Genomic DNA, 57,671 nt, shown 5'->3' with positions numbered 1-57,671 from the left:
CTGAGCGTTCTCCGGGCGGCCGGGTACACAGAGGCTGTATTCACCACCGGGCGGCGCAGTGAAAGATTCTATCTGGACAGATTTAGCGGAACCGATCCTGTTCAGGTGGTGCAGGCCGCGGATTTTTTCAGATTTTCCATGCTGCAGGCCAGAGCCAAAAGGGTGAAGCGTGTTTGCTGGGCCGTATTCATCGGAAAGCTGGTTAAACATGCTCAGGGTTTTCCATACACCCATGCAAAAGATTGGGATGTGGATTTTATGCTGCTTTCCGACTGGTGCGCGGATTTGGGATTGCCCCCGGAGCTGGTCCTTGAAGTCAGGACAGCCAACACGGCCCGGCAGGTTTACGAAATGATCCCGGAGGCAGAACGCTCCGGTTTTATTGAAATGCTGCTCTCAAAAGCACGCATGAATGCGAAAGCCTTCGCAGGGAATAATCTTCAGGTTGAATATTGCGTTTTTGATTTCGAAGGTAATCAGTTGAACCGCAGCCCGGAATTCGGCTTTTAAAATTTTACGGCAATGATGGCGCGTTCCTCGGCGTCAAAACGGAACTTGATCCTGTTTATTGTTTTTGCAATCTGGACCGTTTTGCCGCCGATCTTGATCTCCACACCCGGATAGACCCTCCGATGCACACGTATGGAGAGCATTTCGAGGGAGCGGTAGTACTCATCCAGTTCTGCGGCCAGTCTCTTGCGGATTTCCTTGAGCTTGATTTTGGTCTGGCCGCGAAGAATCAGAATCTTTTCCATTTGCGGGCGTTTTGCCTCAGGGGTGGATTCCAGAATGACCTGACTGGGACTTTCGCCTACCGCCTGATTTATTTTCAGCAGTCTTGCCCGCAGTTCGTCTCTTTCCTTGACCAGTTCCCTGTTTACCGGCGGTCTGGACGTGATGCCGACAATTGTCTTCACCCCTATTTCGGAGCCCAGTTCCTTGGCCTCGATTCCGGTTGCGGACATCACCGTCCCGCCCTGAATAATTCCTTTTCCTCCGTGGGCCGTTACAGGGCCTTTGCAATGGATTATGCTGTTGGTGATCTCGTTGGTGATGAGAAGTTCGTCGCCGCATTCAATCCGGGCGTTGGAGGAGAATTGGGCCGTGAGTGTTCCGCCTGCTTTAATGGAACCTTTTCCGGCCATGACCAACCCGCCTTTAACCTCGATGTCTCCTCCGGCAGTGACCTTTGACCCTTCCACGGATTCCTGAACCACGATATGTTCCGGTGCTTCCACCGAAAAACCTTCGCGGATGGAGCCGCTGACATGGACGGACCCCTTTTCAAGACGGATATGCCCGGTGGAATAGTTCACATCTCCCTTGGTCACCAGCACATCGGTGACGGAGATGAGACCTGCCTCAATGTGAACAATACCGGTTGTGGTGGCCGTGTAGGATATGCCGTCATCCAGCGGGGCCACGCCGGGACCCGGACGGATTTCAAGCGGGTTGCCTCCCGGAGGCGGTGTCAGCCTTCCGTATACATCCTCTCCGGCCTTGCCTTCCACCGGCGGATGAATTTTACCGATTACATCACCGGGATTTACCATCGGATGCACACCCCGGTCCTTGAAGTCGATGCGGTCATCTTCGCCGGTTGTGCCTACTGAACCGGTTTTTTCCCTACTTGCGTATTCGAAATAACCGTCCTTGCCCGGAACCGGTTCGGTCCCCTGCACAATGACAGCTTCACAGGCGTGGCTGCTCTCCCGGGCTTTTGTCAAGGCTGTCTGGCAGGCCGCGTGCTGAATCGGCCGGCTTATCCCGAGGTTATCCAGCGCATGTTTGATGCTGCTGATGTCATAGCGCATTCTGTAGCAGTCATGAGGGTAGAACATGGCGCTGACCTGCATGGCGTCCGGGGAAATTCTGATCAGCGAATCCACATAAATTTCGTTGTCTGCGGTCTTTACAATGCCGTAACGCTCGGAAACAAGGGCTCCTGTCTGGGCGTTGTGGGTGCACCCTCCATCCTTTCTGACGTTCAGCGGAACAGGTTTATGGGTGTCTGCGGGCGGGACTTCCTCACCGACCAGATTGAGGCCGGGAGCTGCCGGACCTGCGGGGCTCAACCTGCCGAATTCCATCCCCGGAAGCACCGGGAAAGCAAGGTCGGCATCGGTGATGATCATGCCGTCATGGGCGTTTTGTGGGTAAGTTCCTCGGACAAGCGCGACATTTATGATGCTTTTTCCTTCTTTGGCCCGTTTGAGGGCGAAATTGGCACCGTCCGGGTCAAGTTGCCCTTTGTGACCGGACCTTTCAAGCTCCCGTTCCATAAGCTCAATGGAAATCTGTTCCCCGTCACCCTGTGCCGGGGTATAGGACGAAATAAAGGCTGCCATCTTGTCCGGAGTTGTTTTGAACTCAAGGCTGGCGTCCCGGCTTTGTTCTTTCGGGCCGGAGCTTCTGTGGCGCTTTTCCGCGCCTCTTGCGGGTGTTGTTTTTTTTGTCATCGGATCAATTGTCGGCTTGAGTCCTGGACTGCCATGCTCGTAAAAGGCAAACCGGCACTTATGCGTGCTGGTGTACTTTCAATCCATTTGATGAAACTCTAACCGAGAAATGCCGTATGTTCAAACTAAGTCTGCTGTTATGTGAAGATAAAAGTGACTATATTTCTTTGTCCATCATCCAGACAAGCTCTTCCATCACCGAAAGAAGCTTTGCATATATTCCTCCTGCTCCGGGCGGTGGACCGAAAAGTCCGTTGCGCTGTTCCTGCAGTCCGCGCGGGAAAACAGTATCAGGTTCAAGAGAGCGCATGGTCATGGCAAAGCGTTCGGCCAGCAGGTATCCGGTGACTCCTTTTTCGAAAATATCCATGTAAGTCATGAATTCATCTTTGACTGAGTTCCAGAACTGCATGGACTCGCTGCCAGGTTCGGTGGAAATAACTTTGCATACAAGAGCGAACAGGCTGTTCAGGGCCGCTCCGGGTATTCCCCGCCTCCAGCCGAGCAGCCAGGGGTTGCGCCAGAAGAGGAGGAAGTGCCCCTGTCCGGTGGCGATGATTTTTTCAAGGGAGTTGCGCACGGACAGAAGTTCCGGTTCATTCCATTGTACCGGGGTGGTTGCCAGTTCCCATGCGGGCAGGGCAGGGCGCTTGGTCGTTCCGTTTTCAAGCAGGGTGTCCAGTATGTGTGAAAGCCACGCATTGGCCTGCGGTGAGGCCGGGGTCTCCAGATGCGGGTAGCTCAGGATGAATCTGCCCTTGCCCGATGCCCCGGTCACAATGGCCGGGCGGTCATGCAGGAAATCCGGGAGCAGATTTATTCCGTACATGTTTTCCCAGTCGGAAAGGGTCCCTTCGGGCAGTCCGCCCACGCAGAGGTCCGCCACCCAGAAATCATGTCCGGGTTCGCGATATCTTCCAAGCGTAGTGGTGGAGTCGCAGTGCTGCGGGGAAAACTGACCGGGCCACCAGACCGGAACCAGAGCCGTATCACCCAGACTTTCCGGGACCAGCGGGTTGCCGACATCCAGTTTAAGATTGATGTGTCCGCTCAGAAAATGATGCAGCCTGTTCTCGAAGCCCTTTCGTTCCCAGCAGCTCAGGCCGAGTCCTCCCGCTCCTGAAAGTCCCAGTCCTGCGCCGCCGCAGAATCCCAGGTAGTTGCCGCCCTCTCCCACGTATTTCTGTATGGCCAGGATTCCGGGGCCCCCGAGATGCAGGGCTTTTCCCTTGGCCCAGCCTCCCGGAACGATGAGTGCGGCCGGGGGCTTGCCTGCGAGCAGTCCCTGCGCTATTTGATGCCCACGCACCAGTTCATGGTCGATGTTCCATGCTTCAAGGGCTCTTTTTATCAGAAGTCCCCAGATGTGGGAGTCGTCCCATAGTATATAGATACTTGACATGATCGTGTCTCTTTATAAGTGTGTGTAACGCAAGTTGACGAGGCGGGAGCTTCGCTTTGGACCCGGTTCTTTTGATACACGGAAAAAAACGGTCCGGCAAAGCACATCTTTTCAAAAAACATTATAATGAAACAAACTTAGCAGATCAAATCCCGAATGGAAATCCCAGGTGGATGTTCCTCCGGTTCAGTTCTGCTCAGGAATTTATATCAAGACAGGAGTTCTCATATGGCGGAATCCAGCCTGCCCAAAGGATATGAACCCGGAGACGTTGAAAAAAAATGGCTCGAATACTGGGAAGAAAACAAGACCTTCACTCCGGACCCCGAAGCTGACGGTGATCCTTTTTCCATTGTAATCCCCCCACCGAACGTAACCGGTGTTCTGCATATCGGGCATGCCTTGAACCTTACTCTGCAGGACATTCTCTGCCGTTTTCAGCGTCAGCAGGGACGCAATGTGCTGTGGGTTCCAGGCACCGACCACGCAGGTATCGCCACCCAGAACGTGGTTGAGCGCCAGCTCAAGACGGAAGGCAAAACCCGTGACGACCTCGGGCGCGAGAAATTCATCGAGCGGGTCTGGGAATGGAAGACAGAAAAGGGCGACCATATCCTCAGCCAGATTCGTCGCATGGGCGCATCGGTGGACTGGACCCGTGAATGTTTCACCTTTGACGAGCAGCGCGCCAAGGCCGTACGTAAAGTTTTTGTGAAGCTTTACGAAGAAGGCCTTATCTACAAGGGCAACTACATTATCAACTGGTGCAACCGCTGCCACACCGCCCTTGCCGATGACGAAGTAGAGCATTCTCCCAAGCCCGGCCATTTCTACAACATCAGCTACAAGCTTGCCGACGGTTCCGGGGAACTGATTATTGCCACTACCCGTCCGGAAACCATGCTCGGCGATACCGCCATCTGCGTCAACCCTGAGGATGACCGTTACAAGCACCTGATCGGCAAGACCGCGATTCTGCCCATTGTCGGGCGCGAACTGCCCATCATCGGCGATTCCTACGTAGACATGGAATTCGGTACCGGCGCACTGAAGGTCACCCCCGCTCATGACATGAATGACTGGGAACTCGGCCGCAGGCACAATTTGGAAGTCCTTTCCGTATTTGACGAGGACGGCAACATCAATGAGAACGCCCCTGAAAAGTACCGGGGAATGTACAAGGACGATGTCCGCAAAGTCATTGTCGAGGACCTCAGGGAAGCCGGAAACCTCATTTCCATTGATGATCACGAACATTCCGTAGGCGAATGTTATCGCTGCAAGTCTGTAATCGAGCCCCATGTTTCCGAACAGTGGTTCGTATCCATGAAGCCTCTGGCCGAAAAGGCCCGGGCCGCCGTTCCCGGTGATACTCAGATTTTTCCCGCCAACTGGGAAAAGGTCTATTATGAATGGCTGGACAACATCCGTGACTGGTGTATCTCCCGTCAGATCTGGTGGGGGCACCGTATCCCCGCCTGGACCTGCGAGGAATGCGGCGAACTGATCGTCTCCGAGACCGATCCCGATAAGTGCACCAAGTGCGGCTCTTCCAGACTGGTTCAGGAAGAGGACGTCCTCGATACCTGGTTTTCATCGGCTCTCTGGCCGTTCTCGACCATGGGCTGGCCTGATGAGACCCCGGAACTGGCCAAATATTACCCCACTTCCGTGCTGATCACCGGATTTGATATTCTTTTCTTCTGGGTCGCACGCATGATGATGATGGGGATTCATTTTCAGGGAGAGGTTCCGTTCAAGCATGTTTACATTCATGCCCTTGTGCGTGATGAATTCGGCAAGAAGATGAGCAAGTCCACCGGAAACGTCATCGATCCTCTGGAGATGAGCGACAAGTACGGGACTGACGCCCTGCGTTTCACCCTGACCGCTTTTGCTGCCATGGGTCGTGACATCAAGCTCTCCGAAGCGAGAATTGAAGGGTACCGCCATTTTGTAAACAAGATCTGGAACTCGGCCCGCTTTGCACTGATGAACCTTGACGGCAAAAAGCCTGAAGCTTCGCTTGATGATGCTCAGGGACTGGCCAACAAGTGGATTCTGCACCGCCTTGAGGAACTGAAGGATTCCATCCGTGAAGCAGTGGACGGCTACCGTTTCAATGAATTTGCTCAGGTCATGTACAAGTTCATCTGGAATGAATTCTGCGACTGGTATCTGGAAATGATCAAGCCGGACCTTTACGGCGAGGACGAGGCACGCAAGGCAGCAACCCTGAACGTGCTCTGGACGGTGCTTTCCGAGACTATGGTCCTGCTGCATCCTGTAATGCCTTTCGTCACTCAGGAAGTCTGGTCCGTCCTGCCCGGAATCGGGAACCCGGACATTGCCACCGAGCCCTTCCCCGAAAAGCGCGATGCCTGCCGGGATGATAAGGCTGTCGAGCAAATGGAACTCTTTCAGGGAATTGTTTCCGCTGTGCGCAACATCCGCACCGAGCTGCTTATCGCGCCGTCCAAAAAGCTGGAGCTTATTGTACGGACAGCCGACGACATTGCCGAAGCCCTTATCCGGGACAACGTGGAGCTGATCAAGGCCCTTGCCCGTCTGGAAAACGTGACCGCCGGACCGGAAGCAAAAGGCCCCGGAGCATCCGGAACCGCAGTTGTTCAGGGCAGCCAGATATTCGTTCCCCTTGCCGGAGCAGTGGATTTCGAATCCGAACTTGCCCGTCTGGACAAGGAATTCGCCAAGCTGGACAAAGATCTTGTTGTGATAGAAAAGAAGCTTTCCAACAAGGGATTTGTAAGCAATGCTCCTGCCGAAGTCGTTGAAAAGGAAAAGGCCAAACTGGCTGAAATAAACGACAAGAAAGCCAAACTCACCGAGCTTAAAGACAGGCTCGTGAGTGTAATGGAATAAGATATCAGGGCCGGGGAGGACTGACCGCCTCCCCGGTGTAATTAGGCATTTAAAAAATTGGATTTGATGCGCTTCGCACTTTTGATAATTTGATTTCGTCTCCGACGGCCAAAGGGGATAATCCATCGCTGCTCTCCACATCCCTAAGACTCGAAGCAAAGCTTCTCGCCTAAGGGTTGATGGGCCTTTGGAAACCCTGATAGTTTAAGGCTGATGATTAGTCATTTAAGTGGCAAAGCCCTGTTAAAAAAGTTTGGGATTCTCAAACCCTTTTCAAAGGGTTTGAGGCCCCCGGCAGGGTCGCCGAAGGCCATTTACATCTGGCCGGTACAATAAAGGCACACAAAGAGAGGGTGAAATATATGGGTAAGGGTTTGGTTTATTTAATCGGCGCAGGTCCCGGCGATCCCGGCCTGCTCACTGTCAAGGCCAGGGAAGTGCTGGAAACCGCTGATGTGCTCATCTACGACTATCTGGCCAACGCTGATTTCCTCAACTATGCCAAGGCCGGAGCCGAAGTGATCTACGTGGGCAAAAAGGGTGGAGACCACACCCTGCCGCAGGACAAGATCAACGAGCTCATTGTTGCCAAAGCCGGGGAAGGCAAGATCATTGCCCGGCTCAAGGGCGGCGATCCCTATGTATTCGGACGCGGCGGCGAAGAGGCCGAGGAACTGGTCGAGGCCGGAATAGACTTTGAAGTCATTCCCGGTATCACCGCCGGTGTTGCCGCTCCCGCCTATGCCGGCATTCCGGTTACCCACCGCGATTTCACCACCTCGGTCTGTTTCATTACCGGGCATGAAGATCCCACCAAGGAAAAAACCGGGCACAACTGGGAAGTTTACGCAAAATCCACCAGTACTCTGGTTTTCTACATGGGCGTAAAGAATCTGCCCATGATCGCGGAAAATCTTATTTCCAACGGGCGTGATCCCGAAACCCCGGTCGCCCTTGTCCGCTGGGGGACCCGCTGCAATCAGGAATCCTTTGTTTCAACCCTTGAAAACGTTGCCGAGGAAGCGGAAAACCGCAAATTCAAGGCCCCGTCCATCATCGTTGTCGGCGGAGTTTGCTCCCTGCACGACAAGCTCGGATGGTTCGAGAAGCGTCCGCTGCTGAATAAGGGCGTGGTTGTCACCCGTGCCCGTGAACAGGCCAGCGGGCTTGTTTCCACCCTCGGTCGTCTCGGAGCCTGCGTCTACGAATTCCCGACCATAAGCATCACCCCGCTGGAAGACTATTCCGCTGTCCGGAAAGAAATCAAGGCCCTTTCCGGCTGGGACTGGCTGATATTCACCTCCGTAAACGGCGTGAAGCACTTTTTCAATCAGCTCGACGAGACCGGTCTTGATGCCCGTGCCTTCGCAGGCCTTGAGATCGCCGCGATCGGCCCCGCAACGGCCGATGCTCTGGTCGCCAAAGGAATCAAACCCGATTTCGTGCCGGAAAAATATGTTGCCGAAGGAGTTGTCTCCGGGCTGCTGGAAAGAGGTATCAAAGGGAAGAAGGTTCTCATTCCCAGAGCAAAGGTTGCCCGCGAAGTGCTGCCGGAAGAGCTTCGCAAGGCCGGGGCCGATGTAACGGTCCTGCCCGTGTATGAGACCGGACTTGCGGATAACGATCCCGGTCCCGTTGCCGATGCCCTCAAGGCCGGTAAGATTCATTACCTGACCTTCACCAGTTCCAGCACGGTGGAAAATTTTTTCAATCTCATTGAGCCGGAGACTTTCCACAAGTACAAGGATGCTGTAAAAATAGCCTGTATAGGCCCGGTAACCACCAGAACCCTTGAAAAGTTCGGCTTTGAGCCGGACATACAGCCGGATGATTACACCATCCCGGCGCTGGTTGATGTTCTGGTGCAGGAAGCTGCAGAATAATTGAAGAGAGGGGCTTTATGCCCCTCTTTCTCTGTGTATTGCGGTGAGGATGTCTCCGACGGCATCTCTGCTCTCAACAGATCGCTAAAACTCAAAGCAAAGCTTTTCGTTAAGCGACTGTAAGGCCTGCCGGGGGCCTAAAACCCTTTGAAAAGGGTTTTAGAATCCCAAACCTTTTTGATAAGGCTTCGCCGCTTTGTATGATAAAACGCCATTTAAAGAAAATAAGCGTTTTAAGTTTTTAATGTATTACGACTGCATTCAACAATAGGTGTAACCTCTTCCTGTCTGGGGAGAGAAATTTTTATGCGGAGCAACAATTGAGTTTACCAGTCGCTGTGCTGATATCCGGTGGGGGGTCCAACCTTCAGTCCATCATTGATAAAACCGAGCAGGGGATTCTTGATGTGGACATAAGGATGGTCCTTTCCAACAGAGCCGGGGCTTACGGTCTTGTGCGGGCCGAAAAGCATGGAATTCCTACGGCGACCTTAAACCATAAGGATTTCGGTTCCCGCGAGGAATTCGATTCCGAAATGGTGCGTATCCTTAAGGACGCCGGTGTCGAAGCCGTGGTCATGGCCGGATTCATGCGCATCATCACTCCTGTTTTTCTGAATGCCTTTCCCGGCAGGGTGATCAACATCCATCCTGCTCTGCTGCCCAGCTTTGCCGGGGTGGACGGTCAGGGAGACGCCGCTGAGTACGGAGTCCGGCTGGCCGGATGCACGGTGCATTTTGTGGACGAAAAAATGGACCACGGGGCGATCATCATCCAGTGTGCTGTACCGGCTTATCCCGGAGAGGATGTGGAGGAACTGCGCAAGAGAATTCTTGTGCAGGAACACCGTGTCCTGCCGCAGGCCATTCAGTGGCTGGCAACGGGAAGGCTTTCCATGCACGGCCGATTCGTCAGGCTTGACGAATCATCAATCCCTGCCGCTCCGGCAGACTGCACTATCCTTGTCAATCCGCCGCTTGAGCAGGGGTTTTAGGCCGGATATCCTTATGAGGTTCAAGTTATATCATCCGTCAGTTTTTCGTTATAAGATTATTGTCTTAGCCCAACAAATTCTTTGATTTAAGTGACAAGTTTAATGTCAACGTAATTAAGTGGATAGGGATTCCAAAGGGTCGCGGACCCTTTGGCCGCCGGAGGCGAGTCAAATAATCAAAAGCGCGAAGCGCATCAAATAATCAGATCACAGCGTCAAATGTGATGTCTGAATCCGTCATGGTTCCGCTTCCCAGCAGTGCTATGAGACTTGCCCCTTCGGGATCTTCGCCGTTGGAATCGTACCACAGATTTCCGCTTGCATCGAAAACGAAATATGGATCGGTGTCCGTGGCCCCGGTGTTGCCGTCAAGGTTGCCGGTGCCGGTATAGCCGCTGTCCACCGTTGCAAAACCTGCGTTGCGGTCAAATGAGGAGGAACTGAACATGAAGTCATCAAAATTGCGCTGGAAGTCCTGAATCACATCTTCTCCTTCCGTGGTGGAGCCGTAGTAGAAGATGTCGTGACCGTTTTCACTGTAGATAGTATCGGTCCCCTGTGATCCTCTCAGGGTGTCGTCTCCTGATCCTCCGTAGATCAGGTCGTTGCCGTAACCGCCAAGGATGGTGTCGGCGCCGTCATAACCATGAATTGTATCATTCCCGCCCGCGCCGTCGATCACGTTGGAACCGTTGCAGCCGTGCAGATTGTCACCACCGCTTCCGCCGATAATGTTTTCAATGTTCAGCACATAATCTTCGCCTTCACTGCCTGATGCTATTTCGGGCAGCAGGGAAACAAATTCGCCGCTGCTGCTGTCCACAACAAGGGTGTCGATTCCATCACCACCGTCCATGGTATCGTCGCCCTGACCTCCGATGATGGTATCGTTTCCATCACCGCCCAGCAGAGTGTCGCTGCCATTGCCTCCGTCCAGAGTATCGTCTCCTTCTCCGCCAAGCAGGGTGTCATTTCCGGGCATTCCTTCCAGAACGTCATTTCCGGCAAGACCGTTGTAATAATCGCCATGGGATGTTCCTTGCCAGGTATCAGCGTCATCTGTTCCGGTAAGCGAAACGGCCGTGTTTTCGTCCAACGTGCTGCTGTCGGTGGGCAGATTATCCGTTTCGGAATCCGGGTTTTCCTGCTGGTCCGTGTCCGTTGCCGTATTCAGAAGCTCAAGGATGTCATCATCGGTACTGTCTGCATCAGTTTCAGTAGTGTCGGTCGAAATATCGGAGTCGGTTGTGTTGAGGATATTCCCAGTCAGATCATCGCTCAGAACCGTGTCCACCAACTGCTGATCAATGCTGTCGGCTATATCGGACAAAAGGTCACCGAAGTCCGAACTGAACAATTCGTTACCGGCCATGTCAACGCCGAGCCCTGCCAGAAGTTCAACTGCGGTGTTCTGAGTTATCAGAATAGGGTCAAGCTCAATATTATCAGTAAAAGCACTCAGTTCATCGCTTTGAAGCCAGGCCATAGCCGTTGCCTGGTCTGCTATCTGTTCCTGAACTGCATCAGCAAAAGCCGCATTCAGATCCATCGGCGCATAACCAGCGCCATCCCCTTCATCAGCCGCCGCCTGATTTGCAGCAGTCAGAGTGTTCTCATCTACTGATTCCGCATCGGAGTTCTGGGGGCCGTTATCACCTTGCGGATCATTGTCCTGCTGCTGTTCATCCTGTTCTATTTCCTGTTCCTGCAAGATGGCTGCGGGGGCAATATCCCGGAAAGTATCAAATTCCTGAGTGGTCATCGGGCGAACACTGCTCATGACTCCGGAACCGGATATCTCGACTATTGACCGGGGGGAGGCAATCTGGCGCAACGATCCGTCAATACCCTGAATCAGTAAGGCCTTGCCGCTACGAATTTCTTCCACACCGTGCTTTTCGCCATTGGGTGAAATCTCGTGAACGGTGATTGTTCCGCGAATGCCTATGGTGGCCAGCGGTGAACCCAGCTTGAATCTTTCCGGATTTGTTTCCGCGATCTTTCCGGTAACCATACGGAAAGTGCCGTGGCCCAGCTTGAAGAAAAGCTCGGACGCTGATTGGTCTGTGTCTTCATAAACGAAGTCGTCGAGCAGGATGGAAGAATCAGACCCTTGGGAAAGCAGTGAATTGTCGGTAAAGCGTACTTCTGCGCTGCTTTCAGGGCCGGTTATCAGTTCCTCGCCGCGGTAGACGGGGGAGCCTGCTTCGATCTGCCGGATGCCGTTTTCTGTTTGGAGAAAGGCATCTCCGGTTGTCGCAAGGACAACCCCGATCTGGGTATGGGTTGATTCGGGAGACATTTGAACCCCCGTTTTATAAGACTACTCCATACCTATATAATAAACATATGTCGTTATATGTAAACAAAGCTTTATTTCTATAATACTTGCAAAAATAGACATAATTAAGGAATAAAAATAGAAATCATGCAGTTGATTAATTGTTTTTATGTTTAAAATATATAGTAAAAATACATTGTATGCGTATTTACTGCAATGTGTTGTAATCTGTTTTGTGCTTGCAACAAAATGTATTTATGGCTTCAGGTGCAGATACGTAGTATCCGCATTCGTGATGGTATGTATTTGTGTCGCGAATAGCTTCGCACGGTAGTCACCTTGTGTTCTGAATTATTCAGATAGCGCAGGCAGGACCGGGAGAATCAACCCATTACCGAAAGCAGCAGTTCCATGAAATCAAGTTCCATCTCGATCATTTCCTGATCTTTTTTGCGCAGCCATTCGGATAGCCATGCAAACCGCAGAGCCGGGATAAAAGCAGGGAGGGATTCGTAACTTTCATCGGCTATGTCCGTCCGGGAGTACAGTCCGTCCATGAAAGCCGGGAGCAGTCCTTCGCCCAGAGCAGCCGGGTTCTCAAAAGCAACGCAGCCGATCATATTGGCCACATCGTATATTTCCGGACGCATGCCGGAGAATTCCCAGTCTATTACAGCGAGGATGCTTTTCCCTTTCCAGAGGATATTGAGCGGATGGAAATCACCGTGGCAGAATGCTTTCGGCAGGGAGGGGAATTGCTCCATCGCGGGGAAGAGGCGAGCGTAGATAGGCTCAAGCCTTGCGGATATCTCCGGCTGATGCTTTGCGACTGTGTCTGCCAATTGGCGGGAATAGTCCAGCAGGCTTGATTCTGTGCCGGATTCACTCATTTTTCTGCCGGATGTGTGCTTGCGCAATTCGGATACGATCCCGGCCAGAGCCGTTCCCCGCTCCCGGTCATATATGAATTCCGGGCGCGGAAGTTCATCTGATTCAACATAGGGCGACAGTTGCCATGGAAACCCCATGACCTCGGCTGTAAATTCACCGTCTGTTGTTTTCCGGTAGGGTAGCAGAAGGTCCATGCCGGAGTCGGTCAGGGTCTGCAGGTTTTCGGCAATGGCCGTCCTGCCCTCCACCTGGGTCCCGGCAATCCGTTCCATGAGCCAGAGCCTGTTGCCGGCGTCTTCTATTACCGAGCGGGAGACAGCCCTTTCCGGGCTGCCGGGAATATTCTTGTCATTATGTCTGGCCAGGGTTTGCAGGCCCCATGGCTCAAGAGGATCGATCATTTCTGTCCAATTTGTTCGAGGTTGGTTTTTCAGGTCATGTTTCAGAAAACTTCCGCTTCAAACCAGAGGATGTTCGTAGCCGGGTCCTGCCATGCGGCAGGTTCCATTCCGGCCTTGCGGCAGGTCTGCGCCAGAAACTGTTTGCGGTCCCATTTCCAATCGACCGCCACCTGCGGCAGAAGCAGCCCGGACTGCATGCCGCGCTGCATAATCAGCCCGTGCCTGCCTATTTCTATTTTCTCCACATCCGTGCAGACGGTTATGGGACTCAGGATGGAGATTTCTATTTCAATTTCCTCAAATTCGGAAAGGATCAGAGCCGGGAAACGCGGGTCTTCAAATGCCGCTGCCCGGGCCATTTTCCAGATGGTCCTGTAGAGCGGGCCGCTGCCCTGAACGTTGCCGATGCAGCCGCGCAGCTCTCCATGCATGGTCAGGGTGACGAATGCTCCGAACTCCTCGCTCAGATGTCTGGTGGGAGGTTCCGGGATTGCCGCATCGGTGTCACCCTTAAGCCTGCTTAAAATACTCAGGCGGACCAGATTCTTGAGGTATTCCTTTTCCTCGCTGGATAGTGCGAAAGAGAAATTATCCGGCATGCTGTCACCTCTGCTTTGCATTATGTTTTTTCAGTTTGTCCAGAATGTAGTCGTAGCCTTCCGGTGTATGCGGAATTCTGCACTGGGTGCAATTTTTAATTCCCCCGGACATTTCATATCTGCCGCCGCAGTCTTCAAGATGATACAGCGGGCAGAAGCAGAACAGGCAGTTGAATTTCCGGTCATCTTTTGTCTTGTGGCAGGGGAAATATCTGCAACTGCTGTTCCGGAAAAAACGATGGCTGTTTTCCATGGGCTACCCGCAGTTTATTCCGGTAATTTTGATTATGACCAGCGTGATGTCGTCTTCCTGTTCCATGCCATCCTGAAATCTGTAAACAGCGGAAATGATTTCCTGCTGAATTTCGGAGGCGGTCCGCTGCGCGTTGGAAAGAATAAGCTTGTCCAGACGTTCTCTGCCGAACATTTCATTCTCGTTATTCCTTGCTTCCCATATGCCGTCTGTCCCTATGAAGATTATGTCACCTTCATTGAGATCTACTTTGAATTCCTTGTAATCGCTTTCCTCGAATATTCCCAGAGCCAGCATATGCTCGCCCATCAGTTCCTTTTGCACCCCGCTGGCCGGGCTGTATATTGTTGCCGGATCATGGCCTGCCCGCACGTAGGTGGCGGAGGTATTGTCCGGGGCAATCTCCATGCAGAAAAGAGTCATGAAGCGTCCCGTGTCCCCGATATCGGCGCAAAGAAGCTTGTTTACTTCACCTATTCTGTTAGCCATGGGAGACTTGTGCATGGATGCGTGCTTAAGGTGTGCACGTCCCGTGGTCATCAGCAGGGCTGCCGAGACTCCGTGCCCGGTAACGTCTCCGAGGAGTACGCCGGTTCCTCCGTTCTCCGGAGGTGTATAGAAGTCGAAGTAATCCCCGCCGGTTTCATCGCAGGAAATACTGGTTCCTGAAATATCCAGCCCTTTGATCTCCGGTGGAATCTCCGGGAGCAGGCTGGTGTGGACTTCGTGAGCCAGTTCAAGAGCCTTGCTGATGCGCAGATGATCCTGCAGCTTGGGCAGCATGGAGTTGAACGCATTGGCCAGTGTTTCGCGTTCATCCCCGGTTTTCACTTCGACATGCGCGGTGAAGTCGCCATGAGCGATCTTTTCTGCTGCACAGGTCATGTCCAGCAGGGGGCGGATGATTCGGCGGCTGCCGAGGAACGCAACCAGCGCTACCGTAAGCAGGGTGAAAAAGGATGCCGTTCCCACGGCCACGTAAAGATTCTGACTGAGCCTCATTGTCTGGGCCGCTGCTGAATCCGGCATACCGGTAATGACTTTTTCCGGCACGATCAATACATAGCTGCCCTGTCCGCGGAAAGGTGCAAATGCCCATACGGAGTCGACACCGTTATACGGCATACGCATGACTCCTGATTTACCTCTGGTCACCGCGTTGATCATTTTATCCAGTTTGTCTTTGTCGTTTGACACAAGATAGCGGATTTCATTGGGGAGCCCAGTGTCCCAGGAAAGATTTTCGGTCCTGTGTCCGGCTTCAGCCCATACGTTCAGCTTGATCTGGCCGTTGGATTCAACCGGGCCCACAACAAACGCCTGTATAGCGCTGGACCATTGGGAGGAGAGGTCCTCCTTGCGCAGCAGTTCGACCAGTTGAATGTCAATAGCCACAACCCCGATAATTTTGCCGTCACGGCTCATGATCGGCTTTGAAAGGGTGTAGACCTGCTGTCCGGTGCTGGCGTCTATGAATTTATCCCAGACTATGGTCCGTTTTTTTACTGCTTCGGTAAACCAGGAACGTTCCCTGGGGGCGTATGAGTCCGGGTAGTTGCCGTGTCCGGGATAGGCCATGAGCAGTCCTGAATTGAGGCAGATGTAAACCCTGTGCAGGGAAGTCCCGGCCTCGCTGAAGAATGATTTCAGATCAGGTTTAAGCAGGTAGAGCCTTGCCAGGTCCTTGCTCTTTTTGAGGTCTTCCTTGTTTTTGGGGTAGTAGAAGACAGGCTCCTCAAGGCTGATTGATGAAGGGGAGCGCTCCCCTTTTTCGCTGATGACGTAATATTGCGCTGAAGGGCCGAAGTCGTCCGGCTGATGTCCTTTGATGTTGAAATCTTCGGCGAAGTAAGCTCTGGGGGTGCCTTCCACCGGATCATTCAGCACGTCCTCAGCTTCCGCTCCGATGGCTTTCAGAGCGAACTCAAGGGAAACAGTCTGTTGCTGGACAAGTTTGGCCGAGTCCATGGCCGATTGATGCATTTCATCGGTCAGGATTTTTATCATGCCGGTACGCAGTTTGTCGGACTGCTTGGTGCCGACTTCCATGATTCCTTCGCGGCTGAAGTACGAAACCACCAGCAGCGGGACTAGGCTGAATGCCAGTAGAAGAATGAATAGTTTTTTTCTCATGCGCCGTTATGAAAAATCTATGTTGGATGACTGTCGTTCACATTCGTTTTCCGCAGGCAGGTCGGAGAACGGGAAAGGTCTGCGGTTGTCGTTCAGCATTGCGTAACGCAGCAGTCTGTATGCGTATGTGCTCAGTCTGTTGCCGAAGTCGCGCAATTGCTCCGAGGGTCTGCCTGCGGCAAGCAGGAAGGCGTACTGGATGAATATTGTGAAGTAGCTCAGCATTCTGGTTAGTTCGAATGCCAGTATGCAGATCATGGTTCTGACGAGTCTTTTCAGGACATCAACTCTTGATATCATTTTCAGCTCCATTCTTTTGCGGAACAGGTCGCATTTTCCTGCTGCGTATGCTATCATGCGTGTAAGCACGTTGTTCAGCTGTTTGTTTTGTTCTTCAGTGTATCTGCTTTATATCCGGACGGCAACGCCGGATTGAAAATTGCAAAGGTGTATGCGGGAGTCCGGGGTGCGCCGGAAAACCGGCGCGTATTTTTGCTCGGTACGGATTCTGATATGTCGGAGGTTCAGCGGATGAATACTGCATTGCTTGAAGAACTGGTCAGGAGAAAGGCCGAACGCCTGCACGTGGCAGGTCTTCCCATTGCGGAAGCCATAGACATGGCGGGAGACGAAATTCTGAATCGCATGGCAGGGTCGGGGCACGGTTCCCGTTTCTGTCTGCGTATGTGGCTGAACGGGGCCAAGAAGCGCATTGCCCCGGAATCCTGTTCCGGGCCGTCCGGTCCGGAGGGTGACAAACAGTTCCCGCTGATTCTGTCCTGCCCGGTGGAGAGCTTTTTCAATAAAGCTGACATCAGCAGGGCATGAATTGCGCCCAGAGTTTTCTGGCCCTCGGCCCGTCGAATTCACAGAAAAAAATATGCTGCCATGTTCCGAGCATGACTTCGCCTCCATCCACGATGAGCATCTGCTCGGGACCGAACAGGCTGGTTTTGATGTGTGCGTCGGAATTGCCTTCCATGTGCCTGTAGTCTCCGTGGTGGGGAATCAGCTTACGCATGTTGACGACAATGTCCCGCACGACATCCGGGTCGGCCCCTTCATTGACCGTTATGGCTCCTGTGGTGTGCGGGCAATAAAGCAGCAGTGCTCCGTTGTTCCATCCGTTTTTGCGGACAAGTGAGCGGACCTGTCCGGTGATGTCCACCATTTCTTCCCGTTCCGAAGTCTTTACTTCAAGAATTTCCATATGTTTTTTTTCCTTGCTGTCGGACGGATTCTTCCGGTCGTTTTTAGCGGGACTCCCGCTCGGCACAGGCTTCGACAAAATTTGCCGCGGCCTGCGGGTTGCTGGCGAAGTGCAGGTGGATATAACTGCCCAGTGTGTTTTCGTTGGCTGTGAAGCCTTCGGCAGAGGTCCTGTTGTTTTTGTCGGTAACAGCAAAGGCGTGCGGACGGTTTTCTTCTACCTCATCTATTGCGGAGTAGTGAAATTCGTGTCCTCGGACGATTGTTCCGGTCGGGCCGAGTATTGTGTCCTGTGAAAGTCTGACTTCGCGGTAACCAAGGGCCTGAAATCTGGATTTCATCGTGCAGCGGAACGGGAATATTCCACACATGGGGAAAAAACGGTCATCCTTGCAGATGGATTCCGTCAGATACATAAACCCGCCGCATTCGGCATAGACCGGGAAACCGTCTGCGGAAAATTCTGCTATGGCCCTGCGCAGTTTTGTGTTCTGGGCGAGGTCGAAGGCGGATAGTTCGGGATAGCCTCCTCCAAGATAAAGCCCGGAAATGTCTTCCGGAAGCTCCTTGTCCTCCACCGGCGAGAAGGGAACCAGTTCCGCTCCGGACTCGCGGAGCAGTCGCAGGTTTTCCTCGTAGTAGAATGAAAAAGCGATATCCTTTGCGTAGCCGATCCTTGTGCGTGGAATCATCGGAACTTCATCAAAGCGCGGCGGAATCGGAATATCCGGAAGATTATCCATGATCAGGTCAAGGTCGAGGTGTTCTTCGACCCAGTCGGCAAGGGATGCGTACCTTGATTCAAGGTCCAGGATGTGTTCCGGGGTGACCAGACCCAGATGGCGTGAAGGTGTGGAAACATCGTCCCGCTGCGGCAGACAGCCCAGCAGGGGAACTTCGGTGAGCGACATTGCTTCGCGCAGGGTCTGCTCGTGGTTCTTGCTGCCTACCCGGTTGAATATGATCCCGGCAATCGCCGTATCCGGGTCGAATCCGCAAAAACCCAGAACCAGCGCTGCGGCCGAGCGGGCCATGGAGCGGGCGTCGACAACCAGAATGACAGGAAGGTTCAGTTCCTTGGAAAGGTGAGCGGTGGAGCCGGTTTCCTCCAAAGCGGAGAAACCGTCGTACAGCCCCATGACGCCTTCCACGATTGCGGCATCGGCGTCTTGGGTGTAGCGGGAGAAAATATCCCGTATTGTATTCCCGTCCAGCATCCACCCGTCAAGATTGTGGCTGATCCTGCCTGCTGCGCGGGTATGATGCTCCGGATCTATGAAGTCCGGGCCGGTCTTGAACGGCTGGACCCGGTATCCTCTGCGGGCCAGCGCCGCCATGAGTCCGAGAGTGACGGACGTCTTTCCGCAGCCGCTTCGGGTGCCTGCAATGATAAATCCTTTGATAGAGTTCATCGCAAACCCATAATATTTTTTGGCCGATCAGCCCAGTTTATTCTTGTCCAGATAGGCGATGAATTTTTTTGCCTCATCGAAATCCGGGTTGGTTTCAAGGCTGGTCTGCAGTTCCTTGCGTGCCTTTCCGTATTCCTTGGCATCAAAATATGCGCGGGCAAGATTGTAGCGCAGGTGTTCATCATTGGGGCTGAGGCTGAGTGCTCTGGCGTAGTATTCCACAGCCTGCGGAATCATTTTCGACTTGCGCAGGTTTATGCCGAACTCGTTGAACATGTGCTTGTGTTCACCGGCAAACGGAGCGTCCATGGCTATAAGCCTTGCAAAAATGTCGTTTGCCCGTTCCTTTTCTCCCCGTTCCATAAGACAGAGACCTACTCCGAAGTTACCGCGTACGTTCAGTTCGTCCACCTTGAGCGCGTTGGTATATTCCATTTCCGCGCTGAAGGAATTGCCCTGTTTACGATAGCGGTCTGCGCGGGCAAGCGTCTTCTGCAGTTCCTTCATATTGGGAAGAACCTGCTTGTGGTACATTTCCGGTTCCGGATTATATTCCTTGAGCAGATCGTCGCGGCTGATTTCTTCCGGGTCGCCGGTGGGCACGAAGTTGTTGTTCAGCGGACGAACCTGGAATAGATCGGCATCGACCTGCTCGACAAAGTAATATCCGACCTGGGCAACACGGCGGGTGGTCGTCCCGGTTCCTACCTTGGCTATTCTCTGGCGGGAGAAAACCCCGTTCAGATCATGTATCTTTCCGTTTTCACTCATCAGTTCTACTCCGCACACAAGAAGTCGTACAACCAGTGTAGCTTTATTTTTCCGGCTTGAGAAGCGTATCCGTTTCAGCGATTATTTGCGGCCGGCCTTTGCGGCAATCCATTTGATCTGGCGACATATTCCCATCAACAGGTTGAATTCATTGCGTTTGATATTGATTCTGGACATGAATCTCCTGACAGGCATCATCCAGTAATCCGGGTTGTCGGACTTGAGAAAGTCTATGGCCAGAAGTGTTTCCTGCAGATTGGCGGCCAGAATTTCCTGCTCTTCAAAAGAGGTGGCGCGTTCTTCGGGCGGTCCGGCCGGGGAATACGGTTTGTCTAAAGCATTTCTAAAACATTCATAGAGTATTATCAATACCGCCTGCGACAGGTTCAGGGAGCTGTTTTCCCTGCTGGTGGGGATGTTGATCAGTCTGGAACAGAGTTGTGTTTCATCGTTGGTCAGTCCCCGATCTTCGGGGCCGAAAACCACGGCAACCTTTTCGCCGTTCCTGAGTTGATCCACAATAAGCGGAGCTGCTGTTGTCGGGGTCATTACTCCTTTACGCCATCCGCCTGTGCGTGCAGTCGTTCCATAAACTCTGGTCTGGTCTTTGAGTGCTTCACCCAGGTCGTCGTACGTGGCGGCTCGTTCCACTATATCGCGGCCCTTGGCTGTTGCCAGCGGAAAAGCCTTGTCCATGTCCCAGGACAGCGGGCTGACCAGAGTCAGGTTGTGACAGCCCATGTTGGTCATGGCCCTTGCCGAGGAACCGACATTTTCCGGAAATTTGGTCCCGAATAATACTATGTTGAGGTTACTAAGCATACCTGCTCCGATGATTTGTTGTTGTCTGTTTGAGTTTTCCGGTTAGGGTCTTAGAAAGAACACCGGCGGTTGTCCAGATATATGTGACTGCATGGAGAATCTGCTGCGAAGTTGCTTTCTGCCGGGCTCGGAATCATGTTTATCGGAAATCGGCTCTTTTCAAAAGGCGGGTTTCGCACGTAGGGTAGGGGTATGAATGAAAATATTTTATCGGAAAAGATGCTTGAACTGGCTCGGGAATGCGGGCTTGGCGAAGACCAACTGCGTGAGCTTCTGGGAAGCGGCGGGGCTATTCCTGAAGACTTGATCTTAATTTTTAAAAAAATAGCTGACAAAACCGTTGAGGTCCTGCCGTCTGATCGTGAAGGGAGCGGGGAATGAATTCTCCCGGCCGCCGTTTATGATTTGCGGGACCGGGAGAGCGGAGGGTCTGTCCGGAGACATTGACGGAACAGGTTATTTTACAGCCGAGGAAGGGATGACTGATCCTTCGGCATCAACTTCTCCCAGCAGTTCAAAGTCCGGGAAGAGGCTGGGGTCAAAAGTAAATGAGTAATAATCCCTGAATCTTATGAGATAGGTCCTCCAGCCGTATTTACGCCGCATGTGAGCCGCTTCTCTTATTGCATCAGCCATTTCAGCTCCTTTATTGTTAAGTTCGTTGCGCTATCAGGTCAGCCCCGGAGCTCTTTGCGGTCAGGATGCTCTTCCATCCGACCTCCGGGAGCAGGCATCGGCGGGTTGCTGCGAGATCCTGTTCCGGATATGCCGAAACCTTTCAGGGTCTTTCTCAGGAATTTTCTTTTGTCGATGGATGAAATGCTTGCTGTCTGGGTCATAAGCGAGCCTCCTTTTAAATGTGATTGCTGAAGATGTTCTTAATGAATATGAAAATCATTTTCAAGTAAAAACTGCCGGATTTGTCTTAAAAAAGCTGAAATATTTTTTTGTGTTTTATTGCTGCGGGTTTTGCTTTGAAAAAGTTTTTACGGCAGTGTCCTGATTTATCAGGACACAATGAAGCATGCTATTCTTAATTATTTAAGGGGAATGGGAAGAAAGACTGAATTTTTGAGGTGCCATGTGGGGGTGTGGAATGACTGCAAGCGTTTTTGAAGGTGGAAAACCGGAGATAATGACTAGGTAATTCAGCTGTAGGAAAAGCCCCGGAGGCCTGTATTTCCATATATTCCGGGTAGAATAAACTGTCCTTTATATATGGGCAGCCGGCCTGCCGGGGCTTTTGGAATCAGTTGCTTTTAAGTTCCTTAATCAGGGCCTGGAGTTCTTCTGCAAGGCTGGAAAGGTCGGAAACGGCTTTCATGGACAGGCTCATGGCTTCAGCCGTCTCAGTCGCAATGCGGTTGACTTCTTCCGAGCCCCGGTTGATCTGTTCGCTGGCCGCCGATTGCTGTTCGCTGGCCGTTGCTATTGACCGCACCTGGTCGGCAGTGGAATCCACTATTTCGACAATAGTCTCCAGGCTCTGGCCTGCCTGACTTGCGTATTCCGTGCTTTGCGTGACCATTGTGGCCGCGTGGCCCATTTCATCTATATTTTTTTGTGTTTCAGACTGGATTGCATGGACGGCCTGAGCTACTTCCTGAGTTGCCTGCATGGTTTTTTCCGCCAGTTTACGGACCTCATCGGCTACCACGGCGAAACCGCGTCCGGCCTCTCCGGCGCGGGCTGCTTCGATTGCCGCATTCAGGGCCAGCAGGTTGGTCTGATCAGCAATATCGGTAATCACCGTTATGACCTGAGATATCCCTTCGGCCCTTGAACCGAGTTCATTAAGACCAGAGACCATTTTTTCCGTGGCAGTGTTAACCGAGTTGATGGATGAAACCACGTTGGCAACGATTTTGCCTCCGTTTTCGGCATTGCTTTTTGCGTCCATGGCACTTTCAGCTGCTCTGGAAGCATTCTTGGCAACTTCCAGTACTGAGGCGTTCATCTGATCCATGGCTGTTGCCGATTCTGCAGTGCGCTCGCGCTGTATATCAGAGCCGTTGGCCGACTCCTGAATCTGCCGGGTGAGCTGCTCGGATGTTCTGGTTACCTGAGCGGCGATTCCTTCAAGTTGCCTGGCTGCATGGAGCATACCTTCCGATTTTGCGGATTCGGCTTTTTCCTTTGCCTGTCTGGCTTCCTCAAGGGCCTTGTTCGCCGCAAGGCTCTGCCTTTCCGCCTCTTCTGATTTTTCTTCTGCTGTTGATATGAATCTGACCAGATTTTCAACCATTGTCTTGAAAGCGTCACTTAGGATTTTGAGTTCCCCTCCCAGCCTGGCGGAAGGTTCAATGTTATCGAAGTTGCCGTTCGCTATCCTTTGGGCATCTTCTGCCATTGCTCCGATGGGTTTGGCTATGCTGCGGGCCACAAACAATGCCACTGCGATCACAAGTAGAATTGCTATGGCCGAAAGGATCAGGCTGAGTGTGAGAAAGCTGTTTGCTCCGGCAAAAATTTTGTCCGTGGGAATTGCCAGCCCTATGGACCAATGGGTGTCGGTGCCGGAGATGACGATAGGCTCAAAGGTGAAGAAGTACTCTTTTCCATCGAGCGGTGAGGTCATGATTTTCTGATACTTCCTGCCGGATTCGACACAACTGCTTATCTCAGCTCTTTCTGCCGGCGGAAATGCTTCGGTTATGTTCTTGCCGACCAGTTCCTGGTCGGGGTGGGCCACACAGTACCCCTTGTTGGAAACAATGAAAGCGTATCCAGTTTCCAGAGGGTGGATAGTATCGGCCATGGTTTTGAATGCCCCCAGAACAAAATCGATCCCGACCACGCCGATGAATTTTCCCTTTTTGACTATGGGGACGCTTACGGTTGCCATAACATCCGTAACGATTGAGGTTGTGTACGGCTCGGTAAGCACAGCCTTTTTTGTGTCCCGGGGGATCATATACCATGCTCTGGTATGGTTGGGGTCGTGCTGATGCATTTCGGCCAGTTTCCACTGCCCGTTTTCATGCCATCCGTATTGTCCGTATTCTCCGTTGGGCCCGAATTTACCACTGTCCTTGTATTCTGAGTCCCTTCCATCCAGCTGGTTGGGTTCAAGCACTATCTGTGTTCCGAAGAACATGGGGTCTGAATCCGTGAGGTGTCTGATGAAGTCGTTTACTGTTTCACGGTCGAGTTGCTCGCCGTAATCCGTCAGGCTCAGTACGGCTGCCGCTCCGGCCCAGGAGGCATCTAATGCTTTTTCAATTGTCGCCTTAACCTGATTCCCGTACCTGCCTGCCATCTCGTCAGCCAGTTCCTGAGCCTGTACCTGTGATGTTTCTCTTGTCTGGTTGACTGTAACAGCCGTGAAGCCAATAAAAATAACGATCATCATTATGCTGATGCTTAGAGTTATTTTGGTTCCTATTTTCAGGTTGTCGAGCATTTGCAACTCCTCTGGTTGTTTGTGGTACGGATATGGAAAAATAATATATAATTAAATCCGAAAAACGTAATAAAAATTTGTTTTTTTGATCTATATTAAACCTGTGTCAATTTCTACCAATTTTTGGTGAAAATTTTGCAGCAACTTACGTGCTGTTGTTTTTTCTGGAATGTTGAATTCGAATAAAAAACAAAAAACCGGATCAAATGATCCGGTTCAAGGTTGTGCTAAATGCATCGCGAACAGCGTAACAGCAATAAAATTAAAAACTTAAGAACATACCATTCCGGTCTGTTTTGTTTGTAAGAGTATATTTCATTGTCGCCATGCTCTTTTTTGTATCTGGCTTATGTTGTTCGGTATTATGGAATCGACAGTTCAATGCCTATGGGGCAATGGTCCGAACCAAGTACATCTGTTTCAATCCATGCGTTTTTGACCTTGTCGCGCAGTTCTTCGGAAACGAAAAAGTAGTCGATGCGCCACCCTGCGTTGTTTTTGCGGGCATTGAACCTGTAACTCCACCAGGAATAGTTTCCGGGATTCTCATCGAACATTCTGAAAGTGTCCACGTATCCGTGGGCAATGAACTTATCCAACCACTTCCTTTCAACCGGCAGGAATCCTGAGCGCTCCGAGTTTGCCTTGGGGTTCTTGAGGTCTATTTCCGTGTGTGCCGTGTTGAAGTCTCCGCCGACTACAACGGGTTTATTTTTTCTTAATTCCTGGGCGTATTCAAGAAAGCTGTCATAGAATCCCATTTTGTATTCAAGACGTTCATCACTCATCTGCCCGTTGGGATAGTATATGTTGAAAAGGTAGAAATGTTCGTACTCCATGAGCACCACCCTGCCTTCTCCCTTATATGCTTCATCCTGCAGCCCGAAGGAATGTGAAATCACCGGGTTGCGGAAGAAGCAGGCCGTGCCGGAATATCCTTTCTTTTCCTTGGACCAGTTCCATATGGAATCATATCCGTCGAAGTCGCGGTCTTTTGCCGGAATCTGTTCCGGATGGGCTTTTGTTTCCTGCAGCATGATCACATCGCCGTCGCAACTGCTGAACCATTCTCTGAAATTTTTCTTTATGACAGCCCTGTATCCGTTCACATTCCATGAATAAATTTTCATTCTGCCCTCGTTATATGCATTCCAAGCAGGCCTGACCGCGCCCTATGTCCATGAAGGACCGGATCTTCCAGCCGCTGCTGCGGATTATGGTTTCAAGTTCGTTTTGTTTGTAATCGTTGAAAAAACCGGCAGCCCGGCGTTGTTCAAGGTCCTTGCCCGGCAGCATGATGTGGTAGGTGAAAATCAGTCTGCCGGAGTGCTTTCTTGCCCATTTCATGAATGATTCCGGGTCGTGCAGGAATTCGAAGAGGCCAAGGGCGCAGATCACATCGTATCCGGTCTTTGGATATTGTTGCTGGTTCAGGTCGGCAACAATGCAGTTTCGGCTGCGGGCCACGATGTCCAGTGGAGTGTAGGAACAGTCCTCCGGTATGTAGTCACGCAGGAGCAGCAGTCCCGCACCGGCATCAAGCACGTTTGACCCTTCCGGGACCAGTCTTCCGGCCATCCCTGCCCTCAGGTCCGCATCTGTGGAAAGGTAATTCCAGCGGGACCACCTTCCGCAGTCGGTTGTCTTGTGTTCCATGAGCATTCTTGTATACCCGGCCATGAAACTGTCTGATACCGGAGGACGCATTGAAGGGGGAAGTATGGTGTGCGGAGTCCACTGTTTGTGATAGACCGGGAGCCTTTCAAGGGATTTGTCAATGCTGATGATATTGCATTGCTCATGGCTCGGTCCGTATGGCACCAGCGGGCCGCCCATGTCCTCATGCGGAAAACGGTACGACTCGAACCCCAGGTCTCTGAGCAGGGCAAGGGACAATGCGAACTCCTTCAGTCCTGCTTCTGTTCCCTGGAAGTGTCCCTTTTCCCATATGACCGCAGCAACCCTGCCGCTTTTAAGCAGCCCGAGTGCTCCGGTGAGCACCTGATATTCATGTCCTTCGGTATCTATTTTGATGAATATTCTGCAGTCAGATTCGGCGAATTCGGTAAGCGATACCAGCCGGTCCAGTGTTTCCAGCCGGACTTCCAGTTTTCGGGCGGTATTGTTTTGCGGATATGGTAGCAGGCTGTGGCCCATGGATGAATTGAGGTTCAGAATACTGCGTCCGCTCCGATCCGAGGCCGCGCATTCGGCTATGATCACCTGTTTCCGGCATTCGTTGAATTCGGTCCAGAGTTTCAGCCTGCCGACATTGTCCGGGTGCGGTTCCACCGCAAGCACGTTTACCTTGCCCGGAAATTTCATGGCGGCGGTCAGGGTGTACAGGCCGAAGTGGGCTCCGACGTCTATGAACAGGTCTCCCGGCCGGATATGAGCATGTATGAATGCTCTGGAGGCGTATTCGAAACCTCCTGTCCTTGTCTCGCGTGAATAAAGTGAGGCCGTGCCCGGATCGCGCATTTGCCGCTTTGCCAGCAGCATTTCGAATTCAGGCTGTCCCGAATCGTTTTTGAATACGCTGGGCACTCTCAGCCATTCGTCTCGGCCGGTTATGCGTTCAAGAATTTTTTCTCTGCTCACGTTGCGAAGTCTATGTTTGATGTTGCCGGTTGTTTATAATGCAGACGATTACCTTAAAGTGAAATGAATTTATACCAAAATATGTCGGAACCATCATAGAGGAGATCGCCTGTTGGTGCAGAATATTGACTGCGGAATATCTTCTGCATTGATGCCGGATGTTGTTCCATGCGTCAGTACTGCTAGAAACAAAAAAAGCCCGCATAAATGCGGGCTGAAAGAAAAATGGACGGGTTGCCCCGCTCAACATGGACTATTCTTCAGTGCTGCTGGCCTTGATGAAAGCGATTGCAGCCATAGTCATTGCCAGACCGAGAAAAAACCAGAAAAAGCTCATATCCTTACTCCTCCATTTTATGCTTATCAAACTGGATTTCTTTCCATATCAAAAAAAGAAGCATTTGAATAGAGGGCATGGTGTGCTCTCCTTATTTCGTGTCCGGCCGGAAGATTTAAACCGCTATATTGAGCATGGAGCCGGAAGGAATGGTCGCCAGAGCCGTAGTCGCCTGCAGGTTATCCATTATTTCCCCTGCGGCCATGGGGGCAGTCGCTGCCGTTATGCCGGGAGCTGTCTTTTCCGCTTCGTCCAGGCCCTTTGCAAGTCCCTTCTTCAATGCGGACATGGAATTTCCTTCTTCTTCCATAACCTGTTCAATAATGCTTTTGATGCTCTCTGCCGTGGATTCACCGAACTGGCTGCTGACCTGAGCGAATGTATTCTGCATGGTCAGCTGTACGGATGTTCCCGGATCGGCGGCAAAGAAGAATTCCTGCAACCCGTTTTCGAAATATCCGTTTATTTCCGTATTCAGGTCCGAGTTGAAGTTGTCCATGACTTTATCTCCGGCAGCGAATCCGAAGTTTCTGTCTATGAACTGGACCGACTTGAGCAGTCCCTTGCCCAGGGAATCTTCCGTGATGGTTTCGCCTGATTCGGAAAGGACTATGCCTTTGAATGCGGTTGCTGCATTCTGGCCGAATTCCGATTCAATGAAGTCTGCGGTTCTGGAAAGAGCTTCGGTTAGTCCGGAAGGGTCTTTTGGAGATTCTGTGTCCTCGGCGGTATTTTCCTTTGTTTTGCCGGCGGTCGAGGAGGAAGCGATCTTTTGTGCCATGATGTCCGCAAACACATCTGATGTGTTTGCGGACGGAGCCGATACGTTCAGGCGCGTCGCTCTAACGCCGGAAGTCCGGCTTCCGCCCAGAATCGGGGATCCGCTGTCCAGTAGTCCCGAAACCCCGTAGGAGTTGTTGAGTGATGATGCGTCTATTCTCATGGCATTTGTCTCTTTCTGAAAATACTTATCGGTATGCTGCCGATTTTGTTTAGGCCGGTTATAAAAAGTGGGCAAAATTGTGCGGTTTTGTTGACGGATAAAATGAGTGACCGTATCTTCAGACGTATGAATATGACCAAATTTAAAGAGTTTCTGTCGGACAGGAAGGTTTTGCTGGGCGTCTCGTCAGCTGTAGTTATTCTGATAGCGGCCGGATACGGTCTTTACTGCGTTCAGAAATCCATTGCCGAGGAAAAGGCCCGTGTTGCGGAACAGCAGCGAATCGAGCAGAAGCGAATCCTCAAAGAAAAGCAGGATACTGAAAGGTCCAGAGTGATTGAAAGCATGAAGAGGCTCATTGAGACCGGAAATGCGGAGACCGCCTTGGCTGTTGCGGACAAGAACCGTGATCTCATGAATGATGAGCTCAAGGCCATGATCCATCTTGCAACGGAGAAGGACCTCCTGAGCCGCATCGAACGGACCCCGAAATGGAATTATGCCGAACTGGCCAAGTACTATGCCGCTCTTGCGGCTCTTGAACCTGAGAACAACCGCTACCGAAAGCAGCTCAATGGGTATGACAGCAAGCTGCGCAAGAAACTTGAACGCAAGCTGTACGCAAAAGTTCAGGCCCTTCCCGTGAACGATTTCAAGGCCAATATGGATATTTATGAGGAATTGATGCAGCTCAATCCCGGTGAAGCTCTCTATAAAAGCAAATACGAGGCATACAGGAAAAAGTACGATGATTTCATGAAGGATCTTGAAAAATTCGGAAAGCGTCCTGAACTTTCTGAAGACGGGCGGGCCTATGCGGAGGTTGAAAAATATCTGCGTGAAAACACCATGTATCCTGAGTCATTGCGTATGGAGAGCGCTACGGACTGCTATTATACTGATGCAGGGTGGCTGGTAGGCTGCTCGTACAGTGAGAATAATGAAGCCGGAAACAGCTTCAGCGAGTTTCTATGGTTCACGGTATGCAATTCAACGGTGACCAAGGTTGAGCCGGGCGGAGCCTATACGGTCAATTGAGGACTTTGGTGTCAGCATGAATTCCGGTCCCTATATGCTGTGCCCCATGTGCAGGCTGATGAACCGGCCTTTTCATCGTAGTTTGATTTATAGTTGGTAAATTTATCCCGTTATTGTTATAAGGTAATAAACAGGTCTGTACGGCCTTCTATGGGAATTTCCCTTGAAGAGCCGACCTGCCCGGTATTGCGTTTGATACTACGCAGAGGTTTTCTTGTAATGAAATTGAATATTCTTTTTGTAGATGACGATACCAACCTTCTGGCAGGCGTCAGAACCATGATGCATTCCATGCGTAAGGAATGGAAGTGCCGGTATGCATCCAGCACCGCCGATGCCTTGGAGTTGGTCGGGAAATATCCTTTTGATGTCGTTGTTTCAGATATGCGCATGCCTGGTATGGACGGATCGGATTTTCTAAAGGAAGTTGAGAAGATTCAGCAGGGCGCGGTCAGGATCATTCTTTCTGGGTATTCCGAAATGCAGGCTCAGCTCAAGTCCACCGGCAGTGCCCATCAGTTTTTATCCAAGCCGTGCAGTACCGATACAATTGTTAATACTATTCGTCGGGTTGCAGAGCTCAAGGACATCCTGACCGATGATAAAATCCGCAAAATAGTTTCCGAGCTGGACTCTCTTCCCGTTATCCCGGAGCTGATAACAAAGATTCGGGAAGAGTTGGAAAGACCAGATCCGGATATTGCGAAAGTGGGCAGGCTGGTTGAGCAGGATGCGGGCACTTCCGCAACACTCCTGAAAGTGGTTAACTCTACCTTTTTCGGTTTTTACGAAAAGATCACTTCGCCATCCAGAGCCGTTGTCATGCTTGGGACCGAGGTTTTGAAGGGTCTTGTTCTGGGAGTGAATCTGCTCCGGGAACTGGATGTGGACAGTCTCAACGGATATTCCGTCTATAAACTTTGGGACCACAGCCTGCAGACGGGATATTTTGCCCGGGCGATTGCAAAGTGCGAGTCAACTGACCGGAGTTTTATAGATTGCTGCTTTGTCAGCGGGCTGCTGCATGATGTCGGGAAGCTTGTTCTGATAACCAAGATGGATTCCTTTTACCAACTGGTTCTGGATGCTGTGGCGGAACAGGGCGGTCCTGTCGTTAAGCAGGAAATGCGGGTGTTGGGTGCAACTCACGCCGGTGTGGGGGCGTATCTTCTGGGGCTCTGGGGTTTTAACGAGGATGTGGTTAAAAGTGTATATTCGCATCACTCGTTTAAGGATTGCGGGGACAAACTGACTGCACCGCTGATTGTGCATGTGGCGGACTGCCTGCAACATGAAATCGGCCTGATGGATTCCGATTATGTTTTTTACCCTCTTGAGATTGAATGCCTCGAAAAACTGAATCTGCAGGATCGACTGGAAGTCTGGAAGGAAGAATGCGCGAAGGCCATGGAGGACAAGTATGAGCGTTGCTAGGAAGGTTCTTTTTGTTGATGATGAGCAGAATATTCTCGACTCATACAGAGCGTCCTTGCGCAGGCGGTTCAAGGTGGAAACAGCGCTTGGCCCGGAGGAAGGGCTTGAAAAAGTGAAATCATCCGGACCTTACGCGGTTGTTGTTTCCGATCTTAAGATGCCCAAGATGGACGGGATCACCTTTCTGCGCAAGGTGCAGGACTCTTCGCCCGATACAGTGCGCATAATGCTTACCGGGCATGCTGATCTGGACTCGGCTATCGCTGCGGTCAACGAGGGGGCAGTGTTCCGTTTTCTGACCAAGCCCAGCCACATAGACGAGATGATACGCATCCTGACCCTTGCCATGAAACAGTATTCTCTGGTGGTGGCGGAGCGCGAACTGCTGCGCGGAACACTTCGCGGAAGCATAAAGGTGCTGATGGATATACTCTCGCTGGTCAATCCTGAAGCCTTCGGCCGGAGTGAGCGCGTACGGAGACTGGCCGCTTTTCTTGGACAGAGCCTGAACATTGCACAGCCGCTGCACCTCGACCTTGCAGCCATGCTCTGTCAACTGGGTTGTGTTACCCTTACAGATACAGTTCTGCAGAAAGTTATTCATGGAGAGGAACTGAGTGCCGAGGAACACCAGATTTTCGACATGCATCCTTCCATCACTGCAGGGATGCTTTCCAATATCCCCCGCATGGAGCGGGTAACGGAAATAATACTGCACATGCACGATTCGCTGGCCGACAACCCCACCCAACCGCTGGAATCAAAAGTTCTGCGTATCTGTCTGGATTATGATCTGCTTGTCCAGCAGGGACTGGCAAAGCAGGATGCGATTGATTCCATGCGTGCACGGGAAGGTGTTTATGATCCCAAGATGCTGAACGCCCTTGAAAAGGGAACCGCAGGAGAAGAAGGCTATGTCCGCAGAGAGATAAACCTGTCGGAACTCAAAGTGGGCATGCTCCTTGATGAAGACCTGTGGAGTCTGGACGAGGTCTACATCATGGTTGACGGAACGGAGATAACCGAAGCCGCGCTCATCCGTATCCAGAATTTCATGAAGACTAAAAGACTACCCGACAGGGTACGGGTCATGGTTCCTGTGGATCAGGTGCAGTAAAAGTTTTCAGGCTCCATGGAATTTTCAGTTTATCGTATACAGCGCCATTGAATTTCTAGCAGAGGAGGCCGTAGTGTTCAAAGGAAACAGGCTGAGCATCTTTGCGATTTTTCTTCTGTCTGTTTTTATGATGTCTGTGGTCTGGGTCAACTATGATTCTCAGGTGGAGCTGCGCGATGCCTCGATAAAACGATTTCGGGAAGATTCGGCCAGAAAGGCTGAGGTCCTGAGTCATTTTTTTTCGGAGCGAATAAATGATCTCAATGATGTTTCCGCATCAAGGGAAATTCTCGGTTTTTTTTCAGATCGCCTCACAGGCATGGCCGGTAAGGAAGACAACCGGACCATGCTGGAAGACATCTCGGAACTTTTCAAACGGTTTTGCCTGCTGAAAAAAATACACGGGATTCAGATTTACAGAATGATGGCCTTTGTAGATGGCGATGCTCGTATTCTGGCGGATAACACTGGTCCTCACCCTGTCTCAAGAGACTCCGTAAGCATGGATATTGTGGAAAAAGCCACTGCGGGACAGACTTCCATTCGCGTCACCGGAAAAAATGAAAAGCAGATAGTTTTTGTGCATCCTCTCAGTTTTAACGGACAGCGGAAGGGGGCTGTTATCGCCTGGCTGAATTCATCCGAAAAAGGCGATTCCTTGTTGGAGGAGGCTGTTACCGGCAGTTACGGCGGGCTTGAATTGTTTGTTTATAATAAAGACAAGATTTATTCTCCTCAGGGGAATGTCCCTGATGGATTTTCATCAATAGTGATCAAAGGATTACTCCCTTCAGACGGCAAGGTGCTGACAAAAGTTCTCCAGGACGGGCAGCGCAGGAAAGCATTTCTGATAACCTGCTCAAGTGTTCGCGGCACTCCTTTCCAGCTTGTTTATTTTGTCCCGCGCAATGACGTGCTGGGCAGATATGAGCCGTGGCAGATATTATTGACTACAATAGTTGTGGCAGTCCTGCTTCTCGGTTGCGGTGTTGTGCTGCTGATTTCAAACGTGCGTAACCTGAGGCTTAAGGTTCAGATAGAAGAATCTGCCAAGCAGGCCGAGTTTGTTTCCGAGCGCAGGGAGAGGCTGGAAGCGGAGATCCGGGCCAGGAAGACCGCAGAGGAGAGTCTGCGGAAAATCAATGATGAACTTGAGGAGAGGGTGGAGGAAAGGACCAACGCCCTGCGGGAACGCACAAACGATCTCATCCGCGAGGTTACCGAACGCCGCGAGGCGGAAGACGCCATGCGGATAATCTTCAACAGAGCCTATGATGCCTTCATAATACACGATGTTCAGGGGAACATTATCGAAGTCAATGAACGTGTTCTTGAGTTGTACAAAGTCTCTCTTGATCAGATATTCGGACTTTCCGTACGGGATGATCTTTCCTCCCCGGACAACCAGCTTGAAGTTCTGGACGAATACTGGGGCCGTGCACTTGGGGGAGAAGATGTTATCTTTGACTGGACGGCGCGGCGTCCCTCGGACGGGTCTGTTTTTGATGCGGAAGTGGCTCTATGCCGTATAGAACAGGGCGGCAAAACCGCGATTCTTTCAACCGTACGCGATGTTTCGGAACTGCGTAAGATTCAGGTTCAGCAGCAGGAGCATCAGGAATTTCTTAATACCATTTTCATGGGCATCGGCGCAGCCATTTTTGTTTTTGAGCCGTCCGAAGGTGTGATGGTGGACTGCAACTCGGTTGGGGAGGAACTGCTTTCCCTTACCACAGAGCAGATTCTGGACCCGAATTCCCAGCATTCCTTTGTCTTCAAATCCGATTCCGAAAAGGACCTGCTCTGTCCGGACGTACACGAGCAGGGATCTTACGAAGAAGGCATGCTGATTATGCCTGACGGTATGTCCATACCTGTCTCGCGCAGGCTTTTTGAAGTGCATATCGGCGGCAGGAGCCATCTGGTTCAGGTTGTCTTTGATATTTCCGAGCGGAAAGTGCTTGAGAGAAAACTGAATATTGCCCAGAAGCTGGAGTCCATCGGGCAGCTTGCATCCGGTATTGCTCACGAGATAAATACCCCGATTCAATACGTCGGAGACAGCATCCGGTTCGTCAAGGAGGCGTTCGAGGACATAGAAAGCCTGCAGGAACAGTATGACAGGCTGGTTGCGGATTCCGGAGACTGGCCAGGTAAGGCGGCCAGATTGCAAGAGATTGAAGAATTTAAAGATGATCTCGATATGGAATTCGTGATGGAAGAGATTCCCAAGGCCTGCAAGCGGGCCCTTGAAGGGGTAGAGCGGGTTGCGACGATTGTGTTGGCCATGAAGAATTTTTCCCATCCCGGAGAAGAGAAGCCGAAAGCTGTGGACATAAACAAGGCGGTTATGAATACGGTAACTGTCTCCCGCAACGAATGGAAATACGTGGCAGAGCTTGAAACATCGCTTTCACCTGACCTGCCGCTCGTGCACGGTTTTCCGGGCGGTATAAATCAGGTTCTGCTTAATGTTATAGTAAATGCCGCTCACGCGATTATGGAAAAAGTGCAGGGAGACGAAAAGGGAACCATCACGGTTTCGACCAGTTATATCTATCCGGATGTTGAAATACGGATTACGGATACGGGTTGCGGCATTCCCAGGGACATCATAATGAAGATTTATGACCCGTTCTTCACCACCAAGGAAGTCGGCAAAGGTACGGGGCAGGGACTGGCAATTGTGCACGACATAGTAGTTGAGAAGCACGGCGGAACGGTTGATATCGAGTCCGAAGTCGGTAAGGGAACGACTTTTATTATCCGTCTGCCGGTAGAAGCTGCGGAAGAAATACCGGTCATTACCGAGTAATAAAAAAACTCCGTCCGAGGTATTTCGGGCGGAGTTTTTTATGCCTTTCAGGGGCACAGACTGAAAACGGTTTATGCTTCGAGATCCTTTATCCATCCCTCAAGCGTTTCAATTATCTTCCGAGCCTGGTCGGGGCTTGAGATGTTGAACTTGGACTGCGGGCGATATTCCCCTTTCATTTTCCTATAGCGGCGGATTGTGTACATATCCTTGCCGAATTTTCCGGTTTTGTTGTCGATCTGTTTGTAGCGGAACATGATTGTGGTCCATGCTCCCTTGGTGAGCACGACCTTATCCAGTTCCTGGACAACAACTTCACCGTTCTCTTCATATTGAATGGTCAAATCTTCAATTGTGGAACTCATGGGCAGATTCTCCTTGGCGGGTTGTATTTAGAATACCCGGAAACTGCCGCAAATGTCCGCGCTTGTCAAAGGGGAGAAGATATATGTTAAAAGACAACGCGAAACACAACTATCTATATTTTCCTTGATATAAATATAATGTAATTGTATTTAAGTTGTGTTTTAATAAAAGGAGACGTGTTGTGTTTAAAAAACTTTTTATGAGTATGTCCCTGTCAATTTTAGTATTGTTGGTTAGTACAACTGGCTTTGCTCAGACTAGCTACGTTCCGCAAGGTAAATTTGTTACACCTATGCTCATGCATGATACGCATAGCTTGAATTTGACCCAAACTGAATTCATATTAACGAATATTACAGGTAGTTTGGTCCACTGTAATATTAAAGTCTTTGACCAAAACGGTAATGATGTAAGTTCATATAGCCAGGTCATTTCCGGGCCTAGTCAGGGAACTGTATCTGTAATTAGTACCGGAGGAGAATTTGATATTCCGGCACATTGTTCGCGCTGGTATGTTTTTGGTTTAAGAACAAGTTCCGGAATAGGATCTTTCGGCTATGCCATAATAAATTGGACTGCAGAAGACTCAAGCCTGACTAAAGCGTTAATAGGCGATAAGTTCTACAAAGGAGCTATGGGGAGCGGTTTAGGGTATGCCGGTTGTTATCCATTGAATAGTGGGAATCCTTTTTAATTGAAAAGTACAACCGGCTTTTTCTGGGCTGGTTGTACTTTTCTGGTAAATCTACTCAAACTCAAGATACTGCGTAAAATCCGCATGAAGCATTTTTTTCAGTTCTTCCATGTTCTCTTCCTCCACTTCGGCGAAAGTGAAAGCAAATACCGGGTATTCACGGTAATCTATCTTTCTTAGTTCCAGCGGCTTGGTAAAGTTGGATAAAAACGCTTCATAGTTGACGGATTTGATCTTCGAACAATCAACGGATGAATCAATATCGCCGATGATCATGGCGTAGACTTTCCCTTTGCAGCAGTTGGAAATCTTACCCCAGTCCGGGATTTTGCTCTCCATGAAATATTCGTACGGATTTATGCCGTAGGCATAGTAGGCCAGATCGGTTACGCACCAGCCTGCGAAACGCATGGGGTTGACCTCTATGATTCCTATATGGCCGGAATTGTCCCTGCGCAGTTCTATGTGGATGGGGAAGTTTCGTAAGTCCGCTCTCTTCCCGATCTCTGCAAGCAGTGCGATGAATTCGTCATGGTGTTCACTTATTATTTTCGGGGAAGTTATGTAGCAGCGGTCGCCGACATCATCGCTGGAGGCGAAAAGGTGGCCGAGGATGTTGATGATGACCGGATTGCCCTGCTTGTCGAAATAGGCATCAACAGCAAATTCTTCACCTTCGATGCATTGTTCGATTATGAAATTATCAAGTTCAAGTACTTTGGCCGGATACATGGTTCTGATGCGTGAAACTTCGCTATGGATGGCATCAAGTGCTCCAGGCCAGTCTGCTGCAGACTCAACCATGTGTACCCCCAGGCTGAAAAAACCGACACTCGGTTTTACAACACAAGGAAAAGGAAGCTCCGCCGGTGCAACGGAATCCAATCCTTCAAGGGCTGCCATGCGGTAATAGAAATCCGGGTAGAGGTCTTTCAAGAGATCGCGGAATGCGCCCTTGTCCTTGAAAAGGCGTATTTTATCGGGGAGGCCGCCGATATCAAGGTGCCCGTCCATCCAGTCTATGGCGTTTTCGGAATTGGAGTATACCGGACATTCGGGGGCGCGCTTGTACTGCGCGAGGAACTCCTCAGCAGGCACCATGCCTGCGGGTTTATCTTCAAACGCACGGCGTGCGGTCTCGTTGTCCAGTACGGTATATCCCTTTTCAATCAGGGTCTGTTTCAGGAATTCAGAAACATAAGGCTTTTCCAGTATAAACATATTGCATCCTTTTCTGGCGAAATTGCGTCAGATATATTCGTCCATTGCTGTTTTGTAAATAAAACAGCTAGTCGCGCCGGAAACGGATGTACAGTGACAGATGGGTAAAAAGTGGACGTTACAGTCCGGGAGGATTTTTGAAAGGCCGGTTGCTTCGTTTGCTCCAAGGTGCTGGGGTTTGAGAGGTTCACAGGGCGAGGAACCATCTCCATTGAAGCTAGTGGGGTTTAAGGTCCGTCAGCTTGTTAAGCTCGCGGTTTTTTGGGTTGAAGCAACCGGGCCTTCGGGAAATTTAGTCTGAGGGGAACCCGGAGGTTCCCCTCGGAAATACAGAGTCTGTCCTGCACGCTTAAGTTTGCAGCTCCACCTGCGCGCCTGCGGCCGGACTAACGGAATAACGGAATCGTCCTATACCAATCCATGACCTCTGTTATGCAAAGATTACCGTTGTTCCGCGACCTGAATATCTTGTACATCCGGTCCCGGCTTGCAGAATCCGGGACCGGATGGAATTTTATACTAAAGGGCAGCCTTGTAGATGGCAGCTACAGCAGCGTCAGACATGGATCTGGGGTTGGTGAGACCGCAGGCATCCTTCTGTGCGTTGCCGGTCATGGTGGGGATGTCGTCGGCAGAAACCTTCTTGCCGTACTTTTCGCCGAGGGCGATCAGACCGGCAGGAATACCTACGTCTGCGGACAGTCTGCGGATAGCGTCGAGAGCGGCGTCAGCAGCGTCACGAGGAGCCATACCGGCAGTATTCACGCCGAGCCATTCAGCCATGGTGGCGAAACGGTCAACCTTGGCGATCAGGTTGTACTGCTCAACGTGGGGCAGGAGGATGGCGTTGCATTCACCGTGAGGCAGGTCGTAGAAACCGCCGAGCTGGTGAGCCATGGCGTGAACGTGGCCGAGAGATGCGTTGTTGAATGCCATACCGCCGAGATACTGAGCGTAGCACATGCCTTCACGGGCTTCGATGTCCTGTCCGTTTGCAACTGCGCGGCGCAGGTACTGGTTGATAAGTCTGATGGACTTTTCAGCACAAGCGTCGGTGATGGGGGTTGCGATTGTGGAAACGTATGCTTCTACGGAGTGAGTCAGGGCGTCCATACCGGTTGCTGCGGTCAGTGCCGGTGGCATGCCCATCATGAGCAGCGGGTCGTCAAGGGCGATACCCGGAGTTACGCGCCAGTCAACGATAGCCATCTTAACTTTGCGGGAAGTGTCGGTGATGATGCAGAAACGGGTCATTTCAGAAGCGGTTCCTGCAGTGGTGTTAACAGCTACGTAAGGAGGCATGGGTTTGGTGGATTTGTCCACGCCTTCGTAGTCATGGATGGTTCCGCCGTTGGAAACAACCAGGCCGACACCTTTACCGCAGTCATGGGAGCTACCGCCACCAAGAGTGATCAGGGAGTCACAACCGTTGTCCTGATAGGCGGATACGCCGGCTGCAACGTTCTTGTCGGTGGGGTTGGGGATGGTTTCGTCATAAACAACGCAATCCATGCCTTCAGCTTTCAGAATATCAACAATCTGCTGGGTGATTCCAACACCGGTGATACCTTTGTCAGTAACCAGCAGAGGTTTTTTCCCGCCAAGAGCTTTGATGCGTGCGGGGATTTCTTTGTGAGCGCCGATACCGATGAGGGTTACGCTGGGAATAAAGAAACCGTTGACTTGTTCACGTACTGCCATTTGAGACCATCCTTTAGCTTAATAGGTTTTAGAAGGTTGGGCCTAGTCTTGTACTTATTAACGTTTTCTATAAGGCAAATCGCGTGCCAAAAGTTAAATGTGTGTAATTTTAGTGTCTTGACTGTTACGACTCTGTTTTGCTGTGCATCATTGTTGTATTTTGTGTGCCTCCTGTATAGGTTTTTTCTATGTGAAAAATTTAACAAGATTGGCAAAAGTGTTGTCTTGCAAGGTCCGCCGAGGCGGTGTGTCGTTTTGAACCAGCTATATCACTCTGTGTGTCAGATAGAACTTATGCTTCGTTGGGCATATTAAAGTGAAAAAAAGTACATGCGCAATGCAACTCTTTTTAAAATGCTTAATGTTGCGTTGATTGACGCATCAAGAAGCATAGTCTGCTCAATGTATCATATTTAAATTGTATTGTGGTAGAAAAAAAACGCCCCGGAGGTACCGAGGCGCTTTTTTCTTTCAAAGGACGGACAGAATTTTGTGTCAGCAGATGCTTGATCCTGTCCGGCTGTTATGGTGGGCAGGAAATCAGAGGTTGTATTTGTCTATCTTGCGGTAGAGTGTTTTGCGTCCTATGCCGAGAGCCTGTGCGGCTTTCTGGCGGTTGCCGTTGAAGAAATCAAGCGCCTTGATGATGTGTTCGCGCTCCATGCGTTCAAGGGAGAGTATCCCGGCTTCACCTTCTCTTTCGGGCTGGTCGGCAATTTCCTTGGGGAGGCAGGAACAGGTTATGACGTTGTTCTCGGCCAGAATGATGCTCCGCTCAAGAACGTTGCGAAGTTCTCGCACGTTCCCGGGCCAGTGATATGAAAGCATGCACTGCATGGCTCTTTCACTGACATTGTATTCACCCTGACCCATCTGCAGTCCCATTTTGTGCAGGAAAAAATCTATCAGCAGGGGGACATCCTCCCGGCGGTCCTTAAGTTCCGGCAGGCTGATGTTGAATACGTTTATGCGGTGGAAGAGAGCTTCGTGGAATCTGCCTTCCTCCACTTCCATGGCAAGATTGCGGTTGGTGGCGAACAGGAACCGGATATCCACGGTGCGCTCATCTTTTTCCCCTACGCGGCGGAAGGTGTGCGCTTCAAGTACCCGGAGGAGGGACGCCTGCACTTCAAAAGGAAGTTCGCCGATCTCATCCAGAAAAAGAGTGCCGGTGTGCGCGAAGGTCATAAGCCCGTCGCAGTTTTCCGTAGCCCCGGTGAAAGATCCCTTGGTGTGGCCGAAAAGTTCGCTTCGGGAAAGTTCCTTCTGGAGGGTTGCACAGTTTTTTACGATCATCGGCTTGGCGGAACGAAGGCTCGCGCAATGAATGGCGTGGGCTACAACGTCCTTACCCGCTCCTGATTCTCCGGTGATGAGTACCGGTACATTGGTCGGGGCAACCTTGTTTATCAGGTGGCGTATCTGCTTTATGGGTGCCGAGCTTCCTATGAGCTGGGAACTGGCCGTATCACACTGGTGAGAATGCTTGTAGCTGCGGTTTTCCCGAGTCAGACAGACTCTCTGCCAGGCCCGGTCCACGACGAGTTCCACTCTGTCGATACGGAACGGTTTGGTTATGTAGTCGTAAGCCCCTATGCGGATGGCTTCCACTGCATTATCGATGTTGCCGTGGCCGGTTATGAGGATAACTTCCACATCCGGCTCCATATCCTTGAATTCGGTAAGCAGTTCAAGGCCGTCCCCGTCCGGGAGACGGATATCGCAGACAATGACTTCGTAACGCTCCTTGCGCACCATTTCCCTGGCTGTTTTAGCACAGTTCGCAGTGTGCACGATCCGTTCGGAACTGCTTAGTTCCTTACCGAGCAGTTTGAGAATGGACTCTTCATCATCAACAACAAGGATTCTATATGTCTCGGGCATTTATCAACTCTCACTGGTGGGAAACCTGACCGTAAAGCAGGATCCTATTCCCACTTCACTGTCCACGATTATTTCACCGCGGTGTTCTCTTACAATGTTGTAGCAGGTGGAAAGGCCGATGCCTATTCCTCGTCCTACTTTCTTGGTGGTGAAGAACGGCTCGAAGAGCATGTCCCTGTTGTCTTCGGGAATACCGCATCCGGTATCACATACTCTCAGGCCGACATGGTCGCCATCCACGAATGTCTGCACTGAAATATCGCCTTTTTTTTCTACCGCATCGACCGCATTGGTCAGCAGGTTGAGGACGACCTGTTTCAACTGTGCCTCATTTCCGTAGATGTGCTGCAACGATGCCTTCAGGTCCAGGGTAAGGTTTATGTGCCTGTAACGGCGGAACTGGTGATCCAGCAGCCGCAGTGTATCCCTGGCAACCTGGTTGAGGTCCACCGGCAGAAATTCCGATTTTACAGGGCGGCTGAAGGAAAGCAGGGTTTTGACTATATCCTGGCAGCGGAGGCATTCTTTTAAAATGGTGTTGGTGTAGTCATAGAGGTCTTCGGCAAGGTCGTCCGGTATGGCCTCGTCCAGCCTGGTCAGCCTGCGCTGTATGCCTTCGGCAAAACCGGCAACAGCCGCCATGGGATTGTTTATTTCGTGTGCCACCCCGGCGGCCAGAACCCCGATGGTGGCCATTTTTTCAGCCTGATAGAATTTGGCCTGATATTCTTTTTCCATAGTAACATCGCGCTTGAAAATGAGTATCCGGTTTTCTTTTATGTCCGGATTTCGCAGCGGTGAGGCCACCATGTCGAACTGCATGTTCTTGCCGTCAATGCGGAAAATGGCCGTATCCCTGCATACCGAGTTGGTGGACAGAGACTTGAAGGCCGGGCATTCCGCGCAGGGTCTGTTCGTGTCCCTGAACAGGGAATAGCATTTCTTACCTATAGGGTTGACGCCGGGGAAGAGTCTTTCAAAAATTCTGTTGACCGAAATTATTTCCATATTTTCGGACAGTACCATCATCACGTCGGTAATCCCGTCGAGAATGGCTGTTATTTCGCAGCGCTGGTCCTCGGATTCCCGGTTGATCTCCTTCAGTTCCTTGATGTTCTGCTGCAATTCCTGAAAGAAGTTGAGTTTGTGGTGTTCAATGCCGATGAGATCGTGCAGATTGGTCTTGTTACCCATTACCATACCTCTTCACATATCTTGAGAAGATCCTGCCATTTTGTCGCTCTGGGGTTGGGCACGGAACACGCGTCCTGAACCGCCAGTCTGCAGATTTCCTCCATGTGGTCATTATCCGGAACGATCTTGCGCAACTGCATCGGAATACCCAGCTCCGCGAACATCATATATAGAGTGTCGCTGAGGGATTTCTTGCGGTCGCTTACCGGAGCAGGGCAGCTTTCGTATATTGCGTGGGCTATTGTGGCCATTTTGCGTTCACAGCTTGGCTGATTGAATCTTACCACGGCCGGAAGAAGTATCGGCAGGGTCATGCCGTGGGTTACATCGTACCGGCCGCCAAGTGAATGGGCCAGCGCATGCCCGACTCCGAGGCCTGCGTTGCTGAAGGACATACCGGCAGCGGTACTGGCGATTGAGAGATTCTTGAGGGCTTCCCTGTCCTTGGAGTTCGCTGCGGGTTTGATGTTTCCCGCAATCAGCCGGATTGCGGTCATGGCCTGCGATTCCGTGAACGGAGATGCCAGCAGTGATACATAGGATTCTATTGCGTGGGCCAGAGCATCCACTGCCGAGGATAGAATCAGTTCCCGCGATTTGGTGACCAGCAGGTCCGGGTCGATGATGGAAATGTTGGGCACCAGCGAGCGGCTGATGATGGACATCTTTACCTGGCGTTTCTTGTCGGTAATGATGGCGTATTGTGATACGTCCGATCCGCTTCCTGCCGTGGTGGGAATAAAAATCATGGGCGGCAGTGGGTGGCTGATGCGGTTTGCCCCTTCATAATCGTGAATATTGCCGCCGTTGCTTACAATGGTGGCAATTCCTTTGGATGCGTCGATGGGGCTTCCGCCGCCGAGGCCGATGATCACATCAGCCTTGTTTTCCCGGTAGAGCTTCGCGCCTTGCTGAATCTGGCTGTCCCGGGGGTTGGCGGTTAATTCATCAAAGTAAATGCAGTCGAGTTTGGCTTCTTCCAGAATCTCGCGAATAACCTGAACCCACCCTGATTTTTCGATACCTTTGTCGCTTACGAGCAGGACTCGTTTGCCACCCAGTCGCATGGCGCATGAGGCCAGAAACTGGATACTGCCGTTCCCGAAAATTACTTCGGGGATGGCGAATTTGGTTATCTGCATCGGCCTCACTCCGCTTTGTTAATTATGTCTAATTTACTATAAAAACTGTTTTTATTTATTCTCCGCCCGGAATAAAAAGAAGTCAAGACCCTTGAGAATCAGCGTTGCTTCGGCACTATATTCTCAAGAAATCCGGAGAGGTCCGATCCTGGCGGAAGATTGAAACCGCTGACTGTGAACCCCTTTTTCCCATTTTTCAGAACGGTGGCATGGCAATGGGATGGAACAATCCCGAATATGTTTTCCAGCGGGAAATCGAGCACCAGCTGCATTATCACCCGGATGACTCCTGCATGGGTAATCAGCAGAGCCGGGAGTTTTTCTTCTGAGAGTTGTGCCAGCATGGGAGAGACCCGTTCCCGCAGATCAAGAAAGCTTTCCCCGCCGGGGGGGCGGTAGCCTGCGATATTGCGTCCCCGTTCCTTATAGCCTTGAGGAAATCTGGATTTGATGTCTTCAAATGAAAGGCCGTCCCAGTCTCCCAGATTTATTTCAGCCAGCGCGGAACAGGGGCTTATTGAATTTGAGGATTTTTTTTCTATCAGCCGCGCGGTGTGCATTGTGCGGTCCAGCGGACTGCTGAGGAATGTTCTGAATCTGATCCCGGAGAGTGCCTCGGCCAGCATATCGGCCTGAAGTTTTCCGTTTTCGGAGAGAGGGAGATCCGTCTGTCCTATGGCTCTGCCTCCGGCGTTTTCCGCTTCTCCATGCCGGATTAGAACGATCATGAATTACCTTGGGACATGTGTTGGATCAGGTAGGACGGCATTTCCGCTTTGGCTTCTTCTTCGTAGCGCTTGAGCAACTCCTTGGCTCTGTGCAGACGCCCTGTTATGGCTGCAACGGCTTCCGGGTCATCCTTCCAGCGTTCCAGCGTTTTGCCGTAACGTTCATCCAGAGTAACCAGCCTGGTTCCCTGAAATAATTTGTCCGCCAGAAAGACAATTTCCTGTTCTGTGAGGGGAGATTCCGGTTTGATGTCTGTATCGCGATGTGCGGCCACGATGTCTGCAATGCCCGAAAAACCGTATCCTGTAAGTATTGCTGCGCCTGCGGCCTCGTGATTTCTTTTGAGTTTGGCCACGTCATGCAGAAGTGCGGCGCTTTTTACCGTGCTCATGTCCAGGGGTTTGTTTGAATTTCTGGCTGTGTTGAGGGCTTCCGCCATCAGACAGGCTGCATCGGCCACTGTTTTGCAATGTTCTCTGGTCTGCAGCGGAGTTTCGGCCAGTTCCCACAATGCCTCGCATTCTTCGGGAAGGGGAATGCGTCGCCGTGAGATATTGCAGGCCTTATCGTAATCCGCAGGGGTATCCAGATCCCTCAGTATTCCGAGGTCCGGCATGTGCCTGTCCCTGGCCTTATCTTCATGTTTTTCGAGAATGGTCCGCAGCCCTCCGGTTCCGTCGTGGGCAATGATTTCCGGTATGAGTTCTGCGCTTATTAGCGGAGGATGTCCCCTTTCCCCTTTGAAACAGGGGTAGATTACATCGGTGGGGTCAGCCACAAAGTCGAAGGTCAGGGCGCGGATAGTGGATGGACGTATCAGCGGGATGTCCACCGGCAGTACCAGAAAGGCGGCAGCATCTTCCGGCAGGGCTTTGACCCCGGCCTTGACCGATGAAAACATTCCCTGCTCAAAATCCTTGTTGTATACTTCGTGCATCCCCATGGACACGGCTTCCGCACCTACTCTATCCGCCATATGTCCTGTGACCACGAACACATCCGATGTTCCGCCGTCCACCAGTGTTCGGATACAGCGTGAAAGTACCGTGCTGCCGTCCAGAGGAAGCAGAGCCTTCAGCTTTCCCATTCGCGACGAGAGACCCGCCGCCAGTATAAGTCCATAAATTTTCATAAATTATCCGGCACGGTTCTGGATTAATTCAGCCACGATGGATACAGCTATTTCCTCCGGGGTCTGGGCACCTATGCTGAGTCCTATGGGGCAATGGCAGCGGTCAATTGAATCCTGTGAAACCCCTTCGGCAAGCAGTGCATCATATATGGCGTTGCGCTTCTTCTTGCTGCCGATCATACCGACATATCTGGCCGGTGTTTTCAGTGCCTGACCAAGGACTGTTTTGTCATGCAGGTGTCCGCGTGTTACTATTATTACGAACGAGTTAGCATTAAGCTCCAATCCTGAAAAGCAGTTTTCAAAGCCGTCCAGAACATGTATCTCTTCTGCTGTGGGAAAGCGGCCCGCATTTGCGAACTCGGCACGGTCGTCCAGCACAACGGTACGGAAATTCACTGAAGAGGCCAGCGCTGCAGTGGGACGGGATACGTGTCCTGCGCCGAATATGAAGAGTTCCGGCTGGGGGATGCATGCTTCAGCCACCAGAAGAACTTCGCCGCATTCCTCAATAACCGGTGTCCCCGATTTGAGAGCTTCCTCCAGAAGTTTTGTGGCCTCGGCCTCATCGGCAAAGAGCAGGGCCGGGAGTTGACAGCAGGGACGTACCGCTTCACGTTCCCTCACCGTGTTCCCGTCAATGGCAGTGAACATCACGGCATGTTTTCCCTTGCTCATGGCTTCGTCCACAGCAGTGAAGGCGGCAATTGTTTTTTCGTCTGCCGGCAGATGTTCCAGCATGACCGATACATGCCCCCCGCAGATCATATCCGCGTTGGCGGCCAGTTCGTTTGAAAGATCGAACTCCTTGAAGAATACGGAACCATGCTGTCCGTTGAAAAGTCCGGCCGCTTCCTCCTGGGCCAATGCCTCCACAAGCCCGCCGCCGATGGTTCCCTCTATCGACCCGTCACTGCGGACCATCATCTTGCTGCCCGAAGAGCGGGGTGTTGAGCCGGAGCTTTTTACTATTGAAGCCAGAACCAGGTCTTTGCCCGATTCAAGGTCTGTCCGGATACAGCGAATGAGTCTTTTCATGTCAGCAGTCCTTCCTCAGATTGTTGTTATGGCTCTTTTCCCGAAGCCCGAGCCGATTTTGCCGTCACACCCGGAAAGTCTTGTCTTCACCTTTAAATTGAACAGTTCCGATGCCTGCTTTATTTTAGGATAGGCTAGTATGCTTTTCCGGATTTCTGCATGACGGCGATGACCGGGCAGCAGGTCCAGAGCTATCTCAAGCTCCAGTTCATGAAGCTGATATACTGTTTTGAAATCGAGCACATCCCGGTGTGACAGGATGATGCCGTTCAGTTCATTCAGGGTCAGTTTTTCCCCGGCAGGCAGAGTAATTCCATCCCCTATTCTGCCCTCGACAGGACCCAGCCTGCGCAAAGGCAGCCCGCATCGGCAGCTACCCGGAAGTATGAAGCCCGTATCACCGGTCCGGTATCTGATCAGCGGCATGGCCCGGCGCGACAGCGTACTGATCACTATTTCCCCTTTTGTTCCGTCCGGGACAGGCTTCCCTGTTTCAGGCGCCACTATTTCGACATAAAAATCAGGTTCGCGCAAGTGCATGCCGGAACCGGGGCAGCAATCCACTCCACCGCCCAGACATGTCTCGGTCATGCCCCAGTGAGTAAATATTCTGCATCCGAAAACATCGGTTATGGTCTGCATGCATTGTTCGGGAAGAACGTCCCAGCAGAGCAATACCGATTTTACGTGGCTGATACAAAGCCCCTGACTTTTTGCCAATCTGGCCAGAGCATGTATCTGAATAGCGGGACCCAGTATGCAGCTTGCATGGGAATCGAGAAGCAGATGCAGAAGGTTCGGTATGTGGGACGGATCAACCGGGAGGACCGTCTCTCCACCAAGGCGCGAGATGGATTCCGCGAAGAGTGATCCCACCCCGCCAACCCGTGAATCGGGAAGGACAGCCAGGATCGTCTCCCCCTTCTCCAGCATGGGAGTCATTCCGTAACTGAAAAATTCAACAGTTCTTTCCAGGTCCCCGGCAGTGAAAAAAAGTCTTTTCGGGGCTCCGCTTGATCCTGAGCTGGCCAGCGTCACGGCTCTGGCCACCTCGTCCTGTGATACGCACAGAAAGCTCTCGGGACAACCCCTTAGATCATCTGCGGTTGTGAACGGAATCATGCTCAGATCGGTCTGGGAATGTACTGACCCGGTTTGAACTCCGGCCAGCCTTTCTCTATAGAAGGGAGAATTTTTGGAGGCGTGGAACATGGTGTTGCGGAGTTCGCTGAACTGCCATTCCTGCAGTTCGGCGGCAGAAACCGGTTCCAGTTTCTCCTCCCGCCCCATACGCACATTTAGCCATTTCCCCAGAGGCCGGTCAGTCATCAAGAACTCTCCTGTACAGAGTTGAGCCGTCCATAGCTGTCAGGTTGTAGGCACAGAAGGGGATCAGGTCTCCTTCCGGCGAGGCAACGTGGATGCAGCATCCTTTCAATCTTTCAAGGTCCAGCGTCCATGCGTCCTGAAATGCCATGCCCGAAACAGCCAGAATGTGCGTTTTGGCCCGGTTGAGAAATCTGTCAAGGTCGTCAACCGGTTCTGTTTCCTTGCAGCCGCAGCTTTTTTCCGGGGCAGCCCACTGCCGACGCACAAACGCTTTGGACTTGTCCGCTCCTTCCGATGCCGGACGAGGCGTGCAGCATCCTTCTTTTTTGGCGGAAAGTTTTTTCAGGCTGCCATCCTCCATAACCAGATAGTTGGCGTGAAAAGAGCAAAGGGAATGCTCGCATCCGGGGGGCATGAAATCTGTTTTATGTACTGCGCCTCCAGACTGTTCTTCCAGTGCGGTCATTATTTCGGGCAGGGTGATGCGCATTTCATCGGTAGGAGCTTGCGGGTAACGGCCGAAGTAGCTTACCGGCTGAAAATGAACCCCGCGGACACCCGGTGAGTATGAAATCGCAAGTTTCAATATTTCACCGATGTTGTCGTCATTGACATCCGGGACAACAGTTGGAACCAGCACCACGCCTATTCCGGCAGCGGTCAGGTTTTCTATGGCCATGATTTTATCTTCAAGCAGAGCACGTCCCCGGATGGTGCGGAAAATATCGTCACTTGTTCCGTCGAACTGCAGGAATACGGAATTGACTCCCGCTTCGGCCCATTTGTCAGCCAGACCGTGCTCGCGGGCCACTCGCAGGCCGTTTGTGTTTACCTGTATAAATGGAAAGCCGTGCTTTACGGCCATTGCTGCTATTTGCGGGAGATCATCTCTAACGGAAGGTTCTCCCCCGGAGAGTTGCAGGTTGCATGGCCCGGCCTGGGCTCTTACCCTGCGTAAAATTTTGTCCAGTTCATCAAGTGAAGGATCCGGAGCGACCGGTTTGCCTGCCGAAGCAAAGCAGACCTTGCAGGCCAGGTCGCATCTCCAGGTTATTTCCACAAGGGCGGTGCAGGTATGCTGGTTGTGATCGGGGCACAGTCCGCAATCGAACGGACAGCCTTTGCGCACATCCTCGCCTGTAACCGGCGGAGTTGAAGGGATTTTCGGACGCGACCATCCTTCGAATGCAGGTTCTCCGCGCCAGAAAGGAGTGCTGAAGCTTCCGTGTTCCGGGCATTTCTTTATGATTCTAGCCTCGCCGTTTTCCACTACCCGTCTGGCCGGGATTTTTTTGAGACAGACCGGGCACAGGGATTCGGTTTCCTGAATATTGAAACTAATATCCATCCGTTTCATCCCTTCCCTCGTCCGGGTTGAATCCTGCATCAAGCAGAATATTTATCAACTGGGCGTAGCTTTCACCCAGCAGCTTCCCGCAGGTGTCAGGATTGGGCGTTCCGCATTCTCCGTCCAGAATTTTTTCACAGGTGAAACCGCCGTACTCAGCTGCGGTTTTTTCATGGAACCATTCCCTGAAATTTTCAATCAGCAGAGGCAGCTGTTCGTCCGCCTGTTCGTAGTCCGTCCCTTTGCCTGCATAAAGTCCCAGTGCGCAAATCCCGCCGCTCAGGATGCCGCAGGTCCCGGAACAGTCTCCCATGCCGAGGCACAGCCCTTGTGCGGCCCGGACAAGATCGGGGCTTTCCCGTTGCATGTTTTCAAGGCACAGCAGGATGATTATCTGGGCACAGCAGTAACCTGAGCCATGAAGTTGAAGTATGCGAAGATCTGTATCGTTCATGATTTTCTCCATTAGAGAATCCAAAGGGTATTATCATTTTATGCTTACCATTGCTCTGAGGCCGGAAGCGAACTTCTTTCCTGCGGGTAACTGTCCTGTGCCTAACGGCGGCAAGATCAAATTATTGAACGGCCTAAGCGCATCAGAACCTGTTCATTTCGGCAATCATAAGCATGTAGCCGGGTCTCCGGCAGCAGTTCCCGGTCAGCCGGAAGTCGGGCTCGCCTGCAAAGATCAGTCTTGCCGCCAGTTCTGCCAGCAGTTTGGAGTGGTCTTCAAGGGCGGCTATATGCATTCCGCAGGCATACAGGTGTTTTTCTGTATTGTTGAGGTCCAGAGGAGAGCTTGCGCAGGAACATTTGAGGTCCGTTGTCTCTTCTCCTTCCCCTCGCTGGTAGAGATCGGTTATGATCAGTTTTCCGTCTTTTTTCAGGATGCGTGAGAATTCTGTTATGCATTTCTGCTGGTCGGGCATCAATGAAAGGACGCATTCGCAGAACAGGGCATCAAAAAAAGAATCCGCACAGGGAATGCAGGATGCTTCTGCCAGAGTCAGCGGCAGGTCGCCGGGAGCCTCGGAAAGCTGCCGTACCGAATTGTCTATGCCGCAGGCGTCAAAACCGTGCTCGGAACGCAGGTGCTCAACCGTAGCTCCCAGCCCGCATCCCACATCAAGCACTCTGGAACCGGACGGTATACGGGCCAGATCCACCGCCCTGTCGGTGAGGGCAAATCCGCCGGGCCGCAGAGTTGATCCGGCCGTATCCCGTAAAACGGTCCGCTCCCAGAGCGGCACAGCAGACGGATTCTGCATCACTTGTCCTCCAGCAGCCTTTCCACCTGAGCCATTTTGCCCAGGGCCAGCTGTTCGGGGATGAGTACCATTCCGCATACCGGACATACCGGCAGTTCCACGTTGAACCTGCTGTCCAGATATTCCAGCTCCACCGGAGTCGGCTGCAGCGGTTTCCCGCAACAGGTCCAGGAGGAGAAATCCTCGTCAAGAACTTTCAGGGTGCTCATTAAACACCTCCCAGTATGTGCATGCGGTGTGACCAGACCCTGTGTACCAGGTATCCGCCGTCCGCGTTGTCTTCATATTCCACCCAGTAGGTAACGATAACCGGGCGGTGATGGATCAGTTTATGTCCGGTCTGCGTGTTTTCCATTACCTGTCCGGATTCCCGTTTTGCCGCGAATGTTTTCTGTACATCGGAAAGCAGAATCCTGCGTTCTTCCATCATTTTTGCGGCATCGGGAGTAAATTCAATTTTTACGGATTCATAATCGTTGCGCGGTTCCGGATTCTCATTCCAGATTTCCTTCAGCAGCATCTCCCTGAGTCGGACCCGGTTTTCTCTGCGTTCGGAATAACCCGGAGCAGGGCGGCCCGCAGGATCACTGCTGCCTGACGGAAACAGAATATCCAGCATGTGGAGACAGCGTTTTCCGGATTTGGCCAACTGGTCGCGGCACATGGCACAGTAGGTTATGCCGTCATCGGTGAGTTTTTCACCCCTGCGCCGGGCCACTGTTTCGGAAAGAGAAGGGTTGGCGCTCGCGAGAAGTCCGCCGAAGCCGCAGCATTCCGTACTTGTGCCGGACAGTTCCGGTTCGTTGAACGTGATGTCGAGGCTGCTGAGCAGCAGGCGGACATCGTTCATAAGCACCTGATTGTTCCTGGCTGTGCAGGGGTCCTGAAGTGATAGTTTCAAGGACTGCTCAACTTGGCTGAATGAATCTGTCTTTTCGGCCAGCACCGACCACAGTGATTCTATTTCCGCCTGCGGGAGTGCTTTGGCCAGGGTTTCCAGACAGGATGGGCAGGCGGCGATGATGCCGGGCCGTCCCAGTTTTTCCCATTCTTCGGAGAGTGACTCGGATTTACTGCCGAACATTTCCTTTTCCCCGCCCCAGTCGGCAGGGGCACCGCAGCAGCGGAGCATCAGACCTGTTTCGCCGTCAACATTGGCGCGGATATATTCATAGGCCCGTTTTACCGCTTCCGGATCAGAAGCCGTCAGCTGACAGCCCGGAAAGAATATCCGGTTGCTGGAATCCGTTCCCGGTGCATGGCGGACCAGCGCACAGGACGGGCCGTCTGCAAATTCCATGTCGCGGAAAGCGAATTCATGAAGAGAAGGCGGCATGTGCCCCTCCTCAACAAGATTATGGCGGGCCTCCATGCAGAGGTCCTGCATCGCGAAGTTTTCAGGGCAGACCTGTTCGCACAGTCCGCAGAGCATGCAGGAGTTGATCAGGTCGTTTGCCTGACGCGTGCCCATGACGATGGCGGAGTTATTGTAAATCTGTCTGGCGTAGACCTTCGGATAGCTTTTGAAATTTTCAAGATATGCACAGTTGTGGACGCATTCCAGACATTCGCACAGAATGCAGCGGCCTGCTTCTTCAAGGGCCTGCTCTGCGGAATAACCTTCTGCGGGAACTGCAACCGGAGAAACCGGTTCGACATTGCTTATGTTGGTGAAAAGGCGGGTTTCAAAGGGATCGTCTCTGTCTCTGCCCGCAGTCAGCGAAGCTCCCTGCAGAACTCTTTCGATGGAGAGTGCTCCCTTGCGGCCGACAGCGATTTTTTCTATCGGGGATTTTTCTTTGATTCCGGGGGATGCGAATAGAAATTCCTTTTCTGTTTTCAGGGTGGCAGGGTCGACATTATTCAGGCCCATACTTTCTGCAGTGCAGGCAAACGGGTCCACAAACACGGCATCGAATTCATCCAGCGCACCGAATATCGCCTCCGGCACGACAGAAGTGTTTTCTGCCAGGGAGACATTCATTTTCTTGAGCTGGGCAATTTCCTGCTTGAGGAAGTCTATTTTGACTGAGCCCTGCGGCAGCAGATCGAACGCTTCAAGGCTGTCGCCGCAGAAAAGGGTAACGATAAATCCCTTTTTGCCGAGGTCCCATGCGGCCCCCAGTCCGGCAAGACCGGCACCGAATACGGCGATTTTTTTGCCGCGGGCAGGCAGAGCTCGAACCGGCGGAGTACGTTTCGCGTTATCAGCGCAGAATCTTTCAAGGGCGGCCATTTCTATGCCGCCGCCTCTCTCTTCGCGAAGACAGCTTTTGCTGCATACGCTGTCACAGATGCGGGCCGTGATCGATGGCAGCGGCATTGTCTTGCAAAGAACCGCCCAGGCTTTGTCCACCTGACCTGAGGCAAGCTGTTTGCAGAATTCGCGTCCGTCCACATGAAGAGGACAACCTGCTTTGCATTTCGGAGGTTCTTCCTGAGTGCAGCGAGCTTCCCATAAACGTAAATCTTTTTGGTTCATATGTCTTATGCCTCCGCCTGCCTTGTTTTTGTTGCTTAGTGAAATTTAATTGTTCCGGCTGCTGTTCCGGGGATAGATTTTTGCCGCTTGGCCTCATCTGTAAATTCTGGGGCAGCAATAAGTCTCAATTCTTGCCTTGATGTTATTAATGATATTATAAATCTATACCAAAATTGTCAAAAAATTATACGCAGGTTCCTAACTCTCTTACCCGCAGCACACAATTTTTAGTAGGACAATTGTGCGTATATTAAGGGCCGCGCCACGTTCTCCGGGATGTGCAATCCATACCTAATAGGTGTGTAATATCATGAGCGGTATCCGGCCGGTGTTATTTAACTCCGGTTGTGAGGATTACCCATATTACAGCTTTCCACGCTGAAGAACAGTAAGCTACTTTCTGTAAAAAAGCCATGCCCGGCTGATTGATCTACTTTCATGCCGGTAACAGTACGGCCCCGGATGTAAACATCCGGGGCCGGTATTCAGGTCAGTTAATTAGCCTTTGAGGGCAGCAAGAACCTTCTCGGGGTAAGCCGGGATCTGGGTAATGCGTGCGCCGCAGGCGTGGTAGATTGCATTGATGATAGCCGCATGAGGTGCGGTGAGAGGCATTTCACCAATACCGGAAGCACCGTGGGGACCATCGGGGCGTACGGTTTCAACATAGATGAGTTCCATGTCGTCGGGGATCATCTTGATGTAAGGGAATCCTGCGCCGACCATGGTGGAGTGCTTCTTGATATCTTCATAGTCCTCGGTGAGGGCCAGACCGATACCCTGAGCGATACCACCGAACATCTGTCCGTCAACAACGAGTTTGTTGTTGATCGTACCGATATCTGCAACGAGCAGTACTTTTTCAACATCGGTTTTACCAGTGGCTATTTCTACTGCAACACTGGTAACGAAGAGACCGTACATGTAGTTGCTGAAGGGGTTGCCCTGTCCGTTTTCATCGCAGTCGGTTGCGGGGGCAGTCCATTTGCCGCTGTAGTGGATGTCTTTACCTGCAGCGATCATTTCATCGTAAGTCATGAAGGAGTTGTCGGATTTACGCATTGCATCCATGAGGTTGCGGCATGCTGCGATAATTGCATTACCGATAACAACCTGGGAGCGGCTTCCGCCTGCGGGACCGCCGTTCGGGCAGTAGCGGGTGTCGTTCATGACCAGATGGATCTGGTCGGGAGTAAGACCCAGAGGACGCAGAGCTTCGTGAGCGGTTCCGAGAACACCCATATCAGCGCCCTGGCCGTGGTCCTGCCAGCATGCGAACATGGTTACAGTACCGTCAGCATTAAGTTCGATTTCGGTTTCTGCTGTGTCAGGACCGTCGAGACCGCAGCCGTATACACCAAGGGCGATACCGACACCGCGTTTGATTTCGTCGGTGGACTTTTCAGCGGCAACCTTTTTCATTTCTTCGTATTTGGGACGGGCGAGGTCGAAGATTTCTTCGAGGCTCATTACTTCAGGAACCTGTCCGGTCGGTGTGGTGGCACCTTCGCGGTAGATGTTCTTGTAGCGGATATCGAAAGGATCCATGCCGAGCTTTTCAGCAAGTTCGTCCATCAGAAGTTCAGAACCGAATTCGGCTTCAGGTGCGCCGTATCCACGGAAAGCGGAACCCCAGCAGTGGTTGGTGCAGACGGTGCGGCCGATACCGCGAATGGAGCGGATGTCGTAACCGGCACCGATGTACTGGGCACCGCGCAGAGTCAGCAGGTCACCGAATTCAGAGTAGGGACCGTGGTCGCAGATCCAGTCGGTTTCCATGGAGAGGAGTTTACCTTCTTTGTCTGCGGCGTAACGAACAGTGGTGAAGAACGGTGAACGCTTACCGGTGTAGGTCTGCTGCTGGTACCATGTGTAGTTCAGGTAGACGGGTTTGCCGGTAGCGAGGCAGGCTGCGCCGACCAGTGCTTCCATGGTGGGGGAGAACTTGTAACCGAAGGTACCGCCTGCATAGTTCTGGACCATGATCAGGTTTTCCATTTCAACGCCGAGGCCGGGAGCGATCATTGCGCCATGCAGGTGCAGGCCGATGGATTTGGAATGGATGCAGAGTTTACCATCGTCATCAAGATAAGCGAAACCTACATCAGGTTCGATGGGCATGTGCGGCTGACGGCTGGTGTAGTAGTCGCCTTCAACAACGGCAGCTGCGTTTTCGAAGATGGGAGCGCTGTCTTCGCCCTTGGCGATCTTCTGTTCAAAGTAGACGTTGGGTGTGCCGGGATGGATTTCGATGGCGTCTTCTTCCATGGCGGCATACGCATTCATGTACTCAGGCAGCTGTTCAAGTTCAACTTTGACCTTGGAGACAGCATCCTTGGCGTGCTTTTCAGTGTCTGCGCAGACAATGGCGATGGCGTCACCGAACTGGAAGACCTTTTCATCGCAGAGGATGGGACGGTCCCAACCGTCACCCTTGTTGGACGGGAAGGTAATCAGACCGGTAATGCGGTTTTTACCCTTGACGTCTTTGTAGGTAACAACTTTTTCAACACCGGGCATTTTTTCAGCTTCGCTGGTGTCGATGGAAATGATGTTAGCGTGGGAAACTTCTGCCTGTACAAGGGCGCACTTAAGGGTTCCTTCAGGCATTTTCAGGCCGAGGTCAGCACCGTAGTCCAGAGTACCTGTGACCTTGGCGACAGCGGTGGGACGGGGATATTTGGAACCCCAGATGCGGCCGTCTTCGGGAAGCTTGAACATCAGGTCGTCAATCGACATTTCGCCGCGCATTACTGCTGCTGCGTCCATAACAGCGTCAACCAGCTGTTTGTAACCTGTGCAGCGGCATGCGTTGCGGTGTTTCTGGAACCAGTCGCGGATATCTTCGCGGGTAGGTTTGGGATTGGAAGCGAGCAGGCCGTAAGTGGAAACAATGAAACCCGGTGTGCAGAAACCGCACTGAGCAGCGCCGTGGGCCATCCATGCAACCTGGATAGGATGCATGTTGGCGGGGGTGCCGATACCTTCCGTTGTGAGGATTTCAGTGTGATCTGCAACACGTTTCATCTTCAGGTTGCAGGTACGTTTTACTTTACCGTCGATAAGGACGGAGCAGCTTCCGCACTGTCCGGTTCCGCAGCCGATCTTTACGCTGGTCAGGCCCAGTTTTTCGCGCAGAACGCTGGCGAGGGATTCATCATTGTCGCAGATAACGAATTTCTCTACGCCATTGACTTTCAGAGTCCGTTTGATCATGAAAAAAACCTCCTTAAATTACTGCTGTTTTTTATTCCCAGACGCCTTGCGGACGTCGTGCTTTCCTTTATTTTCCAAAGGAACAGAGCGGATACCGACAAGTGTCGCATCCTGCGCAGAAGCCGCCGTGGCCCAGTTCGGCTATTTCATTGCGGGAGGGACGTTCGCCGGCGACAATCCGCGGAACAATCAGATCGAAAATGCTTGCACGGAAGTACATTACGCATCCCGGCAGTCCAACGATGGGCACACCGTTTAAGTATGCGAGCATGAACATTACGCCGGGAAAGGTAGGTGACCCGTAGGTTACAACTTCCGCTCCGGTGGCTCTGATGCTTGAAGGAGTCTGGTCGTCGGGGTCGACACTCATTCCTCCGGTCAGAACCACCATTTCCGCACCTTCTTCAATTGATTGAAAAATGGCACTGCAGGTCATTTCCGGGTCATCACTCACGAATGTCTGGTGAATGACTTCAGAGTTGAGCTGCGAAAATTTTTTGCGGATTACAGGACCGAATTTGTCCTTGATTCTGCCGTGATAGACTTCGCTTCCGGTGGTGATAAGGCCTACTTTGAGATTGCGGAAAGGTTTGACACTGACGATGGGACCGCATTCCCGACAGATTTCTTCCACCTGAATAACCTTGCTTTCGTCTACAACCAGGGGAACCACGCGGGTTCCGGCGACATCTCTAGGTTCAGTTATCTGGATGCCGTTGTGCATGGTGGCAAGTACCACTTCGTCGATCGAGTTTATCCGGTTGAGGGCTTCAACATTGATCGAAAGCAGGCCGGGCGAAGCTGTCATGTTAATGCGGCCTTCGCATATTTCAGTCAGTGTAATTCCCGGCCCAGCCGCTGCCTTGGCTATTCTTTCGGCGGCGGTATTTTCATGCAGCTGCCCTTCTTCCAGGGTCAGGATGTAAATGTGCTCCTTACCTATTTCGAGCATTACCGGGATGTCGTCAGGGGTGATGATGTGCCCTTTTCTGAAAGCCGGCTCCTTGCATTCGCCGGGAACTATGCGAGTCATGTCATGACAGAGAACGTTGCCGATGGAGTCCTGTACAGGAACTGTTTTCATCATGTGTTAAGGCTCCGGGTGTTGAAAATGGTAACCAAATTGCTCCCGGCAGAATCAACCGCCGGTTGGCTTAAGAATCATGAATCTATCAAAAAAGACATAATTTTTGGACATAACAGTCTGTAATTATGTAAAAAACAGCTTGTTGATCTTATGTCCTGGCGGATGAGAATGTAATGTCTATTTGAGCCGGGGCTGAAATATTCGGAAAGGAAAACATGCTCAGTCCACTCGTACGGGATCGCACTCGTGTTGCTATCCTGTAGGGTACACTAAGCAAAATTAGGTCCAAAATGGCATATTAAATAAAAACAAAGAGTTGGAGAATTATGTGGATTGCAAACTGGATCATTAAATTTTTGTGAAAATTGCAAGGAGCGGCTCAATCAAAAATTATATCAAATATAATCTGTGAAATTGCGCATAAAAAAAGGGCGTAAAGAAGGTGTGTCATTCAGACACAGTATTAAATGACGTATGTGTCAGATGCATACGCCTTTTAACCTGTTTCAGAGGGGACCGAGCCGGTTTTTCAGAACCGACCCGGCCAGGTAAAGGGAGGGGTGAAATTTAATTATTGTTAATCGCTCTGGCAGCAGAATCTCTCCCAGCCCATCATATCCGCTGCCGCGGCAACGGTTGTTCCGAAGAATATGGTGGGCTTGTCATCACGCAGGAAATTTCCCAGCGTATCGTTAACAATGGTTGACCCGGTGACAACCAGAAGGTTGACATCGTCCAAGACCTCCGCCGTGCTGTCCGGTCCTTCAACGGTAATTCCGCACTTGACCGTACCGATATTATCCGGGTCGAGATCAACTATGCGCATATTGAAGCGTCCGGATAAAACCTTGATCATGGCCGGCTGATACCCGACCAGCCCGAGTTTAGGCGCGCCGTACTTGTCTGCAATGTAATCGGCCAGTTGCGGCGCACACAGGGCAGGACCTTCATCCTTGCAGTGGATCGTGCGTTCCGTATTTCCCAGGCTGCGCTGAACCGCATTCAGCGCGGAAACGAAAATGGCTCTGCGAAAATTGTTTTCCAGTTCCATTTCGGCTATTTCGCGCAGGCTGGTGTTGAAATTTCCGAATCGGTCGGTAAAAGCCTGACCCTTGGAACCGCGAAAATCCGCTTCCATCAGCCTTTCCTTCCCTCTGAGAAGGGGGAAATCGTCGCCTTCGGGGTTGCCGATGGCTTCCTCCGTGCTGAGGGTCCTTGCCGTTACGTCAATGTTTTCGTCAAGAATACCGGCTTCTTTCCAGATGTCGTAAGCTCTGGACTGAATTTCCTTTAATACTGATTTGCTCATTGTTCTTCCTTAGTATCGTTGGTGCTTATTATGAATCGGACACTTTTTTGAGTATCGTAAAAAGGGAGACAGATGCAATGCCGATTATTATGGAAAGCACCGCGGCCCTATCGAATTCCCCATTGAAAACAGCATTATATATTTCCAATGAAAGAGTGTTTGTTCTGCCGATAACATTGCCGCCCAGCATCAGAGTCATTCCTACCTCTCCAAGAGATCTGGCCAGAGCCAGAAGCAGCCCCGCCATGATGCTTCTCCTCGCGCAGGGGAGCAGTACCCGGAAAAAGATGACTGTGTCCGATTTGCCAAGCACTGCGGCAACTTCAGTCAGTTTTGCCGCTTCAGCAGATTTCAGGTCCGCCTGTACCGGTTTTACCAGCAGGGGAAGTCCTGCTACAAACCCGGCCACAACCAGGCCGGGGAAACCGAAAATTATGTTATCTCCGAAA

At 51.6% G+C, this 57,671-nt stretch carries 49 protein-coding genes (2 of these 49 cut by a window edge); 12 read left to right on the top strand and 37 right to left on the bottom strand.

The genetic code is table 11. The features are described 5' to 3' along the window. Positions 1-510: the final stretch of a cobalt-precorrin-5B (C(1))-methyltransferase CbiD gene (cbiD, locus tag ACKU4E_RS11985; protein WP_320171310.1), read on the top strand. Its footprint begins 597 nt before the window's first position; only the last 510 of its 1,107 coding nucleotides appear in the window; the start codon falls outside the window, past its left edge; its stop codon occupies positions 508-510. Here cbiD and ACKU4E_RS11980 read toward each other — a convergent pair. Continuing rightward, entirely contained in the window at positions 507-2,459 is a 1,953-nt protein-coding gene (locus ACKU4E_RS11980) for a FapA family protein (protein ID WP_320171309.1), read from the bottom strand. The genes cbiD and ACKU4E_RS11980 overlap by 4 nt on opposite strands. 157 nt (positions 2,460-2,616) lie before the next feature. Then, complete coding sequence (locus ACKU4E_RS11975) at positions 2,617-3,861, bottom strand: BPL-N domain-containing protein (protein ID WP_320171308.1); 1,245 nt, start codon at positions 3,859-3,861, stop codon at positions 2,617-2,619. Between the two features lie 228 nt (positions 3,862-4,089). Between ACKU4E_RS11975 and ACKU4E_RS11970 the strand changes: the two genes are divergently transcribed. From ACKU4E_RS11970 to purN, 3 genes are all read left to right on the top strand, one after another. Next, positions 4,090-6,744 carry a valine--tRNA ligase gene (locus ACKU4E_RS11970; protein ID WP_320171307.1) on the top strand — a complete coding sequence of 885 codons (2,655 nt, stop codon included), beginning with the start codon at positions 4,090-4,092 and terminating at the stop codon, positions 6,742-6,744. Positions 6,745-7,106: 362 nt separating this feature from the next. Beyond that, positions 7,107-8,627, top strand: coding sequence for a uroporphyrinogen-III C-methyltransferase (gene cobA, locus ACKU4E_RS11965; RefSeq protein WP_320171306.1), 1,521 nt, complete (start codon positions 7,107-7,109; stop codon positions 8,625-8,627). A gap of 320 nt (positions 8,628-8,947) precedes the next feature. Continuing rightward, entirely contained in the window at positions 8,948-9,622 is a 675-nt protein-coding gene (gene purN, locus ACKU4E_RS11960; protein ID WP_320171305.1) for a phosphoribosylglycinamide formyltransferase, read from the top strand. Positions 9,623-9,824: 202 nt separating this feature from the next. On the opposite strand, the gene ACKU4E_RS11955 is transcribed toward purN, so the two are convergent. From ACKU4E_RS11955 to ACKU4E_RS11930, 6 genes are all read right to left on the bottom strand, one after another. Then, positions 9,825-11,924: a FecR domain-containing protein gene (locus ACKU4E_RS11955; RefSeq protein ID WP_320171304.1), complete on the bottom strand. Its 2,100-nt coding sequence runs from the start codon at positions 11,922-11,924 to the stop codon at positions 9,825-9,827. Between the two features lie 362 nt (positions 11,925-12,286). Next, a complete protein-coding gene (locus ACKU4E_RS11950; protein ID WP_320171303.1) occupies positions 12,287-13,195 on the bottom strand; it encodes a phosphotransferase in 909 nt (302 codons plus the stop codon). Between the two features lie 41 nt (positions 13,196-13,236). After that, a complete protein-coding gene (gene amrA / locus ACKU4E_RS11945) occupies positions 13,237-13,794 on the bottom strand; it encodes an AmmeMemoRadiSam system protein A (protein ID WP_320171302.1) in 558 nt (185 codons plus the stop codon). Positions 13,795-13,798: 4 nt separating this feature from the next. Then, positions 13,799-14,047: a cysteine-rich small domain-containing protein gene (locus ACKU4E_RS11940; RefSeq protein ID WP_320171301.1), complete on the bottom strand. Its 249-nt coding sequence runs from the start codon at positions 14,045-14,047 to the stop codon at positions 13,799-13,801. A 3-nt stretch (positions 14,048-14,050) separates the two neighbouring features. Continuing rightward, complete coding sequence (locus ACKU4E_RS11935) at positions 14,051-16,180, bottom strand: SpoIIE family protein phosphatase (protein ID WP_320171300.1); 2,130 nt, start codon at positions 16,178-16,180, stop codon at positions 14,051-14,053. Between the two features lie 6 nt (positions 16,181-16,186). After that, positions 16,187-16,480, bottom strand: a complete 294-nt coding sequence (locus tag ACKU4E_RS11930) for a DUF4389 domain-containing protein (protein ID WP_320171299.1) — start codon at positions 16,478-16,480, stop codon at positions 16,187-16,189. 231 nt (positions 16,481-16,711) lie between these two features. On the opposite strand from ACKU4E_RS11930, the gene ACKU4E_RS11925 reads away from it, so the two are divergent. Then, positions 16,712-17,008 (top strand): hypothetical protein, encoded by a 297-nt coding sequence (locus tag ACKU4E_RS11925; RefSeq protein WP_320171298.1) that lies wholly within the window; start codon positions 16,712-16,714, stop codon positions 17,006-17,008. On the opposite strand, the gene ACKU4E_RS11920 is transcribed toward ACKU4E_RS11925, so the two are convergent. The 4 genes from ACKU4E_RS11920 to ACKU4E_RS11905 all read right to left on the bottom strand — a co-directional run bounded on the left by ACKU4E_RS11920 (position 16,995) and on the right by ACKU4E_RS11905 (position 20,394). Then, complete coding sequence (locus tag ACKU4E_RS11920; RefSeq protein WP_320171297.1) at positions 16,995-17,390, bottom strand: secondary thiamine-phosphate synthase enzyme YjbQ; 396 nt, start codon at positions 17,388-17,390, stop codon at positions 16,995-16,997. The genes ACKU4E_RS11925 and ACKU4E_RS11920 overlap by 14 nt on opposite strands. Before the next feature lie 43 nt (positions 17,391-17,433). Then, on the bottom strand, positions 17,434-18,801 hold the full coding sequence (locus tag ACKU4E_RS11915) for a cobyrinate a,c-diamide synthase (RefSeq protein WP_320171296.1): 1,368 nt from the start codon (positions 18,799-18,801) through the stop codon (positions 17,434-17,436). Positions 18,802-18,828: 27 nt separating this feature from the next. Further along, a complete protein-coding gene (locus ACKU4E_RS11910; protein ID WP_320171295.1) occupies positions 18,829-19,572 on the bottom strand; it encodes a tetratricopeptide repeat protein in 744 nt (247 codons plus the stop codon). 81 nt (positions 19,573-19,653) lie between these two features. Beyond that, on the bottom strand, positions 19,654-20,394 hold the full coding sequence (locus ACKU4E_RS11905) for an RNA methyltransferase (RefSeq protein WP_320171294.1): 741 nt from the start codon (positions 20,392-20,394) through the stop codon (positions 19,654-19,656). Between the two features lie 192 nt (positions 20,395-20,586). On the opposite strand from ACKU4E_RS11905, the gene ACKU4E_RS11900 reads away from it, so the two are divergent. Beyond that, positions 20,587-20,775 (top strand): hypothetical protein, encoded by a 189-nt coding sequence (locus tag ACKU4E_RS11900; RefSeq protein ID WP_320171293.1) that lies wholly within the window; start codon positions 20,587-20,589, stop codon positions 20,773-20,775. Positions 20,776-20,850: 75 nt separating this feature from the next. On the opposite strand, the gene ACKU4E_RS11895 is transcribed toward ACKU4E_RS11900, so the two are convergent. The 5 genes from ACKU4E_RS11895 to ACKU4E_RS11875 form a co-directional block, all read right to left on the bottom strand. Then, positions 20,851-21,030, bottom strand: coding sequence for a hypothetical protein (locus ACKU4E_RS11895; protein WP_320171292.1), 180 nt, complete (start codon positions 21,028-21,030; stop codon positions 20,851-20,853). A 38-nt stretch (positions 21,031-21,068) separates the two neighbouring features. Beyond that, on the bottom strand, positions 21,069-21,233 hold the full coding sequence (locus tag ACKU4E_RS11890) for a hypothetical protein (RefSeq protein WP_320171291.1): 165 nt from the start codon (positions 21,231-21,233) through the stop codon (positions 21,069-21,071). Between the two features lie 410 nt (positions 21,234-21,643). Then, the gene (locus ACKU4E_RS11885; protein WP_320171290.1) at positions 21,644-23,797 is read right to left on the bottom strand and encodes a methyl-accepting chemotaxis protein; all 2,154 of its coding nucleotides are present in this window, start codon (positions 23,795-23,797) and stop codon (positions 21,644-21,646) included. 362 nt (positions 23,798-24,159) lie between these two features. Next, positions 24,160-24,927 carry an exodeoxyribonuclease III gene (locus tag ACKU4E_RS11880; protein ID WP_320171289.1) on the bottom strand — a complete coding sequence of 256 codons (768 nt, stop codon included), beginning with the start codon at positions 24,925-24,927 and terminating at the stop codon, positions 24,160-24,162. A gap of 10 nt (positions 24,928-24,937) precedes the next feature. Beyond that, positions 24,938-26,398, bottom strand: coding sequence for an FkbM family methyltransferase (locus tag ACKU4E_RS11875; protein WP_320171288.1), 1,461 nt, complete (start codon positions 26,396-26,398; stop codon positions 24,938-24,940). 115 nt (positions 26,399-26,513) lie between these two features. Between ACKU4E_RS11875 and ACKU4E_RS11870 the strand changes: the two genes are divergently transcribed. Continuing rightward, positions 26,514-26,807, top strand: coding sequence for a hypothetical protein (locus ACKU4E_RS11870; RefSeq protein WP_320171287.1), 294 nt, complete (start codon positions 26,514-26,516; stop codon positions 26,805-26,807). Positions 26,808-26,850: 43 nt separating this feature from the next. On the opposite strand, the gene ACKU4E_RS11865 is transcribed toward ACKU4E_RS11870, so the two are convergent. Then, positions 26,851-27,678, bottom strand: coding sequence for a hypothetical protein (locus ACKU4E_RS11865; RefSeq protein WP_320171286.1), 828 nt, complete (start codon positions 27,676-27,678; stop codon positions 26,851-26,853). A 132-nt stretch (positions 27,679-27,810) separates the two neighbouring features. On the opposite strand from ACKU4E_RS11865, the gene ACKU4E_RS11860 reads away from it, so the two are divergent. From ACKU4E_RS11860 to ACKU4E_RS11845, 4 genes are all read left to right on the top strand, one after another. After that, positions 27,811-28,716: a hypothetical protein gene (locus ACKU4E_RS11860; RefSeq protein WP_320171285.1), complete on the top strand. Its 906-nt coding sequence runs from the start codon at positions 27,811-27,813 to the stop codon at positions 28,714-28,716. Positions 28,717-28,935: 219 nt separating this feature from the next. Then, the gene (locus ACKU4E_RS11855) at positions 28,936-30,150 is read left to right on the top strand and encodes a response regulator (protein WP_320171284.1); all 1,215 of its coding nucleotides are present in this window, start codon (positions 28,936-28,938) and stop codon (positions 30,148-30,150) included. Next, a complete protein-coding gene (locus ACKU4E_RS11850; RefSeq protein ID WP_320171283.1) occupies positions 30,137-31,267 on the top strand; it encodes an HD domain-containing phosphohydrolase in 1,131 nt (376 codons plus the stop codon). The genes ACKU4E_RS11855 and ACKU4E_RS11850 overlap by 14 nt, the downstream gene beginning before the upstream one ends. Positions 31,268-31,340: 73 nt before the next feature. Beyond that, positions 31,341-34,082: a PAS domain S-box protein gene (locus tag ACKU4E_RS11845; protein WP_320171282.1), complete on the top strand. Its 2,742-nt coding sequence runs from the start codon at positions 31,341-31,343 to the stop codon at positions 34,080-34,082. Between the two features lie 71 nt (positions 34,083-34,153). On the opposite strand, the gene ACKU4E_RS11840 is transcribed toward ACKU4E_RS11845, so the two are convergent. Continuing rightward, entirely contained in the window at positions 34,154-34,447 is a 294-nt protein-coding gene (locus ACKU4E_RS11840) for a hypothetical protein (protein ID WP_320171281.1), read from the bottom strand. A 182-nt stretch (positions 34,448-34,629) separates the two neighbouring features. On the opposite strand from ACKU4E_RS11840, the gene ACKU4E_RS11835 reads away from it, so the two are divergent. Then, entirely contained in the window at positions 34,630-35,142 is a 513-nt protein-coding gene (locus ACKU4E_RS11835; protein ID WP_320171280.1) for a hypothetical protein, read from the top strand. A 51-nt stretch (positions 35,143-35,193) separates the two neighbouring features. Here ACKU4E_RS11835 and ACKU4E_RS11830 read toward each other — a convergent pair whose 3' ends face one another. The 18 genes from ACKU4E_RS11830 to ACKU4E_RS11745 form a co-directional block, all read right to left on the bottom strand. Continuing rightward, positions 35,194-36,363, bottom strand: coding sequence for an ATP-grasp domain-containing protein (locus ACKU4E_RS11830; protein WP_320171279.1), 1,170 nt, complete (start codon positions 36,361-36,363; stop codon positions 35,194-35,196). Between the two features lie 519 nt (positions 36,364-36,882). Further along, entirely contained in the window at positions 36,883-38,064 is a 1,182-nt protein-coding gene (locus tag ACKU4E_RS11825) for an iron-containing alcohol dehydrogenase (RefSeq protein WP_320171278.1), read from the bottom strand. Positions 38,065-38,604: 540 nt separating this feature from the next. After that, a complete protein-coding gene (locus ACKU4E_RS11820; RefSeq protein WP_320171277.1) occupies positions 38,605-39,948 on the bottom strand; it encodes a sigma-54 dependent transcriptional regulator in 1,344 nt (447 codons plus the stop codon). A 3-nt stretch (positions 39,949-39,951) separates the two neighbouring features. Further along, positions 39,952-41,142, bottom strand: a complete 1,191-nt coding sequence (locus ACKU4E_RS11815; RefSeq protein WP_320171276.1) for an ATP-binding protein — start codon at positions 41,140-41,142, stop codon at positions 39,952-39,954. Further along, the gene (locus ACKU4E_RS11810; RefSeq protein ID WP_320171275.1) at positions 41,142-42,284 is read right to left on the bottom strand and encodes an iron-containing alcohol dehydrogenase; all 1,143 of its coding nucleotides are present in this window, start codon (positions 42,282-42,284) and stop codon (positions 41,142-41,144) included. The genes ACKU4E_RS11815 and ACKU4E_RS11810 overlap by 1 nt, the downstream gene beginning before the upstream one ends. A gap of 98 nt (positions 42,285-42,382) precedes the next feature. Next, a complete protein-coding gene (locus tag ACKU4E_RS11805) occupies positions 42,383-43,012 on the bottom strand; it encodes a histidine phosphatase family protein (RefSeq protein ID WP_320171274.1) in 630 nt (209 codons plus the stop codon). Next, on the bottom strand, positions 43,009-44,145 hold the full coding sequence (locus ACKU4E_RS11800) for a DVU_1551 family NTP transferase (protein WP_320171273.1): 1,137 nt from the start codon (positions 44,143-44,145) through the stop codon (positions 43,009-43,011). Before ACKU4E_RS11800 ends, ACKU4E_RS11805 begins: the two co-directional genes overlap by 4 nt. A 3-nt stretch (positions 44,146-44,148) precedes the next feature. Continuing rightward, positions 44,149-45,183: an XdhC family aldehyde oxidoreductase maturation factor gene (locus ACKU4E_RS11795; protein ID WP_320171272.1), complete on the bottom strand. Its 1,035-nt coding sequence runs from the start codon at positions 45,181-45,183 to the stop codon at positions 44,149-44,151. A 15-nt stretch (positions 45,184-45,198) separates the two neighbouring features. Continuing rightward, positions 45,199-46,512, bottom strand: a complete 1,314-nt coding sequence (locus tag ACKU4E_RS11790; RefSeq protein WP_320171271.1) for a DVU_1553 family AMP-dependent CoA ligase — start codon at positions 46,510-46,512, stop codon at positions 45,199-45,201. Beyond that, the gene (gene trsS, locus ACKU4E_RS11785) at positions 46,505-47,860 is read right to left on the bottom strand and encodes a radical SAM (seleno)protein TrsS (protein ID WP_320171270.1); all 1,356 of its coding nucleotides are present in this window, start codon (positions 47,858-47,860) and stop codon (positions 46,505-46,507) included. The genes ACKU4E_RS11790 and trsS overlap by 8 nt, the downstream gene beginning before the upstream one ends. Continuing rightward, on the bottom strand, positions 47,850-48,314 hold the full coding sequence (locus ACKU4E_RS11780; protein ID WP_320171269.1) for a DVU_1555 family C-GCAxxG-C-C protein: 465 nt from the start codon (positions 48,312-48,314) through the stop codon (positions 47,850-47,852). Before ACKU4E_RS11780 ends, trsS begins: the two co-directional genes overlap by 11 nt. Positions 48,315-48,456: 142 nt before the next feature. Beyond that, positions 48,457-49,128, bottom strand: a complete 672-nt coding sequence (gene trsM, locus ACKU4E_RS11775; RefSeq protein ID WP_320171268.1) for a DVU_1556 family methyltransferase — start codon at positions 49,126-49,128, stop codon at positions 48,457-48,459. Next, positions 49,128-49,337 (bottom strand): DVU_1557 family redox protein, encoded by a 210-nt coding sequence (locus ACKU4E_RS11770; RefSeq protein WP_320171267.1) that lies wholly within the window; start codon positions 49,335-49,337, stop codon positions 49,128-49,130. The genes trsM and ACKU4E_RS11770 overlap by 1 nt, the downstream gene beginning before the upstream one ends. After that, positions 49,337-51,610 carry a pyridine nucleotide-disulfide oxidoreductase/dicluster-binding protein gene (locus ACKU4E_RS11765; protein WP_320171266.1) on the bottom strand — a complete coding sequence of 758 codons (2,274 nt, stop codon included), beginning with the start codon at positions 51,608-51,610 and terminating at the stop codon, positions 49,337-49,339. The genes ACKU4E_RS11770 and ACKU4E_RS11765 overlap by 1 nt, the downstream gene beginning before the upstream one ends. Positions 51,611-52,108: 498 nt before the next feature. Next, positions 52,109-54,826: a molybdopterin-dependent aldehyde oxidoreductase gene (locus ACKU4E_RS11760; protein WP_320171265.1), complete on the bottom strand. Its 2,718-nt coding sequence runs from the start codon at positions 54,824-54,826 to the stop codon at positions 52,109-52,111. Between the two features lie 67 nt (positions 54,827-54,893). Next, a complete protein-coding gene (locus tag ACKU4E_RS11755) occupies positions 54,894-55,913 on the bottom strand; it encodes a molybdopterin-binding protein (RefSeq protein WP_320171264.1) in 1,020 nt (339 codons plus the stop codon). Between the two features lie 577 nt (positions 55,914-56,490). Then, entirely contained in the window at positions 56,491-57,222 is a 732-nt protein-coding gene (locus ACKU4E_RS11750; RefSeq protein WP_320171263.1) for a Rossmann-like domain-containing protein, read from the bottom strand. A 28-nt stretch (positions 57,223-57,250) separates the two neighbouring features. Continuing rightward, positions 57,251-57,671, bottom strand: partial view of an ABC transporter permease subunit gene (locus ACKU4E_RS11745; protein ID WP_320171262.1) — the 3' portion only. It continues 251 nt past the right edge of the window; 421 of the gene's 672 nt are visible here — the last part of the coding sequence; its start codon lies beyond the right edge, outside the window; the stop codon is at positions 57,251-57,253.

The organism is Maridesulfovibrio sp. (genome assembly GCF_963677005.1).
In the GTDB taxonomy this organism is placed as follows: Bacteria; Desulfobacterota; Desulfovibrionia; order Desulfovibrionales; family Desulfovibrionaceae; genus Maridesulfovibrio.
This window is presented reverse-complemented; position numbering and strand designations above follow the sequence as displayed.

Coding starts and splice junctions, on each gene's coding strand:
- ACKU4E_RS11830 (WP_320171279.1), bottom strand. CDS start 36,363: ATGTTTATACTGGAAAAGCCTTATGTTTCTGAATTCCTGAAACAGACC.
- ACKU4E_RS11930 (WP_320171299.1), bottom strand. CDS start 16,480: ATGATATCAAGAGTTGATGTCCTGAAAAGACTCGTCAGAACCATGATC.
- ACKU4E_RS11890 (WP_320171291.1), bottom strand. CDS start 21,233: ATGACCCAGACAGCAAGCATTTCATCCATCGACAAAAGAAAATTCCTG.
- ACKU4E_RS11815 (WP_320171276.1), bottom strand. CDS start 41,142: ATGGGTAACAAGACCAATCTGCACGATCTCATCGGCATTGAACACCAC.
- ACKU4E_RS11895 (WP_320171292.1), bottom strand. CDS start 21,030: ATGGCTGATGCAATAAGAGAAGCGGCTCACATGCGGCGTAAATACGGC.
- ACKU4E_RS11915 (WP_320171296.1), bottom strand. CDS start 18,801: ATGAACTCTATCAAAGGATTTATCATTGCAGGCACCCGAAGCGGCTGC.
- trsS (WP_320171270.1), bottom strand. CDS start 47,860: ATGGATATTAGTTTCAATATTCAGGAAACCGAATCCCTGTGCCCGGTC.
- ACKU4E_RS11840 (WP_320171281.1), bottom strand. CDS start 34,447: ATGAGTTCCACAATTGAAGATTTGACCATTCAATATGAAGAGAACGGT.
- amrA (WP_320171302.1), bottom strand. CDS start 13,794: ATGCCGGATAATTTCTCTTTCGCACTATCCAGCGAGGAAAAGGAATAC.
- ACKU4E_RS11755 (WP_320171264.1), bottom strand. CDS start 55,913: ATGATGAAAACAGTTCCTGTACAGGACTCCATCGGCAACGTTCTCTGT.
- ACKU4E_RS11825 (WP_320171278.1), bottom strand. CDS start 38,064: ATGGCAGTACGTGAACAAGTCAACGGTTTCTTTATTCCCAGCGTAACC.
- ACKU4E_RS11850 (WP_320171283.1), top strand. CDS start 30,137: ATGAGCGTTGCTAGGAAGGTTCTTTTTGTTGATGATGAGCAGAATATT.
- ACKU4E_RS11810 (WP_320171275.1), bottom strand. CDS start 42,284: ATGCAGATAACCAAATTCGCCATCCCCGAAGTAATTTTCGGGAACGGC.
- ACKU4E_RS11940 (WP_320171301.1), bottom strand. CDS start 14,047: ATGGAAAACAGCCATCGTTTTTTCCGGAACAGCAGTTGCAGATATTTC.
- ACKU4E_RS11910 (WP_320171295.1), bottom strand. CDS start 19,572: ATGAGTGAAAACGGAAAGATACATGATCTGAACGGGGTTTTCTCCCGC.
- ACKU4E_RS11905 (WP_320171294.1), bottom strand. CDS start 20,394: ATGCTTAGTAACCTCAACATAGTATTATTCGGGACCAAATTTCCGGAA.
- ACKU4E_RS11980 (WP_320171309.1), bottom strand. CDS start 2,459: ATGACAAAAAAAACAACACCCGCAAGAGGCGCGGAAAAGCGCCACAGA.
- ACKU4E_RS11795 (WP_320171272.1), bottom strand. CDS start 45,183: ATGAAAAGACTCATTCGCTGTATCCGGACAGACCTTGAATCGGGCAAA.
- ACKU4E_RS11885 (WP_320171290.1), bottom strand. CDS start 23,797: ATGCTCGACAACCTGAAAATAGGAACCAAAATAACTCTAAGCATCAGC.
- trsM (WP_320171268.1), bottom strand. CDS start 49,128: ATGCAGAATCCGTCTGCTGTGCCGCTCTGGGAGCGGACCGTTTTACGG.
- ACKU4E_RS11770 (WP_320171267.1), bottom strand. CDS start 49,337: ATGAGCACCCTGAAAGTTCTTGACGAGGATTTCTCCTCCTGGACCTGT.
- ACKU4E_RS11975 (WP_320171308.1), bottom strand. CDS start 3,861: ATGTCAAGTATCTATATACTATGGGACGACTCCCACATCTGGGGACTT.
- ACKU4E_RS11765 (WP_320171266.1), bottom strand. CDS start 51,610: ATGAACCAAAAAGATTTACGTTTATGGGAAGCTCGCTGCACTCAGGAA.
- ACKU4E_RS11900 (WP_320171293.1), top strand. CDS start 20,587: ATGAATGAAAATATTTTATCGGAAAAGATGCTTGAACTGGCTCGGGAA.
- ACKU4E_RS11780 (WP_320171269.1), bottom strand. CDS start 48,314: ATGAACGATACAGATCTTCGCATACTTCAACTTCATGGCTCAGGTTAC.
- ACKU4E_RS11920 (WP_320171297.1), bottom strand. CDS start 17,390: ATGGAAATTCTTGAAGTAAAGACTTCGGAACGGGAAGAAATGGTGGAC.
- ACKU4E_RS11800 (WP_320171273.1), bottom strand. CDS start 44,145: ATGAAAATTTATGGACTTATACTGGCGGCGGGTCTCTCGTCGCGAATG.
- ACKU4E_RS11865 (WP_320171286.1), bottom strand. CDS start 27,678: ATGAGAATAGACGCATCATCACTCAACAACTCCTACGGGGTTTCGGGA.
- cobA (WP_320171306.1), top strand. CDS start 7,107: ATGGGTAAGGGTTTGGTTTATTTAATCGGCGCAGGTCCCGGCGATCCC.
- ACKU4E_RS11880 (WP_320171289.1), bottom strand. CDS start 24,927: ATGAAAATTTATTCATGGAATGTGAACGGATACAGGGCTGTCATAAAG.
- ACKU4E_RS11820 (WP_320171277.1), bottom strand. CDS start 39,948: ATGCCCGAGACATATAGAATCCTTGTTGTTGATGATGAAGAGTCCATT.
- ACKU4E_RS11950 (WP_320171303.1), bottom strand. CDS start 13,195: ATGATCGATCCTCTTGAGCCATGGGGCCTGCAAACCCTGGCCAGACAT.
- ACKU4E_RS11955 (WP_320171304.1), bottom strand. CDS start 11,924: ATGTCTCCCGAATCAACCCATACCCAGATCGGGGTTGTCCTTGCGACA.
- ACKU4E_RS11925 (WP_320171298.1), top strand. CDS start 16,712: ATGAATACTGCATTGCTTGAAGAACTGGTCAGGAGAAAGGCCGAACGC.
- ACKU4E_RS11860 (WP_320171285.1), top strand. CDS start 27,811: ATGACCAAATTTAAAGAGTTTCTGTCGGACAGGAAGGTTTTGCTGGGC.
- ACKU4E_RS11935 (WP_320171300.1), bottom strand. CDS start 16,180: ATGAGAAAAAAACTATTCATTCTTCTACTGGCATTCAGCCTAGTCCCG.
- ACKU4E_RS11855 (WP_320171284.1), top strand. CDS start 28,936: ATGAAATTGAATATTCTTTTTGTAGATGACGATACCAACCTTCTGGCA.
- ACKU4E_RS11750 (WP_320171263.1), bottom strand. CDS start 57,222: ATGAGCAAATCAGTATTAAAGGAAATTCAGTCCAGAGCTTACGACATC.
- ACKU4E_RS11970 (WP_320171307.1), top strand. CDS start 4,090: ATGGCGGAATCCAGCCTGCCCAAAGGATATGAACCCGGAGACGTTGAA.
- ACKU4E_RS11790 (WP_320171271.1), bottom strand. CDS start 46,512: ATGACTGACCGGCCTCTGGGGAAATGGCTAAATGTGCGTATGGGGCGG.
- ACKU4E_RS11805 (WP_320171274.1), bottom strand. CDS start 43,012: ATGATCGTTCTAATCCGGCATGGAGAAGCGGAAAACGCCGGAGGCAGA.
- ACKU4E_RS11760 (WP_320171265.1), bottom strand. CDS start 54,826: ATGATCAAACGGACTCTGAAAGTCAATGGCGTAGAGAAATTCGTTATC.